General features: G+C 40.2%; 50 protein-coding genes, 2 tRNA genes, 1 rRNA gene and 1 pseudogene. 53 read left to right on the top strand and 1 reads right to left on the bottom strand.

Translation table 11 applies throughout. The features are described from left to right. The 9 genes from rrf to rsmI form a co-directional block, all read left to right on the top strand. Positions 1-96, top strand: a 5S ribosomal RNA gene (gene rrf, locus BO219_RS02060); the annotation flags it as partial. Between the two features lie 126 nt (positions 97-222). Continuing rightward, positions 223-405, top strand: coding sequence for a sigma factor G inhibitor Gin (locus BO219_RS02065; RefSeq protein ID WP_035021128.1), 183 nt, complete (start codon positions 223-225; stop codon positions 403-405). Positions 406-486: 81 nt separating this feature from the next. Then, the gene (locus BO219_RS02070; protein WP_077428159.1) at positions 487-1,911 is read left to right on the top strand and encodes an aminotransferase class I/II-fold pyridoxal phosphate-dependent enzyme; all 1,425 of its coding nucleotides are present in this window, start codon (positions 487-489) and stop codon (positions 1,909-1,911) included. Between the two features lies 1 nt (position 1,912). Continuing rightward, a complete protein-coding gene (gene tmk / locus BO219_RS02075) occupies positions 1,913-2,542 on the top strand; it encodes a dTMP kinase (RefSeq protein WP_004888504.1) in 630 nt (209 codons plus the stop codon). A 10-nt stretch (positions 2,543-2,552) separates the two neighbouring features. After that, entirely contained in the window at positions 2,553-3,551 is a 999-nt protein-coding gene (holB, locus tag BO219_RS02080) for a DNA polymerase III subunit delta' (RefSeq protein ID WP_064220572.1), read from the top strand. After that, the gene (locus BO219_RS02085; RefSeq protein WP_004888508.1) at positions 3,544-4,371 is read left to right on the top strand and encodes a PSP1 domain-containing protein; all 828 of its coding nucleotides are present in this window, start codon (positions 3,544-3,546) and stop codon (positions 4,369-4,371) included. Before holB ends, BO219_RS02085 begins: the two co-directional genes overlap by 8 nt. 15 nt (positions 4,372-4,386) lie before the next feature. Further along, positions 4,387-4,734, top strand: a complete 348-nt coding sequence (yabA, locus tag BO219_RS02090) for a DNA replication initiation control protein YabA (protein ID WP_064220570.1) — start codon at positions 4,387-4,389, stop codon at positions 4,732-4,734. Between the two features lie 54 nt (positions 4,735-4,788). Further along, a complete protein-coding gene (locus BO219_RS02095; protein ID WP_077428161.1) occupies positions 4,789-5,523 on the top strand; it encodes a tRNA1(Val) (adenine(37)-N6)-methyltransferase in 735 nt (244 codons plus the stop codon). 6 nt (positions 5,524-5,529) lie between these two features. Next, positions 5,530-6,399 (top strand): 16S rRNA (cytidine(1402)-2'-O)-methyltransferase, encoded by an 870-nt coding sequence (gene rsmI, locus BO219_RS02100; RefSeq protein WP_077428163.1) that lies wholly within the window; start codon positions 5,530-5,532, stop codon positions 6,397-6,399. 33 nt (positions 6,400-6,432) lie between these two features. Here rsmI and BO219_RS02105 read toward each other — a convergent pair whose 3' ends face one another. After that, positions 6,433-6,723 carry an AbrB/MazE/SpoVT family DNA-binding domain-containing protein gene (locus BO219_RS02105; protein WP_171700645.1) on the bottom strand — a complete coding sequence of 97 codons (291 nt, stop codon included), beginning with the start codon at positions 6,721-6,723 and terminating at the stop codon, positions 6,433-6,435. Between the two features lie 463 nt (positions 6,724-7,186). Between BO219_RS02105 and metG the strand changes: the two genes are divergently transcribed. The 44 genes and pseudogenes from metG (at position 7,187) to lysS (ending at position 49,261) form a co-directional block, all read left to right on the top strand. Then, on the top strand, positions 7,187-9,124 hold the full coding sequence (gene metG, locus BO219_RS02110; protein WP_077428165.1) for a methionine--tRNA ligase: 1,938 nt from the start codon (positions 7,187-7,189) through the stop codon (positions 9,122-9,124). Between the two features lie 116 nt (positions 9,125-9,240). Next, on the top strand, positions 9,241-10,008 hold the full coding sequence (locus tag BO219_RS02115; protein ID WP_077428167.1) for a TatD family hydrolase: 768 nt from the start codon (positions 9,241-9,243) through the stop codon (positions 10,006-10,008). A 204-nt stretch (positions 10,009-10,212) separates the two neighbouring features. Beyond that, positions 10,213-11,406, top strand: coding sequence for a G5 and 3D domain-containing protein (locus BO219_RS02120; protein ID WP_077428169.1), 1,194 nt, complete (start codon positions 10,213-10,215; stop codon positions 11,404-11,406). 60 nt (positions 11,407-11,466) lie between these two features. Continuing rightward, positions 11,467-12,039, top strand: coding sequence for a ribonuclease M5 (gene rnmV / locus BO219_RS02125; RefSeq protein ID WP_077428171.1), 573 nt, complete (start codon positions 11,467-11,469; stop codon positions 12,037-12,039). Then, the gene (rsmA, locus tag BO219_RS02130; RefSeq protein WP_077428173.1) at positions 12,032-12,919 is read left to right on the top strand and encodes a 16S rRNA (adenine(1518)-N(6)/adenine(1519)-N(6))-dimethyltransferase RsmA; all 888 of its coding nucleotides are present in this window, start codon (positions 12,032-12,034) and stop codon (positions 12,917-12,919) included. The genes rnmV and rsmA overlap by 8 nt, the downstream gene beginning before the upstream one ends. Positions 12,920-12,957: 38 nt before the next feature. After that, positions 12,958-13,872 carry a sporulation peptidase YabG gene (yabG, locus tag BO219_RS02135; RefSeq protein ID WP_077428210.1) on the top strand — a complete coding sequence of 305 codons (915 nt, stop codon included), beginning with the start codon at positions 12,958-12,960 and terminating at the stop codon, positions 13,870-13,872. Positions 13,873-14,078: 206 nt separating this feature from the next. Then, positions 14,079-14,348: a biofilm formation stimulator Veg gene (gene veg / locus BO219_RS02140; protein WP_004888526.1), complete on the top strand. Its 270-nt coding sequence runs from the start codon at positions 14,079-14,081 to the stop codon at positions 14,346-14,348. Positions 14,349-14,475: 127 nt separating this feature from the next. Further along, positions 14,476-15,342, top strand: a complete 867-nt coding sequence (ispE, locus tag BO219_RS02145) for a 4-(cytidine 5'-diphospho)-2-C-methyl-D-erythritol kinase (protein WP_077428175.1) — start codon at positions 14,476-14,478, stop codon at positions 15,340-15,342. A gap of 15 nt (positions 15,343-15,357) precedes the next feature. Beyond that, positions 15,358-16,182, top strand: coding sequence for a pur operon repressor (purR, locus tag BO219_RS02150; protein WP_004888529.1), 825 nt, complete (start codon positions 15,358-15,360; stop codon positions 16,180-16,182). A 33-nt stretch (positions 16,183-16,215) separates the two neighbouring features. After that, positions 16,216-16,596 carry a RidA family protein gene (locus BO219_RS02155; RefSeq protein WP_004888532.1) on the top strand — a complete coding sequence of 127 codons (381 nt, stop codon included), beginning with the start codon at positions 16,216-16,218 and terminating at the stop codon, positions 16,594-16,596. Positions 16,597-16,684: 88 nt separating this feature from the next. Continuing rightward, positions 16,685-16,975 (top strand): septation regulator SpoVG, encoded by a 291-nt coding sequence (spoVG, locus tag BO219_RS02160; RefSeq protein WP_003398210.1) that lies wholly within the window; start codon positions 16,685-16,687, stop codon positions 16,973-16,975. Between the two features lie 184 nt (positions 16,976-17,159). Continuing rightward, complete coding sequence (gene glmU / locus BO219_RS02165; RefSeq protein WP_077428177.1) at positions 17,160-18,536, top strand: bifunctional UDP-N-acetylglucosamine diphosphorylase/glucosamine-1-phosphate N-acetyltransferase GlmU; 1,377 nt, start codon at positions 17,160-17,162, stop codon at positions 18,534-18,536. Positions 18,537-18,553: 17 nt separating this feature from the next. Beyond that, positions 18,554-19,504: a ribose-phosphate diphosphokinase gene (locus BO219_RS02170; protein WP_077428179.1), complete on the top strand. Its 951-nt coding sequence runs from the start codon at positions 18,554-18,556 to the stop codon at positions 19,502-19,504. Between the two features lie 56 nt (positions 19,505-19,560). Then, a complete protein-coding gene (locus BO219_RS02175) occupies positions 19,561-20,187 on the top strand; it encodes a 50S ribosomal protein L25/general stress protein Ctc (RefSeq protein WP_077428181.1) in 627 nt (208 codons plus the stop codon). A 56-nt stretch (positions 20,188-20,243) separates the two neighbouring features. Next, positions 20,244-20,807, top strand: a complete 564-nt coding sequence (gene pth / locus BO219_RS02180) for an aminoacyl-tRNA hydrolase (RefSeq protein ID WP_006323728.1) — start codon at positions 20,244-20,246, stop codon at positions 20,805-20,807. A gap of 66 nt (positions 20,808-20,873) precedes the next feature. Then, positions 20,874-21,104: an anti-sigma-F factor Fin gene (locus BO219_RS02185; protein ID WP_004888543.1), complete on the top strand. Its 231-nt coding sequence runs from the start codon at positions 20,874-20,876 to the stop codon at positions 21,102-21,104. Between the two features lie 58 nt (positions 21,105-21,162). After that, on the top strand, positions 21,163-24,675 hold the full coding sequence (gene mfd / locus BO219_RS02190; protein WP_077428212.1) for a transcription-repair coupling factor: 3,513 nt from the start codon (positions 21,163-21,165) through the stop codon (positions 24,673-24,675). 194 nt (positions 24,676-24,869) lie between these two features. After that, on the top strand, positions 24,870-25,406 hold the full coding sequence (spoVT, locus tag BO219_RS02195) for a stage V sporulation protein T (RefSeq protein ID WP_006323657.1): 537 nt from the start codon (positions 24,870-24,872) through the stop codon (positions 25,404-25,406). 57 nt (positions 25,407-25,463) lie between these two features. Beyond that, complete coding sequence (locus BO219_RS02200; protein ID WP_077428183.1) at positions 25,464-27,020, top strand: putative polysaccharide biosynthesis protein; 1,557 nt, start codon at positions 25,464-25,466, stop codon at positions 27,018-27,020. A gap of 2 nt (positions 27,021-27,022) precedes the next feature. Further along, complete coding sequence (yabN, locus tag BO219_RS02205) at positions 27,023-28,474, top strand: bifunctional methyltransferase/pyrophosphohydrolase YabN (RefSeq protein ID WP_077428185.1); 1,452 nt, start codon at positions 27,023-27,025, stop codon at positions 28,472-28,474. Position 28,475: 1 nt separating this feature from the next. Then, a complete protein-coding gene (locus tag BO219_RS02210; protein WP_021095778.1) occupies positions 28,476-28,733 on the top strand; it encodes an RNA-binding S4 domain-containing protein in 258 nt (85 codons plus the stop codon). A gap of 66 nt (positions 28,734-28,799) precedes the next feature. Beyond that, positions 28,800-29,093, top strand: coding sequence for a sporulation protein YabP (gene yabP / locus BO219_RS02215; protein ID WP_004888559.1), 294 nt, complete (start codon positions 28,800-28,802; stop codon positions 29,091-29,093). Further along, the gene (yabQ, locus tag BO219_RS02220; protein WP_077428187.1) at positions 29,090-29,698 is read left to right on the top strand and encodes a spore cortex biosynthesis protein YabQ; all 609 of its coding nucleotides are present in this window, start codon (positions 29,090-29,092) and stop codon (positions 29,696-29,698) included. The genes yabP and yabQ overlap by 4 nt, the downstream gene beginning before the upstream one ends. A gap of 22 nt (positions 29,699-29,720) precedes the next feature. Continuing rightward, positions 29,721-30,092, top strand: a complete 372-nt coding sequence (locus BO219_RS02225) for an FtsB family cell division protein (RefSeq protein WP_077428189.1) — start codon at positions 29,721-29,723, stop codon at positions 30,090-30,092. Positions 30,093-30,186: 94 nt separating this feature from the next. Beyond that, positions 30,187-30,579: a S1 domain-containing RNA-binding protein gene (locus tag BO219_RS02230; protein WP_006323664.1), complete on the top strand. Its 393-nt coding sequence runs from the start codon at positions 30,187-30,189 to the stop codon at positions 30,577-30,579. 134 nt (positions 30,580-30,713) lie between these two features. Continuing rightward, positions 30,714-30,790 (top strand) — tRNA-Met (locus tag BO219_RS02235). A gap of 11 nt (positions 30,791-30,801) precedes the next feature. Further along, a tRNA-Glu gene (locus BO219_RS02240) sits at positions 30,802-30,873 on the top strand. 179 nt (positions 30,874-31,052) lie between these two features. Continuing rightward, positions 31,053-33,518 carry a stage II sporulation protein E gene (spoIIE, locus tag BO219_RS02245; protein ID WP_077428190.1) on the top strand — a complete coding sequence of 822 codons (2,466 nt, stop codon included), beginning with the start codon at positions 31,053-31,055 and terminating at the stop codon, positions 33,516-33,518. A 54-nt stretch (positions 33,519-33,572) separates the two neighbouring features. Further along, positions 33,573-34,328, top strand: a pseudogene (locus BO219_RS02250) (vWA domain-containing protein); the annotation flags it as partial. After that, positions 34,291-35,244, top strand: coding sequence for a serine/threonine protein kinase (locus BO219_RS02255; RefSeq protein ID WP_077428214.1), 954 nt, complete (start codon positions 34,291-34,293; stop codon positions 35,242-35,244). The pseudogene BO219_RS02250 and the gene BO219_RS02255, both read left to right, overlap by 38 nt. Before the next feature lie 81 nt (positions 35,245-35,325). Then, positions 35,326-36,708 (top strand): tRNA lysidine(34) synthetase TilS, encoded by a 1,383-nt coding sequence (tilS, locus tag BO219_RS02260; RefSeq protein WP_077428192.1) that lies wholly within the window; start codon positions 35,326-35,328, stop codon positions 36,706-36,708. A gap of 21 nt (positions 36,709-36,729) precedes the next feature. After that, positions 36,730-37,275, top strand: a complete 546-nt coding sequence (hpt, locus tag BO219_RS02265) for a hypoxanthine phosphoribosyltransferase (protein ID WP_006323671.1) — start codon at positions 36,730-36,732, stop codon at positions 37,273-37,275. Positions 37,276-37,361: 86 nt separating this feature from the next. Further along, the gene (ftsH, locus tag BO219_RS02270; protein ID WP_077428194.1) at positions 37,362-39,245 is read left to right on the top strand and encodes an ATP-dependent zinc metalloprotease FtsH; all 1,884 of its coding nucleotides are present in this window, start codon (positions 37,362-37,364) and stop codon (positions 39,243-39,245) included. 100 nt (positions 39,246-39,345) lie between these two features. Further along, complete coding sequence (locus tag BO219_RS02275) at positions 39,346-40,119, top strand: type III pantothenate kinase (protein ID WP_006323673.1); 774 nt, start codon at positions 39,346-39,348, stop codon at positions 40,117-40,119. Positions 40,120-40,124: 5 nt separating this feature from the next. Continuing rightward, positions 40,125-41,015, top strand: coding sequence for an Hsp33 family molecular chaperone HslO (gene hslO / locus BO219_RS02280; RefSeq protein ID WP_035021107.1), 891 nt, complete (start codon positions 40,125-40,127; stop codon positions 41,013-41,015). Between the two features lie 69 nt (positions 41,016-41,084). Next, positions 41,085-42,011, top strand: coding sequence for a cysteine synthase A (cysK, locus tag BO219_RS02285; RefSeq protein WP_077428196.1), 927 nt, complete (start codon positions 41,085-41,087; stop codon positions 42,009-42,011). A 120-nt stretch (positions 42,012-42,131) separates the two neighbouring features. Further along, positions 42,132-43,532, top strand: coding sequence for an anthranilate synthase component I (trpE, locus tag BO219_RS02290; protein ID WP_077428198.1), 1,401 nt, complete (start codon positions 42,132-42,134; stop codon positions 43,530-43,532). A 5-nt stretch (positions 43,533-43,537) separates the two neighbouring features. Then, a complete protein-coding gene (pabA, locus tag BO219_RS02295) occupies positions 43,538-44,113 on the top strand; it encodes an aminodeoxychorismate/anthranilate synthase component II (protein WP_077428200.1) in 576 nt (191 codons plus the stop codon). Positions 44,114-44,119: 6 nt separating this feature from the next. Next, positions 44,120-44,989: an aminodeoxychorismate lyase gene (gene pabC, locus BO219_RS02300; RefSeq protein ID WP_077428202.1), complete on the top strand. Its 870-nt coding sequence runs from the start codon at positions 44,120-44,122 to the stop codon at positions 44,987-44,989. Next, entirely contained in the window at positions 44,989-45,822 is an 834-nt protein-coding gene (gene folP / locus BO219_RS02305) for a dihydropteroate synthase (protein WP_077428204.1), read from the top strand. The genes pabC and folP overlap by 1 nt, the downstream gene beginning before the upstream one ends. Beyond that, positions 45,812-46,174 (top strand): dihydroneopterin aldolase, encoded by a 363-nt coding sequence (folB, locus tag BO219_RS02310; protein ID WP_006323680.1) that lies wholly within the window; start codon positions 45,812-45,814, stop codon positions 46,172-46,174. The genes folP and folB overlap by 11 nt, the downstream gene beginning before the upstream one ends. A 3-nt stretch (positions 46,175-46,177) precedes the next feature. Continuing rightward, the gene (folK, locus tag BO219_RS02315) at positions 46,178-46,708 is read left to right on the top strand and encodes a 2-amino-4-hydroxy-6-hydroxymethyldihydropteridine diphosphokinase (protein WP_077428206.1); all 531 of its coding nucleotides are present in this window, start codon (positions 46,178-46,180) and stop codon (positions 46,706-46,708) included. Beyond that, positions 46,708-47,709, top strand: coding sequence for a tRNA dihydrouridine synthase DusB (gene dusB, locus BO219_RS02320; protein ID WP_004888612.1), 1,002 nt, complete (start codon positions 46,708-46,710; stop codon positions 47,707-47,709). The genes folK and dusB overlap by 1 nt, the downstream gene beginning before the upstream one ends. A 67-nt stretch (positions 47,710-47,776) precedes the next feature. Further along, positions 47,777-49,261: a lysine--tRNA ligase gene (lysS, locus tag BO219_RS02325; RefSeq protein WP_077428208.1), complete on the top strand. Its 1,485-nt coding sequence runs from the start codon at positions 47,777-47,779 to the stop codon at positions 49,259-49,261. Positions 49,262-49,512 lie beyond the last annotated feature (251 nt).

Raw genomic sequence — 49,512 nt, forward strand, 5'->3', positions numbered from 1 at the left:
GTCACACCCGTTCCCATCCCGAACACGGAAGTTAAGCTCTCCAGCGCCGATGGTAGTTGGCGGGACACCGCCTGCGAGAGTAGGACGTTGCCGGGCAAGAAAACGACCAAGACAAATTAGTCTTGGTCTTTTTGTCTTTTTGCACCCCCGCACCAAATGATTATTTCTGAAGTATATTGTTATATGAAACTGGGAAAACTATTGGCGGGAGGTGGAGAACGAATGTGTTATAAAGAAACTTGTATTGTATGTGATGAGCAAAATAAAAAAGGGATTCATGTTTTTCATCATTTCATATGTATGGATTGTCACAACGACTTGATTCAAACCGAAACAAATGATGAAAAATACAAATTTTACGTTGATCGGTTGAAAAGAATAGGAGAGAATAAAATATATTCATAACTGAGGCCCCTACTATGATTAGGGCCTGTTTTATTTTAATATAAAATATATAAAACAACGTGAGCGAGGAAGCGAATAAAGATGGATCAAACGAAAACACCTCTATATACACTTTTACGTGAACATGCTTCGACACAACCGATTTCATTTCACGTACCAGGGCATAAATATGGAGCTGTTTTTTATGAAGAAGCTCTTTTTTCTTTTGCGCCATTATTGCATTTAGACGTAACTGAGCTTTCACATTTAGACGATTTACATCATCCAGCAGGGGCAATTGAACAAGCACAACAGTTAGCAGCAAATTTGTATGGAGTAAAGCGCACATATTTTTTAGTCAACGGTTCTACGGCTGGTAATTTAGCTATGATTGTAGCCGCGTGTGAAAAAAATAAGAAAGTCATCGTACAACGTAATTGTCATAAATCCATTTTACATGCGCTACATCTTGTTGGGGCAACACCGATTTTTATCTCTCCAGAATTTGATGAAGATGTTCAAGTCATGTCTTTCGTGTCTTTTGAAACAATTTCTCATATGTTGCGCAAGCATCCAGATGCGGCTGCACTTATTTTAACAAATCCAAACTATTACGGCATGGCTATTGATTTAACACCAATCATTCAGTTGGCACATTCTTATCGAATCCCTGTTTTAGTTGATGAGGCACATGGTGCTCATTTTGTGCTCGGAGAACCTTTTCCAAAATCGGCGGTTGAGTGTGGGGCGGACGTTGTTGTACAATCAGCCCATAAAACGCTCCCAGCTATGACTATGGGGTCTTTTCTACATTTTAATAGCGAACTGGTCGATGAACGTGCGTTAAAATACTTTTTGCAAGTTTTCCAAACAAGTAGCCCGTCTTATCCGATCATGGCTTCACTTGATTTGGCACGCGCTTATGTAGCACGACAAACGCGTGAAACGATTGATGAAATAATTGCCCAAATTCAATTATTTAAACAAGAATTGCGAACAATTGAGGCGATTCATGTTGTGGAATCACGACATCCGCTTATCCGAACAGACTTATTAAAAATTACGTTGCAAACACGTAGCGCACATTCAGGATATGAGTTACAACAGTTATTAGAAATGAATGGGATATTCACGGAGATGGCTGATCCGTATAACGTATTACTTGTCTATCCGCTTGCGAAAATGAAACAACTCCCAGACGTTACGGAGCGTATAAAACGCGCGTTGCAATCCATTCGTCGTGGGCCGCAAAATGAACGAGTACAAATTCAGTTACCGAAACATTGTCAAGCAGTAAGTTATGAATGGACGAAAGGTCGCCAAACAAAAAAAATTTTGCTTCACGATGCAATCGGATGTGTTTGTGCTCAAATGGTTGTCCCTTATCCACCTGGGATTCCTATTTTACTTATCGGAGAAATTGTGACAAGGCAACATATTGAGATCATTCAGTATTTGAAGAAAACGGATGCCTATTTTCAAACAGATATAGACGGAGATTACATCGAAGTGTTTCAGGAGGTATGAGATGAGTTATTTATTTTTTTCATTTGAAGGTCCAGAGGGGGCAGGGAAAACAACGATCGTCCGCATGTTAAAGGATTATTTGAGCGAACAACATGTTGATGTTGTAGCGACACGTGAGCCAGGTGGAATCGACATTGCCGAGCAAATTCGTGCAGTTATTTTGCATCCTAATAACGAACGAATGGATGCGCGGACAGAAGCTTTGCTTTATGCTGCGGCAAGGCGACAACATTTAGTTGAAAAAGTGATTCCTGCGTTGAAAGATGGGAAAGTCGTTCTTTGTGATCGCTTTATTGACAGTTCTTTAGCTTATCAAGGTGTAGCGCGCGGTTTAGGGATAGATGAGATATTAGCTATTAATGCATTCGCTATTGAGAATTGGATGCCTACATTAACAATTTATTTTGATATTGATCCATCGCTTGGATTAGCGCGCATTCGCGAAAATGGATTGCGGGAAGTGAATCGACTTGATTTAGAGGAATTATCGTTTCATGAACAAGTGCGCAAAGGGTATATGGTGCTATTAGACCGTTTTCCAAATCGGATAAAAAAAGTGGACGCTACTCAACCGATAACAAAAGTGTTTGAGGACGTATGGGCACTAATTGAGCCTTTAATAAGAAAGTGAGAGGATTTTTATGTCTTGGAAAACGCTTGAAATGAATCAACCGCATGTAGCGAAAACGATCGCCAATAGCATAAGAAAAGGAAGAGTGGCCCATGCCTATTTGTTTAAAGGACAAAAAGGGACGGGGAAGAAGGAAGCAGCTCTTTTATTTGCGAAGCGTCTGTTTTGTTTGACACATGTGCACGATGAGCCTTGTGAAATATGTGTCAACTGTCGACGAATTGAATCTGGTAATCATCCGGATGTTCATCTCGTTATCCCAGATGGAAACTCCATTAAAAAGCAACAAATTGAGCAATTGCAAGAGGAGTTTACAAAAACAGCTGTCGAATCGAGTCGTAAATTATATATTATTGAACATGCTGATCAAATGACTGTTCAAGCAGCCAACAGTTTGCTGAAATTTTTAGAGGAACCATCAGCAAAAACGGTGGCAATTTTGTTAACGGAGCAATTTCATCGCATACTTCCGACCATTGTTTCGCGTTGCCAAGTTGTTTCATTCCATCCGTTGTCAACGGAGCGAATATATGCTTATTTACAACAAAAAGGTGTAGCGCGGGAGTTAGCGATATTAGCTGCAAGAGTAACGAACAATGTGGAAGAAGCATATCAATTAAGTCAAGATGATTGGTTTGCACAAGCACGAAAAATAGTGATACAATTATATGAAGCATTAAACAAGCAATATGTCCAAGCATTGCTCGTTATTCAGCAACATTGGCTGACTCATTTTACGAATAAAGAGCAAATGAATATAGGATTGGACTTGTTATTATATTTATATAAAGACTTACTATATGTCATACTCGGTGAAAAACAACAAATTGCATACGATGATTGCATAAGCGAATTCCAGCGGTCGCGTTTTCTCTATTCTGAAAAGCAAATTGCTCAACATATGAAAGCAATTTTACAAGCAAAAGCGCGGTTGCATACGAATATGAATCCGCAGCTTTTAATGGAACAGTTAGTATTGCAGTTGCGGGAGGGATCTGCGTTTGTATGAAGTTGTAGGTGTTCGTTTTAAAAAAGCGGGAAAGATTTATTATTTCGACCCGGGGGATTTACCCATTTCAAATGGTGATTATGTTATTGTTGAAACTGTTCGCGGTGTTGAATTTGGGAAGGTTGTTGTAGCTAAAAAGCAAGTCGACGAAAAAGACATTGTTTTGCCGTTGAAAAAAGTAATTCGCCTAGCTGATCAAAAAGATAAGCTTGTTGTAGAAGAAAATAAAAAGGCAGCGGAAGAAGCATACGATATTTGCTTGAAAAAAGTAGAAGAGCATGGATTAGAAATGAAGCTCGTCGATGTGGAGTATACATTTGATCGTAATAAAATCGTTTTTTATTTTACTGCTGATGGACGAGTTGATTTCCGTGAACTTGTTAAAGATTTAGCTGCTATTTTCCGCACTAGAATTGAGTTAAGACAAATCGGCGTACGAGATGAAGCGAAAATGTTAGGTGGAATCGGTCCATGTGGACGTATGCTTTGTTGTTCGACGTTTTTAGGTGACTTTGATCCTGTTTCTATAAAAATGGCAAAAGATCAAAATTTATCATTAAATCCGACAAAAATATCAGGATTATGTGGTCGATTAATGTGTTGTTTAAAATATGAAAACGACGAATACGAAACAGCGAAAGAACAGTTGCCGGATTTAGGGGAAATGATCGAAACGCCTCTTGGACTAGGGAAAGTTGTTGGTTTGAACATTTTAGAACGAGTGTTACAAGTGGAGTTAGTGGAAAAAGATCGGGTAGTTGAGTATACGATTGATGAATTAATAAAAGAAAAAGTTCTTCCTACTCAAGCCACAGAGTGATGGGGTGGATGGCGCGTGAATAAAAAAGAGATTTTCCAATCTGTAACGAGTATCGAGGAGCAAATTGCTCATTTATACAAGCAGCTCGGTGAGTTAAAAAGTTATCTTGGAGAGTTAATCGAAGAAAATCATCGCCTCCAAGTTGAAAATGACCATTTGCGTAGACGGCTCGAGCAGCTGTCTGAGCGAAAAATTGAACAAGGCAAAAAACAGACGAAAGCGAAGTTAGTCGATATAGGCGAAGGGTATGATAATTTAGCTCGCTTGTATCAAGAGGGATTTCATATTTGCAACGTACATTACGGAAGTTTACGGACCGATGGAGATTGTTTGTTTTGCTTGTCATTTTTAAATAAAAAATAGCCTTTCTGACAAATGGTCTGGAAGGCTATTTTGTTGTAGAAAGAGGGAGTTTACATGTTGCGTGAAGATGAACGACTGGACTACTTACTAGCAGAAGATATGAGAATTATCCAAAGTCCATCCGTGTTTGCTTTTTCATTAGATGCTGTATTGTTAGCGAATTTTGTATACGTTCCGATTCAAAAAGGAAATTTAGTTGATTTATGTACAGGCAACGGAGTGATCCCGCTGTTGTTAAGTAAGCGGACGAGAGGAAAAATTATTGGTGTCGAAATTCAAGAAAAGATTTATGATATGGCGAAACGAAGTGTACAATATAACGGACTAGAAGGGCAAATTGAAATGATTCACGGCGATATTAAAGATATGCCTGCTTGTCTCGGACATAGTAAATTTGATGTCGTAACGTGCAATCCGCCTTATTTTCCAACACCAAACCAAGAAGAAATCAACAAAAATGAACATTTTGCCATTGCGCGTCATGAAATTTACTGTACGTTAGAAGATGTCATTCGCGTTAGCAGTCAATTGTTAAAGCAAGGTGGTAAAGCAGCTTTTGTTCACCGTCCAGAACGTTTGTTAGACATTGTTACATTGATGAGGCAATATCGTTTGGAGCCGAAACGTTTACGATTCATTTATCCAAAAGAGGGAAAAGAGGCGAACACCATTTTAATTGAAGGGATAAAAGATGGAAATAAAGGACTAAAAATATTGCCGCCTCTGATCGTGTATGAACAAAATGGGGAATATACGAGTGAACTAAAATATATTTTATATGGGGAATGAGATTATATGAACGAACAAAAAAGCTTTGTTGAAGAAGGGGAAAAGGGCGTTTTGTACATTGTCCCAACGCCAATCGGAAATTTGCAAGATATGACATTTCGTGCGGTCGACACGTTACGGACAGTTCACTTTATTGCTGCTGAAGATACACGTCAAACGAAAAAGTTGCTTAACCATTTCGATATTCACACACCGCTTGTGAGTTATCACGAACATAATAAAGAGGCGAGCGGTGAAAAAATTGTTGCCGCCTTGTTAGAAGGAAAACATGTTGCATTAGTAAGCGACGCAGGTACGCCAACGATTTCTGATCCGGGTTATGAACTTGTTAAGGGCGCACTAAACGTTAATTGTAAAGTCATTCCGCTCCCTGGTGCTAACGCAGCTGTGACGGCACTGACAGCATCCGGGCTTCCGACGAGCCATTTTTATTTTTATGGATTTTTACCACGTCATAAAAAAGAAAAGAAAAAAGAGCTCGAGCAACTAAAACATATAAAAGATACGCTCATTTTTTACGAGGCACCGCATCGTCTCCAAGAAACGTTAACGATCATGCATCATATATTCGGAAATCGAAAAATGGCTCTAGCACGTGAATTAACAAAAAAATTTGAACAGTTTATTCGTGGAACGATTGAAGAAGTGATGCATTGGGCAGAACATCATGAAGTGCGCGGGGAGTTTTGTCTTCTTATAGAAGGGAATCATGTCACATTAAATGATGAATCGGTATGGTGGGATCATTTAACGATTGTTGAGCACGTAAACTATTACATGGAAGTAAAGCAATATACTTCGAAGGAAGCCATTAAACAAGTGGCGAAAGATCGGCAATTGCCGAAGCGGGATGTGTATGAAGCATATCATAAGTAAAAAAGTTTCTCTAGGAAAAACTAGAGAAACTTTTTATTTTGATTGTTGAAGCAAGTTTTGGATTTCTTGCAATAACGTTTCTGCGCCTTCTTTACTTAAAATGATTTTTCCGTCTGCAAGCTTGAAGTTGTCGTCAGATACTTCCCCAGTTACTACGCAAGTCATATTTGGCTTGTATTTTTTCAAAATGATGCGCTCGTCATCTACGTAAATTTCCAACGCATCTTTTTCTGCAATGCCTAACGTGCGGCGCAGCTCAATCGGAATAACAACGCGACCTAACTCATCGACTTTACGAACAATACCTGTTGATTTCATGTTTATTCTCCTCTCCTTCTTTCATCTTTTTTCGTCAATATTCGACAAAATCTCTATGGATTTATCATAACAACTTTTCCATTAAGCGTCAATCCTTTTATATGCAATAATAAAAAAAAATGTATGATTTACATGTCGTTGCACATAAAATTCGCCAAAATTATGGTTGAAATGACAAAATCCAAACGATTTGACAAGAGATGCATAACAGTTTTTAACTGCTTTTCAAGACGATACGAACTTTATTATAAATATTGTTCGACAAAATTCAACATAAATTCGACAAATTTTCTTGTATATTTTCGACAAAAGTATATTGTTTATCGACAATCTCATGCTGGATAGTTGACAGCGCTCTCTATTTTTATGTATATTTTGGTGAGATAAGAGGAATAGATGCAAATATGCAATCGCTCTCGTCCTTTGGGCGAGAGCGTTTCTACTACACGTGCGACAAGGAGGGGTACAAGTGACGAAGAAAACGTTTTATATCACAACACCTATTTATTATCCGAGCGATAAATTACATATCGGTCATGCGTATACAACGGTGGCTGGCGATGCAATGGCGAGATATAAACGAATGCGCGGCTATGATGTGATGTACTTGACTGGAACGGATGAGCACGGCCAAAAAATTCAGCGGAAGGCAGAAGAAAAAGGAGTTACTCCACAAGCATATGTCGATGAAATTGTGGCCGGAATTAAAGAATTGTGGAAAAAGCTTGATATATCTTACGACGATTTTATTCGTACAACGGAACAGCGTCATAAACAAGTCGTTGAGAAAATTTTTGCCCGCCTTTTAGAACAAGGGGACATTTATTTAGACGAGTACGAAGGATGGTACTGTACTCCATGTGAGTCGTTTTATACGGAAAGACAATTAGTTGATGGAAATTGTCCAGATTGCGGGCGTCCTGTCGAAAAAGTAAAAGAGCAATCATATTTTTTCCGCATGAGCAAATATGTTGATCGGTTATTAGCGTTTTATGAAGAAAATCCGCAATTCATCCAGCCAGAATCGCGTAAAAATGAAATGATTAACAACTTTATCAAGCCAGGTTTAGAAGATTTAGCGGTATCACGAACGACATTTGATTGGGGCATTCGTGTTCCGGGAGACCCGAAGCACATCATTTATGTATGGATCGATGCGCTGTCGAACTATATTACGGCGTTAGGATATGGAACAGAAAATGACGAAAAATATAAAACGTATTGGCCAGCGGACGTCCACCTTGTTGGAAAAGAAATTGTTCGTTTCCATACGATTTATTGGCCAATTATGTTGATGGCGCTAGATCTTCCACTTCCGAAAAAAGTGTTTGCGCACGGCTGGTTGCTTATGAAAGATGGAAAAATGTCGAAATCAAAAGGAAACGTCGTTGATCCGGTGACGTTAATCGATCGTTACGGTCTCGATGCATTGCGTTATTATTTGCTTCGTGAAGTGCCGTTTGGCTCAGATGGTGTATTTACGCCGGAAGGTTTTGTTGAGCGTATAAACTACGACTTAGCAAACGATTTAGGTAACTTGCTTAATCGAACTGTAGCGATGATTGAGAAATATTTTGGTGGACGTATCCCAGTATACGGCGGTACGCACACACCGTTTGATGAACAGCTTGTGCAAACAACGTATGATACGGTAAAACAATACGAGGAAGCGATGGAACATATGCAATTTTCCCACGCTTTAACAACGATTTGGCAACTCATTAGTCGCACGAACAAATATATTGATGAAACGCAACCGTGGGTGTTGGCAAAAGATGAAACGTTGCGTGATCAGTTGGCTTCTGTTATGTCGCATTTGGCAGAGTCTCTTCGTTATGTAGCCGTTTTATTGCAGCCATTTTTAACAGAAACGCCTAAACGGATGTTTGCCCAGCTCGGCATTCAGGATGAACAGTTGATGAGCTGGGATAGTTTGCAAACGTTCGGTGCTTCGCAACAAGAACGAACAGTTGAGAAGGGAACGCCGCTTTTCCCACGGCTAGACGTACAAGAAGAAGTGCAATATATTCAAACGCAAATGAAGGGAACAACAGTCAATAAAGAGGAAAAACAAGAGCAAAGCGAAGAAATTACGATCGATGATTTTATGAAAGTAGACTTGCGCGTTGCACAAGTGATTCACGCTGAACCAATTCCAAAAGCCGATCGCTTACTTAAACTGCAACTTGATTTAGGATATGAAAAACGTCAAGTTGTATCAGGTATTGCGAAATATTACAAACCAGAGGACTTAATTGGGAAAAAAGTGATTTGTGTGACGAATTTAAAACCTGTCAAACTGCGTGGAGAATTATCACAGGGTATGATTTTAGCAGGAGAAAAAGATGGTGTATTATCGTTGGCGACAGTAGACGAGTCGCTTCCAAATGGTGCAAAAGTGAAGTAAAGAGGTGTTGTGAAAACACCTCTTTGTTTCTATTTTGTAACGTAATTGTTATATAGCTGTGATTTATGTAACGGGATTGTGTGGTAAACTGAACATCGGAAGAAAAGAGGGGTTATATGTTATTTGATACACATGCACATTTAAATGCTACACAATTTAACGAAGATGTTGAACAAGTTATCGAACGAGCACGTGCAGAAGGTGTGTCACATATTGTTGTTGTCGGATTTGATCGTCCAACTATCGAGCGAGCAATGGAGTTAGCTGATCAATATTCCTTTATTTACGCAGCTGTCGGATGGCATCCTGTTGATGCGATTCATATGACTGATGACGATCTTATGATGATTGAGCAGCTAGCAGCGCATCCGAAAGTGGTGGCGCTCGGTGAGATGGGGCTTGATTATTATTGGGATCAGTCGCCGAAAGAAGTACAAAAAGAAGTATTTCGAAAGCAAATTCGTTTAGCTAAAAAAGTGAAGTTGCCGATTATTATACATAATCGCGATGCGACAGCTGATATTGTTCATATTTTACAGGAAGAGCAAGCGGCAGAAGTCGGTGGCGTGATGCATTGTTTTACTGGTAGTGTAGAAGTGGCGCATCAATGCATCGATATGAATTTTTATATTTCGTTTGGTGGTCCTGTTACGTTTAAAAATGCAAAAAAACCGAAAGAAGTAGCAAAAGAAATTCCGCTTGATCGGCTACTTATTGAAACGGACTGTCCGTATTTAACGCCGCATCCGTTTCGCGGAAAACGAAACGAACCAAGCTATGTAAAGTATGTTGCCGAAGCGATCGCTGAATTAAAAGGGTTATCTTTTGAAGAAGTTGCTCAAAAAACGTCCGACAACGCCAAGCGATTATTCGGCATCATTTGATAGAGAAACGTGTCGATTGATTGGAAGACTTGTCTAAAGAAAAGATGAAACGTGATCGTTCTACATCTTTTTTCACAAACATACAATAAGCTTGTCGACAAGTCTTTCTTCCCTTATGAAAGAATATTTTGAATAATAGATAATAAGTTTCATAGAGAGGGAGGGTCGTCACGGTCATCTATCGGAAAAGGAGGCGTTTTTATTTTGATTACGTATGTAAAAAAATTATTGCAATCAACATCAAAGAAAAAAATTGCGCTAGCTACAGGAGGATTTCTGGTATTATCAGGAATGACAGGATATGCTAGCTATGAATGGACAAAAGAAACGGTTACGTTATATACGAACGGAAAAGAGCAAAAAGTACGTACCCATGCCAATACAGTCGCTGAGTTATTAAAAGAACAAAACATTAAGCTAAAAGAAGAAGATTTTATTTCTCCCTCACCGCAAACAAAAATTGTTAATCATTTAACTGTTAAGTGGGAAGCGAGTAAGCCGATTGTACTCATTGTTGATGGGGTAGAAAAGAAGTTAAGGACGACGGCTAAAACTGTCAAGGATGTATTGCATATTCAACAAATCGAGCTTCGTGAGCACGATCAAGTATCGCCAAACGTTGACGAAGTAGTGAAAGAAAATATGAAAATTGTGATAAGTAAGGCATTTCCAATCACATTAAATGACGGCGGCAAACAGCAACAAGTTTGGTCTACTTCGACTACGGTCGCTGACTTTTTAGCTAAACAACACATTACATTGCGGGAGCTGGATCGCGTTCAACCAAAATTGAATGAAATGATTCAACCAAACACAAAAATAAACATTGTTCGAGTTGAAAAAGTCACCGATGTAGTGGAAGAACCAGTAAATTATACAGTTGTGAAAAAGAAAGACGCACAATTGGAAAAAGGCAAGCAAAAGGTAATTAGCGAAGGCGAAAAAGGGCTTGTCGCCAAGCAGTACGAAGTCATCTTGGAAAACGGAAAAGAAGTATCGCGTAAATTAATTAAAACAGAGACAATTAAACCGAGCAAAAATCGTATTGTTGCGATTGGAACAAAGCCAGTTGCCAAAATATTAGCCTCGCGTGGAAGTGGGGAAGTGTCCGAAGAACTTTACGTGATCGCTACAGCGTATACAGCATATTGCACAGGATGTTCTGGAACGACAGCAACGGGAATTAATTTGCGTGCCAATCCAAACGCAAAAGTAATTGCTGTTGATCCGCGCGTTATTCCGCTCGGAACGAAAGTATACGTAGAGGGGTACGGATATGCAGTTGCGGCCGACACAGGGAAAAATGTAAAGGGATATAAAATCGATTTATTTTTCCCTGATAAATCAACTGCATATCGCTGGGGCACGAAACGTGTGAAAATAAAAATTATAAAATAACACAGAGGATTTCACGATCCTCTGTTTTTTTCGTTATAATGGGTGAAGAACACATGAGAGATGGAGGATTTTATGAAAATTAAGGAAATTATCGTGGTTGAAGGGCGCGATGATACCGTAGCGATTCGTCGGGCGGTAGATGCTGATACGATTGAAACGAACGGTGCAGCCATTAATGATGAAACAATCGAACGCATTCGTTTAGCTCAACAACAGCGCGGAGTCATTATTTTTACCGATCCGGATTATCCGGGTGAAAAAATTCGTAAAACAATTGCTGAACGTGTGCCGGGATGCAAACATGCCTTTTTAACGCGTGAAGAAGCGCGGGGAAAGCACGGAAAAGGTCTCGGTGTTGAGCACGCTTCGATTGAAGCGATTCGCACAGCGCTATTAAGTGTGTACGAAGAAATGATTGATCCGAAAGAAGAAATTTCATTTCAACAGCTTGTCGATGCCGGATTAATCGGTGGTCCATTCGCACGAGCTCGCCGTGAGCGGTTAGGTCAATTATTAAAAATTGGTTATACAAACGGAAAACAGCTGCATAAACGGTTACAAATGTTTCAAATTTCAAAAGAACAATTTATAGAAGCGATGAAGCAAGTTATACAGGAGGAAGAACATGTATAAAGATATTGCTACACCGACCCGTACAAAAGAAATTTTAGAGAAGTATGGTTTTTCGTTCAAAAAAAGTTTAGGTCAAAATTTTTTAATTGAGCCGAATGTTTTACACCGCATTGTTGATTTCGCCCAACTTTCTGAACGAACAGGTGTTATTGAAATTGGACCGGGAATCGGGGCGCTTACGGAGCAACTAGCGCGGCGAGCAAAAAAAGTGGTCGCATTTGAAATTGATCAACGGCTTCTTCCCATTTTAGCAGATACGCTTTCCCCATATACGAATGTATCAATCATTCACGAAGATATATTAAAAGCAGACGTACAACAAGTGATAGCGGAACAGTTCACAGATGTTGATGATATTATGGTTGTTGCCAACTTGCCGTATTACGTCACGACACCAATTATTATGAAGTTGTTGACTGATCGTTTACCTATTCGCGGTATGGTCGTTATGTTACAAAAAGAGGTAGCTGATCGTATGGCTGCGAAACCAGGGACAAAAGATTACGGCTCCTTGACGATTGCTGTGCAATATTATACGCATGCTGAAACGGTGATGCATGTGCCGAGAACGGTATTTGTGCCAAAGCCAAATGTCGATTCTGCCGTTATTCGCTTATTGAAACGAGAGCAACCTGCCGTTTCTGTCTCGAATGAAGATTTTTTCTTTGCTGTCGTTCGTGCGAGTTTTGGACAGCGGCGGAAAACGATTTTAAATAATTTACTGAACCAATTGCCAAACGGCAAGGAGAAAAAAGAACAGATTGAAAATGCGCTCGCGAATGCTGGCATTGATCCGAAACGTAGAGGAGAGACGCTCGCCATTGCTGAGTTCGCTACATTAAGCGAACAATTATATCCCATTTTTTATCAAGAGGCTTAATGCCTCTTTTTTTTACACGTTCTATCCTTTCGTCGCATATGTTACAAACAAAACAAACGAAAGGGCGGGTGTGTGTGATTCAAGTGGGAGATATTGTTGCACGAAAATCGTATGAATGTGATATTTTGTTTCGGGTTATTGATATAAAAGAAAAAGAAGGGGAAAAAGAAGCCATTTTATATGGGGAGGATGTTCGTCTTATAGCCGATGCTCCGTTTTCTGATTTAGTTGTTATTGACGAGCGGGAAAAAAAGAGAAGAAAAGAAGAAGAAAAGCGGCATATTGAGCAGTGCTATAAATTGTTGCGTCAAGATTATCGGGCGCTACGGGAAAAAAGTGAATATGATGCGACAGGCGGATATGAAGTGAAAATGGATTTTTTCCAATTACCGGGACGTGTGCTTCATATAGATGGCGACCCGCTTTATTTACGTAAATGTATGCAGCTGTACGAAAGAATTGGGGTACCGGTATATGGTGTGCATTGTAATGAAATAGATATGCCCGATCGCATTATTCCGCTGCTGGAGCAAGTGCGTCCAGATATTTTAGTTGTAACTGGGCACGATGCTTATTCAAAATCAAAAGGAGCGGTTGATGATTTGAAAGCGTATCGCCATTCCAAGCATTTTGTACAAACGGTGAGACAAGCGCGAAAAAAAATCCCGAACCTTGATCAACTTGTCATTTTTGCTGGGGCGTGTCAATCACACTTCGAATCACTTATTCGTGCAGGAGCCAACTTTGCGAGCTCACCTGCACGCGTCAATATTCATGCGCTTGATCCAGTATATATTGTATCGCGAATTAGCTTTACACCGTTTATGGATCGCGTCAACGTGTGGGATGTATTAAGAAATACATTAACAGGTGAAAAAGGGCTTGGCGGTGTTGAGACGCGCGGTGTTTTGCGGACAGGGATGCCTTTTCGGACGATGGATGAGCAAACATAAACAAAAAATCTCTTGTCTTTTTGCCGTTGTGGTAAAAAGACAAGAATATCATTTTGTTTTTTAACACTTTTTGTACATAATTTTTTCTATTATTGTCCATAATAAAAATAAAAGTATTGACATAAAATATTTTTTGTTGATATAATTCTTATTTTTTGACTTATTCATTTTCGTTTGTTATACTATGTAATAGTGAGGTGGGTACGATGGGAAAAACATTGTCGGAAATTAAAAAAGTGTTGGATTCGAATCTCGGTAAAAGATTGACGTTAAAAGCGAACGGTGGGCGTCGAAAGACAATCGAGCGTTGTGGTGTGTTAGCCCAAACATATCCGTCCGTATTTGTTGTTGAACTCGATCAAGAAGAAAACGCTTTTGAACGTGTATCATATAGTTATGCAGACGTGTTGACGGAAACAGTACAACTTACATTTTTAGATGACGAACAAGTAGCGATGAGCAGCTCACATTCATGACGGCTAAGGAGGCGACCAATATCGGTGGTCTCTTTTTTTGTGGCCATTGAAAAGGTACGTATTTGTTCACTATTTTTTGTGGTAAAATGTCGATAGGAGTTTGAAGTCGGAAAAGTAGGTGAACAGTTTGAGGTTGTTAGTGAAAGCACCAGCGAAAATTAATTTATCACTCGACGTATTACATAAGCGCCCAGACGGCTACCATGAAGTAAAAATGGTGATGACGACGATTGATTTAGCTGATCGTGTCGAGTTAATGGATTTGTATAGCGATACGATCCAAATTATTTCGCACAATCGCTTCGTGCCGGATGATGAACGCAATTTAGCATATCAAGCTGCTAAATTGTTGAAGGAGAAAGTGGGTGTTCGTCGAGGGGTAGCGATTTCTATTACGAAGTATATTCCCGTTGCGGCGGGTCTTGCAGGTGGAAGCAGCGATGCCGCTGCAACGTTGCGAGGATTAAATAAGCTGTGGGGGTTAGGGTTGAGTTTAGACGAACTTGCTGAAATTGGAGCGGAGATTGGCTCGGACGTTCCGTTTTGCGTATATGGAGGAACAGCGATCGCAACGGGACGGGGAGAGAAAATTGAGCATATTCCTGCTCCTCCACCAAGTTGGGTCATTTTAGCAAAACCAACAATTGGTGTATCGACGGCAGAGGTGTACCGAAATTTACAACTACAATCTGTGAATCATCCGGATGTAGACGGAATGGTTGCTGCGATTAGAGAAAAAGATTATGAAAAAATTTGTGCGCTCGCTGGAAACGTATTAGAAAGTGTCACGCTAAACATGTATCCTGAAGTCGCGCAAATTAAGGAACAAATGAGACGTTTTGGTGCAGATGTATCATTAATGAGCGGAAGTGGACCGACCGTGTTTGGTCTTGTTCAACATGATTCGCGGTTACAACGTGTATATAATGGTTTGCGAGGTTTTTGCGAACACGTATATGCTGTTCGATTAATTGGAGAAAGACATGAACAATAAAGGAGGAGTTATTGTATGAAATTAAGGCGAAGTAGTCGGCTTGTCGATATGACACACTATTTGCTTTATCATCCACACCAGCTTGTTCCGCTTACTTTTTTTGCGGAACGATACGGATCAGCGAAATCGTCGATTAGCGAAGATTTGGCTATTATTAAGCAAACGTTTGAACAGCAAGGAATCGGTTTGTTGCGTACGCTTCCTGGGGCGGCCGGTGGGGTGCAATACGTACCGAAAATGTCAGAAACGGAAGCGAAACAATTTATTCAGCAACTATGTACAAGCTTGGCGGATCCCGATCGGCTATTGCCAGGGGGCTATTTGTATATGACAGATTTGCTTGGCGATACACGTATCGTTAACCAAATTGGTCGCTTATATGCTTCTGCGTTTGCCCATGAACATATTGATTTTGTTGTGACAGTTGCAACAAAAGGAATTCCTTTAGCCTACGCTGTTGCAAGCTTTTTAAATGTACCTGTCGTCATTATTCGCCGCGACAGCAAAGTGACAGAAGGTTCGATGGTCAGCATCAATTACGTATCAGGCTCTTCAAAACGTATTCAAACGATGGTGCTATCGAAGCGAAGTTTAACAGAAGGAGCGAATGTCTTAATTATCGATGATTTTATGAAAGCGGGCGGAACAATCAACGGCATGATTAGTTTGCTTGCAGAATTCCGCGCAAACGTTGTTGGGATTGGTGTGCTTGTCGAGTCGGAAGAAGCAGAAGAACGACTCGTTGATGAATATGTTTCACTCGTTAAACTAACATCTGTCAATGTAAAAGAAAAACAAATTACAGTAGAAGAAGGAAATTACTTTCATTTTGTCAAATAAGTAAAATGATTTTTACATACAGGAGGAAGAGACATGAAAGTTGTACACACAAACCAAGCTCCACAAGCCATTGGACCATATTCACAAGGCATTATCGTCAACAACATGTTTTACAGTTCTGGACAAATTGCTTTAACTCCTGAAGGAGAAATGGTGCAAGGGGATATTCAAGCACAAACGCATCAAGTATTCAAAAATTTGCAAGCGGTGCTTGAAGCAGCAGGAGCGTCTTTAGAAACTGTTGTAAAAACAACGGTGTTTTTAAAAGACATGAACGATTTTGCGGCGATGAATGAAGTATATGGTCAATATTTCCGCGATCATAAACCAGCGCGTTCCGCTGTTGAAGTGGCCCGTTTGCCAAAAGATGCGTTAATTGAAATTGAAGTCGTTGCCCTTGTTAAACAATCGTAAAAAAATTTTCTAAAGTTAGCAGGAAAATAAAAAACGACGTGGAATAAATTCAATTAAGTTCTTATATAGGGAAAAGGTGGTGAACAGAATGGAAGTAACTGACGTGAGATTACGCCGCGTGAATACCGAAGGACGTATGAGAGCGATTGCCTCGATCACGTTGGATCATGAATTTGTTGTTCATGATATTCGTGTCATTGAAGGCAATAACGGCTTGTTTGTCGCTATGCCAAGCAAGCGTACTCCTGACGGGGAATTCCGTGATATTGCTCATCCAATTAACTCAACAACCCGCGGGAAAATCCAGGAGGCTGTTTTAGCTGAATATCACCGTGCTGGTGAGTTGGAAAAAGAGCTTGAAGAAGCAGGTGCTTCGTAATCATAAGAAAGAGGACCCTCTCGAGAAGAAGGGTCCTTTTCATATGAAAAATGCATTTATCTCATTGATAAAGAACATATAGTGAAAATGATGAATTTTTTTGGTAGATGACAATGTTTCCTTGAAATACATACATAATTGATATATATTCAATATGGATAAAGAGAGGTATGGAGGCCTTACGATGAGACGATATGCGATCATTTTAGCGGCTGGACAGGGGACGCGCATGCGTTCAAAGCTGTATAAAGTGTTGCACCCTGTCTGTGGAAAGCCGATGGTACAACATGTAGTGGATGCAATTTCTATGTTACATGTAGATCGACTAATTACAGTTGTTGGTTTTGGAGCAGAACGAGTAAAAGAACAACTCGGCAGTCAAAGTGAGTACGTCATTCAAGAACAACAGCTTGGGACGGCACATGCTGTTTTGCAAGCAGCACCTCATTTAGCTGATAAAGATGGTGTGACTCTCGTTGTTTGTGGAGATACGCCATTGATCACCTCAGAAACGATGGAAGCGCTTTTACAACATCATTTACAAACAAAAGCGAAAGCAACGATTTTAACCGCCCTTGCAGAAGATCCAACAGGATACGGTCGCATTGTCCGAAATAAAGATGGACATGTCGAAAAAATTGTAGAACATAAAGACGCAACCGAAGAAGAACGGAACATTCGAGAAATTAATACAGGGACGTATTGTTTCGATAATCGTGCATTATTTGAAGCGCTTACGAAAGTGTCAAACGACAATGCACAAGGTGAATATTATTTACCAGATGTCATCGAAATTTTGAAAAAACAAGGCGAAATCATTTCAGCATATGAAACACCGGTGTTTGAAGAAACGTTAGGTGTAAATGACCGCATTGCGCTTGCACAAGCAGAAAAAATTATGCGTGCACGCATTCATCGTAAACATATGGCAAATGGTGTGACAATCATCGATCCTGAGCATACGTATATAGGACCAGATGTGCACATTGGACAGGATACCGTCATCTATCCCGGGACATGGATTGAGGGACATACGGTGATCGGTGAAAACTGTATCATCGGACCGAATAGTGAAGTGAAAAATAGCCGTATTGGCAACGACACATCGATTCGTCATTCGGTTGTACATGATAGTGAAATAGGATCAGACGTAACCATTGGTCCATTTGCGCATGTTCGTCCGCTATGTAAAATTGGTGATGATGTGAGAATCGGAAACTTCGTCGAAATCAAAAAAGCGACGTTTGGAGACGGCAGTAAAGCATCGCACTTAAGTTATATTGGGGACGCTGAAGTAGGCGCACATGTCAATATTGGTTGCGGAACCATTACAGTAAATTATGACGGTGCCAATAAATACGTGACAAAAATTGAAGATGGTGCGTTTATTGGTTGTAATTCGAACTTAATTGCTCCTGTTACGGTGGGAAGCGGGGCGTATGTAGCGGCTGGTTCCACGATTACCGATGATGTGCCTAGTGAAGCTTTAGCTATCGCACGTGCTCGGCAAACAAATAAAGAAAATTATGTTGAACGTCTACAAGCGAAGAAAAAATCCTAATGGAGGTTCATTGACCCATGTCTCAGTATTTAAATTCTAATTTAAAGTTATTTTCGTTAAACTCTAATCCAATCTTAGCCCAAGAAATCGCAAAAGTGATTGGTGTTGAATTAGGAAAGTGTTCCGTTTCTCGTTTTAGCGATGGAGAAATTCAAATTAACATTGAGGAAAGTATTCGTGGATGCGACGTTTATGTTATTCAATCAACGAGCGCGCCCGTGAATGAACATTTAATGGAGTTACTTATTATGATTGACGCATTAAAGCGAGCGTCTGCAAAAACAATTAACATTGTTATGCCGTACTACGGATATGCTCGTCAAGATCGCAAAGCACGTTCTCGTGAGCCGATTACAGCGAAATTAGTTGCGAATTTATTGGAAACTGCCGGTGCTTCCCGCGTTATTACACTTGATTTGCATGCGCCGCAAATTCAAGGATTTTTTGATATTCCAATCGATCATCTCATGGGGGTTCCGATTTTAGCGGATTACTTTAAAGAAAAGCAACTTGATGATATTGTCATCGTTTCTCCGGACCACGGTGGCGTGACGCGTGCGCGGAAAATGGCAGATCGTTTAAAAGCACCAATTGCGATCATTGACAAGCGTCGTCCGAAACCAAATGTAGCAGAAGTGATGAACATTATTGGTAATGTACAAGGAAAAACGACGATTTTAGTGGACGATATTATTGATACAGCTGGAACAATTACTTTAGCGGCAAATGCGTTAGCTGAGCATGGGGCAAAAGAAGTGTATGCATGTTGTACGCACCCAGTTTTATCAGGTCCAGCGATTGAACGAATTCAAAATTCGAAAATTAAAGAGCTTGTTGTTACGAATACAATTGCGATTCCTGATGAAAAGAAAATGAATAAAATTGTCGAACTATCTGTTGCTCCTCTGATTGGTGAAGCAATTATTCGCGTACACGAAGAGCAGTCGATTAGCGCGTTGTTTGACTAATGACGTTTAGACCTTCCTGTTTTAGGGGAAGCTATGAGCGATGCTAAAATAGGAAGGTGATTTCATTGTTACAACTTCAATTGCGTACAGATCATCGACGTTCTTACGTCAAACAAATGCGGAAACAAGGTCACATCCCGGCTGTGTTGTACGGGAAAACGATGAATAGCCAATCAGTTTTTGTTGATGCGGCTGAGTTTTTAAAGCAGTTGCGGGCTACAGGGGGTACAGGTCTTTTAGACGCAAAGATGAACGACCATCATATTCGTATCATCGTTCGCGATATGCAAAAACACCCGATTCGCCATGATATTATTCATATTGACTTTTTAGCTGTTGATGCAAAGAAGGAAATAGATGTTCACGTTCCGATTCATCTCGTTGGTGAAGCAGCTGGCGTGAAAGATGGGGGCGTATTGCAACAAGCAATGCATCAGTTGTCCATTCGGGCGTTGCCGTCAAACATCCCTCCATCCATTGATGTCGACATAACGAATTTGCAAGTAGGCGATGTTATTACAGTTTCACATATTCAAACAAACGGTGCTTATGAAATCAATCACGATCCAACAGAAGTGATCGCTTCGATTTTGCCACCAAAACAAGAAGAAGAAATTCATAGCGGTGAAGAACAAGAACCGGGGAGACCAGAATCGGAAGAAGGACGCGAAACAACACCGTGACGGACGTAGCCATCATTGGTTACGTCTTTTGCGGTATGGAGAGAAGGAGCAGGGAAATGGTAAAGCTGTTTGTTGGTTTAGGGAATCCTGGAAAAGAATATGAACAAACGAGGCATAATGTAGGGTTTATGGTGATCGATGAGCTTGCTCGTCGCTGGGGATTTACGTTCAATCAAACGAAGTTCCAAGGTATATTTGCAAGTGGCATCATTTCAGGTGAAAAAGTCATATTATGCAAACCGCTTACATATATGAACTTATCGGGTGAATGCGTTCGACCATTGATGGACTATTATAATATTGATGTCGACGATCTCATTGTCATTTACGACGACCTAGATTTGTCAACCGGAACGGTCCGCTTGCGTCCAAAGGGAAGCGCTGGCGGTCATAACGGAATGAAATCGCTTATTCATCATTTGAAAACAGAGCAATTTAAACGCATTCGCATCGGCATTGATCGGCCGAAAAACGGAATGAGAGTGAGTGACTACGTATTAGGTCGGTGGACAGCGGAAGAGAAAATACAAATCGAGCAAGCCATTCAAAAGGCGGCGGATGCATGTGAACGATCGTTGAAAATTTCATTTGCGCAAGTGATGAACGAATTTAATAAGTAATGAATAATTCCCGACTAAATGGTTCAAAATGTATTCGATTAAAACAACCATTTGGGAGGGACACATATGGCATTGCATTACTATTGTCGCCATTGTGGCGTAAAAATCGGGACGATTGATGCACTTGAGTTAGAGAGTGAGCAATTGGGGTTTCATCGATTAACAGAAGAAGAAAGGTTAGATATGATTCAATATCTTCCGACAGGGGAAATTTGTGTCAAGGCGATTTGCGAAGATTGCCAGGAGGCGTTGGATCGAAATCCTGATCTTCACCAATATGAAAAATTTATTCAATGATTGGCTTTGGGTTACCCAAAGCGTTTTTGTATTTATGTTTGGAGAGGAGGGGTTTTTTTTGCGCGGATTACGACAATATTTTATTCATCACGCGGACATGCAATCGGTTGCAGAAGGGGTTCGCAATGGCTTAAAGGAACAGCTTGTGACCGGTTTGTCTGGCTCTGCCCGTTCTGTTTTCATTTCTTCTTTATATGAGGATACTGAGCGACCTTTATGCATTGTGACGCACAATTTATTTCAAGCGCAAAAAATATATGATGATCTCATTCAATTAATTGATGAGGAAGAAGTGTTTCTTTATCCCGTTAATGAACTGATTGCCGCTGAACTAGCTGTAGCTAGTCCGGAATTGCGAGCACAACGATTAGAAGTGTTAAACTATTGGTGTGAGCGGAAAAAAGGAATTGTTATCGCTCCCATTGCTGCACTTCGACGACCATTGCCACCGAAAGATGTATGGCAACGTTATCAACTTCATTTTCGCGTCGGTGAGCAAATGGATGTGGAACATTGTTTGAAGCAATTTATTGCGATGGGATATGAACGTGTGTCTGTTGTTTCAACTCCGGGGGAATTTAGCGTCCGAGGAGGTATTATTGATATTTATCCGCTTACAGCTGAGCTTCCTTATCGTATTGAGCTATTCGACGTGGAGATCGAGTCAATTCGGACGTTTTCAGTCGATGATCAACGTTCGGTGGCTGAGATAGATGAGGTGTTAATTGGACCGGCAACGGAATTGATCGTTGAACAACAACATATAAACGAAGCGATTCAACGGCTAGAAGCACAACTTCATGATACGTTGCAACATATTCATGATGAAAAAACGAAAAATCGTTTATATGAACATGTATCATTTGAATTGGAGCAGTTGAAAAACGGAAAATCAATCGAAGAAATGTACAAATATTTCTCGCTTTTCTATCCTTCTGCTGCAAGTTTGCTAGATTACATTCCAGAGCACGGTGTCGTCATCATCGATGAAATGAGTCGTATTCAAGAAGTAGCAGAAAAACTGGAACAGGAAGAAGCAGAATGGTACACAAACTTGTTAGAAGAAGGAAAGATTGTGCAAAGTGTCCCTATTTCCCATTCGTTTCCAGAAGTATTGCAAAAACGGACGAGATCAACGATTTACTTGTCTTTATTTTTACGTCATATTCCATACACGCATCCTCAAAACATTGTTAATGTATCTTGTAAGCAAATGCAAGTGTTTTATAGTCAAATGCAGTTGTTAAAGGGAGAAGTTGAGCGGTGGCAAAAGGGGAATTATGCTGTCGTTTTGTTAGCAGGAAATGAAGAGCGAGCGAAAAAACTGAAACAAACGTTAGAAGATTATGAGATTGATGCTGTCCAAATCGGGAAAGATGATGCATTATTGCATGGGAAATGTCAAATTGTCCCGTCTGGGTTAGTTGCAGGTTTTGAATTGCCGATGCAAAAACTCGCCGTCATTACAGAAGAAGAGCTATTTAAAAAGCGAATGAAACGTCCTGTGCGACGCCAAAAATTGTCGAACGCGGAACGGATTAAAAGTTATACAGATTTAAAAGTCGGGGACTATGTCGTCCACGTCAACCATGGAATCGGAAAATATTTAGGGATCGAAACGTTAGAAATTAACGGTGTTCATAAAGATTACATTCATATTCAATATCAAGGGAATGATACGTTATACGTTCCTGTTGATCAAATGGATCTCGTCCAAAAATATGTCGGTTCAGAAGGAAAAGAGCCGAAAATTTATAAATTAGGTGGAACAGAGTGGAAGAAAGTAAAGAAGAAAGTAGAGTCTTCTGTTCAGGATATTGCCGAGGACTTGATGAAATTATATGCAGAGCGCGAAGCGAGCAAAGGGTACGCTTTTTCACCGGATAACGAGATGCAAAGGGAATTTGAAGCGGCGTTCCCATATCAAGAGACGGAAGATCAGCTTCGTTCCATTCGTGAAATTAAACGCGATATGGAAAGCGAACGGCCGATGGATCGATTGCTATGTGGGGATGTTGGTTACGGAAAGACAGAAGTAGCGTTGCGAGCGGCTTTTAAAGCGATCATGGACGGAAAACAAGTTGCCTTTCTCGTACCGACGACGATTTTAGCGCAACAACATTACGAAACAGTTCGTGAACGTTTCCAAGGGTATCCGATTAACGTCGGTTTATTGAGTCGTTTTCGCACGAAAAAGCAACAAACCGAAACAATCCAAGGCTTAAAAGACGGTACGATTGATATGGTTATTGGAACACATCGGCTTTTATCAAAAGACGTATCGTTTAAAGATCTAGGTTTATTAATTATTGACGAGGAGCAACGGTTCGGTGTTGCTCATAAAGAAAAAATTAAACAACTAAAAACAAATATCGATGTATTAACGTTAACCGCTACACCGATCCCGCGCACGTTACATATGTCGCTTATCGGTGTCCGCGATTTGTCCGTCATCGAAACACCTCCGGAAAATCGTTTCCCTGTACAAACGTATGTGATGGAATACAGCCCAATCATTGTGCGAGAGGCGATTGAACGCGAAATGGCGCGCGGAGGACAAGTGTTTTTTCTTTATAATCGCGTTGAAGATATTGATCGAAAGGCAGAAGAAATTTCGGCGCTCGTACCTGATGCTCGCGTGACATATGCACACGGAAGAATGTCCGAACATGAACTTGAAGCGGTCATGCTTGCGTTTTTAGAAGGTCAATATGATGTACTAGTGAGTACGACGATCATCGAAACAGGTGTTGACATTCCAAATGTGAATACGTTAATCGTTTATGATGCGGATAAGATGGGTCTTTCACAACTATATCAATTGCGCGGGCGCGTAGGACGTTCCAATCGCATTGCATATGCGTATTTTACGTACCGAAAAGATAAGGTGCTAAATGAAATAGCAGAAAAACGATTGCAAGCCATTAAAGAGTTTACCGAGCTTGGATCTGGCTTCAAAATTGCGATGCGTGATTTATCTATCCGAGGAGCTGGCAACTTATTAGGGGCACAACAACACGGTTTTATTGATTCTGTCGGCTTTGAGCTTTATTCTCAAATGTTAAAAGAAGCGATTGAAGAAAAACGAGGAACGAAACAAGAAAAACCGTTTGAAGTAGAAATTGATTTAGAAGTCGATGCGTACATCCCTGAATATTATATTGCCAATGAACAACAAAAAATTGAGATGTATAAGCGATTCCGCGGACTTGATTCGTTAGAAGAACTCGAGCAATTACGAGAAGAAATGTTGGATCGCTTCGGTGATTATCCAGACGAAGTGGCTTATTTATTCCAAATTGCCGAAATGAAAATATATGCGAAACAGCATCTCATTGAATCCATTAAGCAAACGAAGCAAGAAGTCACCATTTTATTCTCACAAGAAACGACAAAGCAAATTGATGTTAGCAAATTGTTTAAGCTCGGTGAACCGTATGGCAGGGATGTTGGTTTCGGCATGGATGGAGATCGCTTTAAAATTGTCGTTCATGTAAAAGGAATGAAGCCTCGACAATGGTTAATGATCATTTATGAGTTGCTAAAAGGGTTAAAATATGCTAAAAAATAATTGATTGTTCATGTTTATTGTTTATAAGTAAATGGCAATGATGAAGATGGGGGATTTTCACTTTTTAAAAAAAATCCCCCTCCTTTGTGTATATAACTTTGTTTGTGACGGATACTAATCACAACAATGGTGAATTATTCAACTGTTTCACCAGTGCCATTTTTAATCACTAGATGAAAGCGAGGCATCGATAGATGAAAGCAACAGGTATTGTTCGACGAATCGATGATTTAGGACGAGTAGTAATTCCAAAAGAAATTCGCAGAACACTTCGTATTCGCGAAGGAGACCCACTTGAAATATTTGTTGACCGCGATGGTGAGGTCATTTTAAAAAAGTATTCACCAATTAGTGAATTAGGTGACTTTGCAAAAGAGTACGCTGAAGCTCTTTTCGACAGTTTAGGACAACCTGTGCTCATTTGTGATCGCGATGTATTTATTGCAGTAGCAGGCGGATCGAAAAAGGAGTATTTAAACAAGAGCGTAAGCGAACTTGTTGAAAAGGTGATGGAAGATCGTCAATCGATTTTGCATACGGAAGAAAAAAATGTATCATTCACGCAAGGTCATGAAGAACATATGCAATCATACGTGATTGCACCGATTATTGCTGGAGGAGATCCAATCGGGGCAGTCATTATTTTCTCGAAAGATAAAACGCTTGGCGAAGTGGAACATAAAGCAGCGGAAACTGCGGCGAGCTTCCTTGCTCGACAAATGGAACAATAAAGGTAGCATCTCGCTACCTTTTTTTGATGTATGTAATAGTAAAAAAAGGTGAAGTGTATGGAAAAAAAAGACTGGTTGCGCGGTGCGTTTGTGTTGACGGTCGCCGCCTTATTTACAAAAATATTAAGCGCTTTTTACCGAATTCCGTATCAAAATATTGTAGGCGATGTCGGATTTTATATTTATCAACAAGTTTATCCTTTTTACGGTATTTTCCTCGCTTTGTCAACGTATGGTTATCCGGTTGCGATCTCAAAACTTATTGCCGAAAATAAACAATCAACATATAAGTTTGCTGTTGTTCGGCTTTCTTTTTATTTTTTATCATGCCTTAGTATCGTCATGTTTTCCGTTCTTTATTTTGGCGCTTCGTCACTCGCGGCGCTCATGGGAGATCATCAACTAGCTTTGTTGATTCGCGCCGTTTCGTTTGCTTTTTTGCTTCTTCCGTTTACTTCCGTTTCTCGCGGATATTTTCAAGGGGGAGGAGAGATGAATCCGACCGCTGTTTCGCAAGTAGTTGAACAACTTGTACGTGTCGGAGCGATTTTATTTCTTTCTTCTTTTTTGCTTCATCGCGGATTTACCGTTTATGAGGCAGGAGCTGGTGCGATGATTGGTTCACTTATGGGAAGTTTTGCAGCCGTTGCAGTACTCGTCGCATATATGTTGCGAAAGCGGACGAATGTTCATACCGAGCCATGGATTCCAACAAAAGAAAAAAGAAAAGTGCTTTTATTTTTAGCCGTTCATGGCGTAACGATTTGTTTAGCTAACATGCTTCTTGTTTTAATACAACTTGTTGATTCATTTACCCTTCTCCCTTTATTACAACAAGCAGGATTGCATGAACTAGCTAAAACAGCAAAGGGAATTTATGACCGTGGTCAACCGTTCATTCAGCTTGGGACAGTAGTAGCTACTTCTTTTTCATTAGCACTTATGCCGATGTTATCGCATGAACAAACAGAACGCAACGAAATATATACAGCTGTTCGCGTAGCGTTTATCATTGGAATGGGGGCAGTCGTTGGTTTAGTTTGCATATTAAAACAAGCGAATATCATGTTGTTTAAGGATCATGTTGGTGCGATGGAGTTGACGATTTTAGCTGTTTCTATTCTTTTTACTTCTTTAACATTAACATCTATTGCTATTTTGCAGGGGCTTGGGGATGTATTTCGCCCAATTTTCCTCGTTTGTGTCGGCATGATAGCGAAATGGGGGTTGAATGTGTTGCTCGTTCCTTTATGGCATACAGTAGGGGCAGCTGTAGCGACACTCATTGCCTATGTCGTCATGTGCGCTATCGCCTTTTTTTATGTGCAAAAACGAATGTCTCGTCCTTTGCTTTCGCTCTCTATAATCATTCAAACGATAAAAGCCGCAGCGATGATGGCGATCATTTTAGTTGGATATATCATATTGATAAACGAGTTACCAATTCATCATGGACGTCTGTTTTCATCGCTTCAAGCGATCATTGGTGTTTTTATTGGGGCGTTTGTTTATATTATAATGATCGTTAAAAAAGAGGTTTTGGCGGAAAAAGACTTGTTAGCTTTTCCGTTTGGACGTTATTTAATAAAAATAAAGCAAAGAAAGGCTGGATAGTCATGGGTACAATTACAATTGTCGGTCTTGGGGCAGGAGACATCGATCAGTTGTCTTTCGGTGTGTACCGTACGTTAAAACAGGCGAATCGCCTCTTTTTACGAACGAAAGATCATCCTGTTGTCGCACAGTTGGAAGCAGAAGGGATACACATTCAATCGTTTGACGACATATACGAAAAATATGATCAGTTTGAACAAGTATACGAACATATTGTTGAACATTTATGTGCAGAAGTGAAAAAAGGGGACGTTGTATACGCTGTTCCAGGCCATCCACTTGTTGCTGAGCGTACAGTAAAGCTATTGCTCGAAAAAAAAGATCACATTTCTGTTCGTGTAGAAGGGGGACAAAGTTTTCTTGATGCGTTATTTACTGCCGTTGAGCTCGATCCAATCGAAGGTTTTCAATTGATTGATGCTACCTTATTTCAACCGGACGAAATTCAGTTGCGGAATCATATTATTTTTTGTCAAGTATATGACTCGTTCATTGCATCCGATGTGAAACTAGCTTTATTGGAAAAATTACCACATGATTATCCTATTTTTATCGTTTATGCGGCAGGAAGTAAACAACAACGCATCGAAAAAGTTCCGCTATATGAGCTAGATCGGGTCATAACGGTGAGCAATTTAACGAGCGTTTACGTACCAAAAGTAGAAAATGACGAGCTATTATATCACGATTTTACTACTTTACGCCGTGTGATTGCGACGTTGCGTGGGCCTAACGGTTGCCCTTGGGATCGGAAACAGACGCACCAGTCGTTGAAAAAGTATTTGCTTGAAGAAACGTATGAGCTTCTTGATGCGATTGATCGGCAAGATGATGAAAATATAATTGAAGAGCTTGGCGATGTATTATTGCAAGTTATGCTTCATGCTCAAATTGGTGAAGATGAAGGAATGTTTTCGATTGATGATGTCATTCGGGCCATTACAGAAAAAATGATTCGGCGCCATCCGCATGTATTCGGAGACGTTCATGTTGAGCATGCGGAACAGGTTGTGCGCAACTGGGAAGCAATCAAACAGGCGGAAAAAGAAAACGTACTTCATTCATTACTTGACGATGTTGCCAAAGCGTTACCGAGTACGCTTCGTGCATATGAATATCAAAAAAGAGCAGCAAAAGTTGGATTTGACTGGTCGGACGTAGAGCCGATGTGGCGTAAAGTTGAAGAAGAAATGAATGAGGTACAGCAAGAAGCCGGTCGTATGGATGAACAAAAACTAAAAGAAGAGTTTGGAGATTTACTATTTGCGCTTATTAACGTATGTCGATATTATAAAGTCAATCCTGAAGAGGCGTTAGCCATGGCGAACGAAAAATTTTACCATCGTTTTCAATACATTGAACAAAAAGTAAAACAACAAGGGAAAGCTTGGCGTGCGTATTCTTTAGAGCAATTAGATGAAATATGGGAAGAAGCGAAAAGGGAGGGGCTATAATATGCGACTCGATAAGTTTTTAAAAGTTTCACGGCTCATTAAAAGAAGAACGTTAGCAAAAGAAGTGGCTGATCAAGGACGTGTATCGATTAATGGCCAACAAGCGAAAGCGAGTTCAACCGTAAAAATAGGCGATGAAATTATGATTCAATTTGGTCAAAAACATGTGACAGTGAAAGTAGTCGAATTACAAGAACATGCGAAAAAAGAAGATGCGAGTGCGTTATATGAAATTGTGAAAGAAGAGCGAGTGGAATAGCTTGTTCTAAACTATTTTCCCCCCTCATACACTTGTACAAACGATCGTTGTGAGGGGGAGACGTTGATGACACAAAACATTGGAAATAAAGGTCCGATTCAAGAACATGACATTGTTATGCGCAGTCGGCGCACGTTAGAAATTACCGGTGTAAAACAAGTAGAAAGTTTTGATAATGAAGAATTTTTACTGGAAACGGTTATGGGGTTTTTGTCTGTGAAAGGACAAAATTTACAAATGAAAAACTTAGATGTAGATAAAGGAATTGTCTCGATTAAAGGTAAAATTTTCGAAATCATTTATTTAGACGAGCATCACACGGAGAAGGCTAAAGGGTTCTTTAGCAAGTTGTTTAAATGAGTTTGCACGTGCAATTTACGACTTTGCTTGCGATGATCGGAATCGGAATGATCATTGGGGCATCTTTTGACACATATGCACACATATTCAATCGTTCCAAGCGTCATCGACTTATCGTATGGGTTGCAGACATTCTTTTTTGGGTCACGCAAGCGCTATATGTCTTTTACACATTATTGGTTATTAACAACGGGCAAGTTCGTTTGTATATTTTTTTGGCCATATTATGCGGATATGCTGCCTATCAAGCTTTATTTCAACGTATGTACGTTCGTTTATTGCAAAAAATTATTCGCGCTTTTGTAATGTTATATCGTCTAATCATCCGAATGTTTCATTATGCTGTCATACTTCCGCTCCGACTTCTTTACCGTTTTTTTGTTTTTTTATTCATCACTACTTGTCATTTCGTTTTCTTAGTTGGTAAAATTTTATATAAAGTAATGTATGGATGTATACGATTTTTATTGCAACCAGTTGCATGGATCGGACGCTTTGTTTGGCGAAAAACTCCACTTCGTTTTCAAGCAACGGTTGGTCGCATTTTTCATATCGGGAAAGGGTTTCTTGCAAAAATAGCGAATATGTTTAGAAAAAAAGGGTAGTGAAGAAGGAGCGGTGAAAAACATGGGCGCCCCACAAAGAAGTAAAGTGAAAAAAATACAAACATCGTATGTCATTCAACAAGAAAAACAAGAACATAAGAAGGCGCGACGTCGTAAAAAGAAGGTGGTTCGTTTTAGCATTGTGGCAACGATGGCGTTAGCTGCTTCTTCGCTATTTTTATATACGATGGCGGCACAATCTTCTGCGATTGATGAGCAATTAAAAACGAAAGAACAGTTAGAAGAAAAGTTACGCACGTTGCAACAAGACGAACAAAGATTGAAAGAGGAAATCAAAAAATTAAACGATGATCAATATATTGCTGAATTGGCTCGAAAGCAATATTTTTTGTCGAAAGAGGGAGAAATTATTTTTATCACTCCGGATGAGTAAGTAAGATAGGCAGAAGGCTTATTGACACTTGTTTTTTTCATTATGTATAATGAAAGAAACGATTTTTCAGATTTTAAGGAGGAGCACTTTTTTTATGTCAATTGAAGTAGGCAGCAAGTTACAGGGAAAAGTAACGGGCATTACAAAATTCGGAGCGTTTGTTGAGTTACCAGAAGGCGCGACAGGCTTAGTGCACATTAGTGAAGTAGCTGACAGCTACGTAAAAGACATTAATGAACATCTCAAAGTAGGCGATGTTGTCGAAGTTCGTGTTATTAATGTTGAGAAGGATGGGAAAATTGGCTTATCGATCAAAAAGGCAAAGGAACAAGCTTCACGTCCGCGCAACAAAGGAAACGATCGCGCTTCAAAAGAAAGCTTTGAGCAGAAAATTAGCCGTTTCTTAAAAGAAAGTGAAGATCGTTTAGCATCCCTTAAACGCCATACCGAATCGAAACGAGGAGGTCGTGGTGCTCGACGTGGTTAACTTGCTGCCGAATGGGACATGAGGCAGTTTATATAAGCATCCATTTCGTAAGTGGATGCTTTTTCGTTTGGATTTTATGAAAAAACTATTGACTTTATCGGAGGAACATAGTAAAATTACAAATGTCGTTGCATGGCGGCGTAGCTCAGCTGGCTAGAGCGTACGGTTCATACCCGTGAGGTCGGGGGTTCGATTCCCTCCGCCGCTACCAAATTGCATAATGGCCCGTTGGTCAAGTGGTTAAGACACCGCCCTTTCACGGCGGTAACACGGGTTCGAATCCCGTACGGGTCATCAAAAAGACACCAATTTCGTCACGAAATTGGTGTCTTTTTGTTTATATAAGCCGTTTTTTGTGATATTCCGTCGAAAAATTTATGTGATTCATCTTCTTTTTTTGACAAAATTTTGATAATTCAGTCTGTATAATATGAAGTAATAGACTGATATATGGAGAAGGGGAGAGGATGAATATGGAGCGAGTGGAACGGAAGTTAATCAATCAAATGGCGGAAGTACCTTTAAGTGGGACGAAAACGACGGCGTCACAATGGCTTCAGCGGTTTACAGTTCGATTCAGTCATTTATTATTTCAACAAGGGTTTTTATTTCTAGTTATCGGTTTTTTGCTTGGACGAGCTCTCATTTTAACAAAGATGACACCGTTTGCTTTGCCTTTTTTTGCAGCAATTTATTTACTTCGACGCGATAAGTTAGGTTTTGTATTTATTGCTTTATTCGCAGGATCGTTGACCGTCTCTTTTTACACTTCTTTATTTATCGTTGCTTCGATCTTGATGTTTCTCATCTTTTATCGTCTATTTTTCTGGATTGATGCTCTGCCGAAAAGATTGCCCGTTGTCGTGTTTTTTGCCTCCATTTTTGCGAAAACAGGCATGATTTATACGTGGGGGCATGAATGGACGATATACGAGGGAATGACGATGCTTATTGAAGCGGGACTTGGCTCAATTTTAACGCTCATTTTTTTACAAAGCGTGCCATTGTTTGATCATCAAAAATATAAGCAAACGTTAAAACCAGAAGAAGTCATTTCTTTCGTCATTCTTATTTCTTCTATGCTGACGGGAATGGTTGGTTGGTCAATTTATGATCTTTCGTTAGAACATGTTGCATCGCGCTATTTATTGTTGTTGTTTGCTTTTGTAGCCGGCGCTACCGTTGGTTCAACAGTCGGCGTTGTTACAGGACTTATTTTAAGCTTAGCGAGCGTCTCAAATTTATATCAAATGAGCTTGCTTGCTTTTGCTGGGTTGCTTGGAGGGCTTTTGAAGGAAGGGAAAAAGCTAGGTGTTTCTCTTGGTCTTGTTGTCGCAACATTGTTAATTGCCCTTTATAGTCAAGGGATCGCAGACATTGTCCCGAATATCGTGGAGTCGCTATTAGCCGTTTTACTTTTTTTGATGACTCCACAATCGTTGACGAGTAAAATGGCGAAATATGTGCCAGGGACGATTGAACATACGAATGAGCAACAACAATATGTGCGAAAAATCCGCGATGTTACCGCTCAGCGAGTGGAACAATTTTCTCATGTGTTTCAAGCGTTATCAAAAAGCTTCTCTTCCTATGGTGTACTTACGCACGAAGAGGAGGAAGAACGTGAAATTGATTACTTTTTAAGTGATGTAGCTGCTAAAACGTGCCAAACGTGTTTTAAGAAAGACCAATGTTGGATTAACCACTTCGATAAAACATATGACTACATGAAAAAAATTATGCAAGAGGCAAGCGAAAATGATCAAATAACGAATGCAAAATTGTTGCGAGAATGGAATAAACATTGTGTGAAAGCAAATAAAGTTGTTCAAATCATCGAGAAAGATGTGTCGTTTTATAAAGCGAATAAAAAACTAAAACAGCAAATGAAAGAGAGTAGAAGGCTTGTGGCCGAACAGTTATTAGGTGTATCGCAAGTGATGGAGGATTTTGCGAAAGAAATTCAAAAAGAGCGTGAAAATTATTATGTGCAAGAAGAACAAATTTTGCACGCCCTTCAACAGTTCGGTGTCGATGTGAACGATGTTGAAATTTATAGTTTAGACAAAGGAAGTGTTGATATTGAGATGGTTGTTCCATATTGCGATGGAAGGGGCGAATGCGAAAAGCTTATTGCACCAATGCTATCTGATATTTTAGGTGAGACGATTATTGTGAAAAAAGAAGATTGTTCTGTCTATCCGAACGGGGACTGTCGGGTTGCTTTCAGTTCTTCAAAAGCGTTTGTTATTGATACAGGCGTTGCGTACGTTGCAAAGGGGGGCGGATTCATTTCAGGTGACAGCTATGCGATGATGGAAATTGGTGGTGGAAAATATGCGTTAGCTATTAGTGATGGAATGGGAAATGGGGAACGAGCGCATTATGAAAGTAAAGAAACGCTCAAACTATTACAAAAAATTTTACAATCGGGAATTGAGGAACGAATTGCGATTAAATCGATCAACTCTATTTTGGCGTTGCGAACGACAGAAGAAATTTTTTCAACGCTCGATTTAGCCATTGTTGATTTGCAAAATGCAACAACAAAATTTTTAAAAGTTGGCTCATCTCCAAGCTTTATTAAACGTGGAAATAACGTGATGAAAATCGAATCGAGCAACTTGCCGATAGGAATTATTACTGGGGTAGAGTTTGAAATGATTGAAGAGCAATTAAAGGCAGGAGATTTACTCATTATGATGAGTGACGGCATTTTTGATGGGGTTTCGCATATCGAAAATCATGATGTATGGATAAAACGAAAAATTAAAGAATTAAAAACGAATGATCCGCAAGAAGTATCTGAATTGCTTTTAGAAGAAGTCATTCGTGTCAACGGTGGAGAAATCGAAGATGATATGACGATTGTTGTGGCGAGAATTAAACATAATACACCGAAATGGGCAGTCATTCCGGCATATCAATATATGAAATAAAGGTATAAAATCCCCTCTGAACGTCGATGATGGGAGTATACTACTTTTTTCGGAGGGGATGAACGTATGCGAAAAGGAACGTTGCGTCAAATTTTATTAATCACAGACGGTTGTTCTAATCATGGTGAAGATCCAATTGCTATGGCGGCATTAGCGAAAGAACAAGGGATTACGGTTAATGTAATCGGTGTTCTTGATCAAGACATCATTGATGAGCAAGGATTACGGGAAATTGAAGGAATCGCACAATCAGGTGGAGGAATTAGTCAAGTCGTATACGCTAAACAGTTATCACAAACGGTACAAATGGTCACAAGAAAAGCAATGACACAGACGTTGCAAGGCGTCATTAATCGGGAGTTAAAACAAATTTTAGGATCCCAGGCTTCCATTGAACAGCTTCCGCCAGAAAAAAGGGGAGAAGTGATGGAAGTTGTTGAGGAGTTAGGGGAAACTGTTAACTTGCAAGTTTTAATATTAGTAGACACAAGTGGAAGTATGAAGACAAAGTTGCAAACGGTAAAAGAAGCGTTATTAGACTTATCGATCAGTTTGAATGCTCGTTTGGGAAATAATGAGTTTTCTGTTTTTGTATTTCCCGGGAAAAAAGGAGAGGTAGATCGTATTCTAGATTGGACGCCGAAAATGGAGTCCATTTCAAGTGTGTTTCCAAAACTAACATCCGGGGGAATTACACCGACCGGTCCAGCTATTCGCGAGGCGCTACAACAATTCCAAAAAAGACGCTCATTAAAAAGTTTGTTTACGCATGATGGTGATGACGATGTATACATCGAACAATCTATGTAACATTCCAACGGGAACAGTTATACAAGGGAAGTGGCATAAACGTCGTTATGAAATGATAAAGCAACTCGGTAAAGGAGCAAATGGGGTTGTTTATTTGGCTAGAGAAGGACGGACGTTTGTGGCGCTAAAAATAAGCAATCAAGCAACAGCGATGATGTCAGAAGTAAATGTGTTGAAACGATTTTCAGAGGTCCAGGGAGTTGCCCTCGGACCTTGTTTATTAGACGTAGATGATTGGTTTCATCCGCAAGAAAAAAGAATTTATTCATTTTATGTGATGGAATATATTGAAGGGGATGATTTGTTAACTTTTATTCAAAAACGGGGGAAAGATTGGATCATCGTCATTATATTGCAGTTGTTAGGCGATTTGCATAAGTTGCACGAAAAAGGGTGGGTATTCGGTGATTTAAAGCCAGAAAATTTAATTGTTTCCGGGACGGTCCCGAAAGTGCGATTAATTGATGTGGGTGGCACAACCATTCGCGGACGAGCCATTAAAGAGTTTACAGAGTTTTTTGATCGTGGCTATTGGGGTATGGGAACAAGAAAAGCCGAGCCATCGTATGATTTATTTGCGGTGGCGATGATTATGATTAATATGTGCTATCCAAAACGATTTGAAAGAAAGGAAAATGGCCGAGAGCAGCTACGTCTTATGATCTCCTCTCATCCCTATTTGAAAAAATACGAGAAAATATTATGGTGTGCACTGGATGGAAAGTACACTAGCGCTCATGAAATGAGGAAAGATTTGCTACAATGTATGCAACAACCGTCTGTAAAGAAAGAAAAGCGCGAAGAAAGAACGGTGCGTGTAAAAAGGAAGAAAAAATTTCATGTATTAGAGACGATGCTTTTGTTTGTGTGCCTTTTATTTATGTATGTTGTTTATTTGTATGTTCAAATTCTTTAATTTTTCCGCATTCGTTTTGAGTACGGGCAATAAAATATGATACGATTGTAAAAAACGACACTACTAACCAAGAGGGAGAATATGCTAGAAGTTGTGCATGAGTTTATCGAAAAGCATCAATTGCTTGAGCGTGGTACAACTGTTGTTGTTGGCGTGTCAGGCGGTCCGGACTCGTTAGCGTTGCTTCATTTCTTATGGAGTGAAAGAGAGCGTTACGATATTCAACTTGTTGCTGCACATGTCGATCATATGTTGCGGGGAAAACAATCAGAAGAAGATATGCATTTTGTGAAACATTTTTGCGAACAACATAGTATTATATGTGAGGCGACACAATTAGACGTTCCTGCATATATGGAACGAACAGGAAAGGGCGTGCAAGAAGCAGCCCGTGATTGTCGATACACCTTTTTTGAGCAAGTTATGTACAAACATCACGCACATTGTGTCGCTTTAGCTCACCACGGCGATGACCAAATTGAAACGGTGCTTATGCGATTAGTACGCGGAAGTACGACAGGAGGATACGCAGGGATACCCGTAAAGCGCCCGTTTGGCAGTGGCTATATCGTTCGACCATTTTTATGCATCGATCGAAGACAAATTGAACAGTATTGTCAACAAAATGGATTGCATGCTCGGCACGATCCGAGCAACGAAAAGGACGATTACACGCGCAACCGTTTCCGTCATTTCGTTTTGCCTTTTTTTAAGCGGGAAAATATTCGCGTTCATGAGCATATTCAACAGTTTAGTGAGATGATGAGCGAAGATGAAGCATTTTTAGAGCAACTGACAAAGGAGGAGTTGAAGCGCGTTGTTCATCAACAAGAAGAAGAGATTCGTGTCGATATTCCTCCGTTCATACGCATGCCAAAACCTTTACAAAGACGAGGGATTCAACTAATATTAAACTATCTTTATGGGAACGTCCCATCGTCATTGTCTTCTATACATATCAACCAAGCGTTACAATTTTTAAAACGGCAACATCCTTCAGGTATGCTTCATTTTCCGAATGGATTAAAAGTTATTCGTCAATATGAGGTATGTATATTTACGTTTCAGCAGAGACAGACGAGCGAATATGAGTTTCTTTTCCATGTTCCCGATACGCTCGTATTACCAAACGGATGTCAACTTATCAGTCAGTTTGTTGATCGCTATCCTTTCATTGAAGACGATGATCATATAGTCATTGAGGCTGATCAATTAATGTTGCCTCTTCGTGTGCGAACAAGAAAGTGTGGAGATCGCATGAAAGTCAAAGGAATGGAACATGCGAAAAAAATATCTCGTATTTTTATTGATGAAAAAATTCCAGCGAACGAACGGGCGCAATGGCCAGTTATCGAAGATGCGAGCGGGAACATCATATGGATTCCTGGTGTAAAAAAATCTGTTTACACAGCAACAAATATTACAAAAAATCGCTATATTGTATTACACTATAAAAAGCAATGAATGATAGTAGGAGGAAAGAATATGGGCATGCATCAAGATATGGAAAAAATTTTAATTACAGAAGAACAAATTCAACAAAAAGTAAAAGAGTTAGGTGCATTATTGACGAAAGAATATGAAGGACGCTTTCCGCTTTTGGTTGGTGTACTAAAAGGCGCGATGCCGTTTATGGCAGATTTAATTAAGCATATTGATACATATTTGGAAATCGATTTTATGGATGTATCGAGCTATGGAAATGCGACCGTATCATCTGGAGAAGTGAAAATTTTGAAAGACTTGAACACATCGGTTGAAGGCCGCGATGTGCTTATCATCGAAGATATTATTGATAGCGGTTTAACGTTAAGCTATTTAGCAGATTTATTCCGTTATCGCAAAGCAAAATCGATTAAAATCGTGACTTTGCTTGATAAACCGTCTGGTCGAAAAGCAAATATTGAAGCTGATTATGTCGGTTTCATCGTTCCAGATGAATTCGTTGTCGGCTATGGGTTAGACTATTGTGAGAAATACCGAAATCTTCCGTACATCGGTGTGTTAAAACCAGAAGTATACAGTAAATAATTTTTTCATGCACATCGTTTGTTTTGGAACGTTTTTCTATGATACTATTGACTATAGCGTGTTTTAAGTGTGGGAGGAGGTAGGAGATGAACCGCATTTTCCGTAATACAATCTTTTACTTACTTATTTTTCTCGTCGTCATTGGTGTTGTAAGCTTTTTAAATGGCGGCAATCAACGGGCGGAGCGAATGACGTACGATGCGTTCGTTACCCATTTAGAAAATGGTGATGTAAAGTATGTCTCGTTGAAGCCAGAGCGAGGCGTTTATGAAATTCGTGGACAATTAAAAACGTATGCTGAAGGACAATTTTTTACGACGTACGTAGCGAACAGTCCGCAAATTCTTCAGCGCATTGACGAAGCCGCACAACAGGCGAAAGTAGAAGTGTTGCCTGCGGATGAAACGAGCGGATGGGTGACGTTTTTTACGTCCATTATTCCGTTTATCATCATTTTTATTTTGTTCTTCTTTTTACTAAATCAAGCGCAAGGCGGCGGCAGTCGGGTTATGAATTTTGGCAAAAGCCGTGCGAAACTGTATAACGAAGATAAGAAGCGCGTTCGCTTTAAAGACGTTGCCGGTGCGGATGAAGAAAAGCAAGAACTTGTTGAAATTGTCGAGTTTTTAAAAGACCCTCGTAAGTTTGTGGAACTCGGAGCTCGCATTCCAAAAGGTGTTCTTCTCGTTGGACCGCCTGGAACAGGAAAAACGTTATTAGCGAGAGCGGTTGCTGGAGAAGCTGGTGTACCGTTTTTCTCCATCAGTGGTTCAGATTTCGTTGAAATGTTTGTTGGTGTTGGTGCTTCGCGTGTACGTGATTTATTTGAAACAGCGAAGAAAAACGCCCCTTGTATTATTTTTATTGATGAAATTGATGCAGTGGGACGTCAACGTGGTGCTGGTTTAGGTGGAGGTCACGATGAACGGGAGCAAACATTAAACCAATTGCTCGTTGAAATGGATGGATTCAGCGGAAATGAAGGAATTATTATTATCGCTGCGACAAACCGTCCGGACATTTTAGACCCTGCTCTTTTACGTCCTGGTCGTTTTGACCGTCAAATTACGGTTGACCGTCCAGATGTGAAAGGACGTGAAGCTATTCTTCGTGTGCATGCACGCAACAAGCCGCTCGATGAGTCAGTTGATTTAAAAGCGATTGCGATGCGTACGCCTGGTTTTTCTGGTGCTGATTTAGAAAACTTATTAAATGAGGCTGCCCTTGTTGCTGCTCGACAGAACAAGAAAAAAATTGATATGAGCGATATTGATGAAGCAACGGATCGTGTCATTGCTGGTCCGGCTAAGAAAAGTCGCGTCATTTCTGAAAAAGAGCGAAAAATTGTCGCTTATCACGAAGCAGGTCATACTGTCATTGGTATGGTGCTTGCCGATGCGGAAATGGTCCACAAAGTAACGATTGTGCCACGTGGTCAGGCTGGTGGATATGCGGTCATGTTACCGAAAGAAGATCGTTATTTTATGACGAAACCAGAGTTGCTTGATAAAATTACAGGGCTTCTTGGCGGACGTGTGGCTGAGGAAATCGTATTTGGGGAAGTAAGTACAGGAGCACATAATGACTTCCAACGCGCAACAAGCATCGCTCGTCGTATGGTTACGGAGTTTGGAATGAGCGATAAGCTTGGACCAATGCAGTTTGGTCAGTCTCATGGTCAAGTGTTCTTAGGTCGTGATTTGCATAATGAGCAAAATTATAGCGACCAAATCGCATATGAAATTGATCTTGAAATGCAACGCATTATTAAAGAATGTTACGAAAAAGCGAAACGCTTACTAACGGAAAACCGCGACAAGTTGGATCTGATTGCCAATACGTTGCTTGAAGTGGAAACACTTGATGCAGAGCAAATTAAACATTTGTTCGAACATGGTACGTTACCAAACCGCAATGACAATAAACAAGAAGAAGTAAAAGTAAATATTCAAACGAAAAAAGAAGAATAAAGGTGTCTCTTTTTATAAGAGGCATCTTTTTTTACCGTCGGGTTAAACGATTATGATATGATGAAGAAGGAACAAATTGTGAAAAAAGCGGGGATGAGTGATGATTTTTGTATTAGACGTCGGAAACACAAATACGGTATTAGGTGTGTATGATGGGGATGAGCTCAAGTTTCATTGGCGCATTGAAACGAGCCGAAGCAAAACAGAAGATGAATACGGAATGATCGTAAAAATGTTATTACAAGATGTCGGATTGCGTTTTTCTGACATTGACGGCATTATTATTTCTTCCGTTGTTCCACCAATTATGTTTGCATTAGAGCGCATGTGTACAAAATATTTTCATATTAAACCGCTCATTGTAGGTCCGGGCATTAAAACGGGATTGAATATTAAGTATGACAACCCAAAAGAAGTCGGAGCGGACCGGATTGTCAACGCTGTGGCAGGCATCCACTTGTACGGTGCACCGCTTATTATTGTCGATTTCGGTACAGCGACGACATACTGCTATATTAATGAGCATAAGCAATATATGGGAGGGGCTATTGCCCCAGGGATTACAATTTCCACGGAAGCGCTTTACTCTCGAGCAGCTAAACTTCCGCGTATTGAAATTGCTCGTCCGGATGACATTATTGGAAAAAATACAGTAAGTGCGATGCAAGCAGGAATTTTATACGGATATGTGGGACAAGTGGAGGGCATTGTGTCACGAATGAAAGAAAAAAGTGCCGTTCCTCCAAAAGTCATTGCAACAGGTGGGTTAGCATCTTTAATTGCCCATGAATCGAATATCATTGATATTGTTGATCCGTTTTTAACATTAAAAGGATTACAATTGTTATATGAACGAAACAAGAAAGGCGAGTGACAACGATGGCAGATTATTTAGTAAAAGCGCTAGCATACGATGGTCAAGTGCGAGCTTATGCGGTGCGCACAACAGAAACAGTACGGGAGGCGCAGCGAAGACATCAAACGTGGCCAACAGCATCCGCAGCACTAGGTCGTGCGATGACAGCGGGCGTGATGATGGGAGCGATGTTAAAAGGAGATAGTCAAATTACAATTAAAATTGAAGGCGGTGGCCCTATTGGTCATATTCTCGTTGATAGTAACGCCAAAGGACATGTACGTGGTTATGTATCCAATCCGCATGTTCACTTTGAACTGAATGCAAACGGAAAGCTCGATGTTGCTAGAGCTGTTGGAACGAATGGAACATTAACTGTTGTGAAAGACTTAGGATTACGCGATTATTTTACAGGACAAGTTCCGCTCGTGTCTGGGGAGCTTGGTGAGGATTTTACATACTATTTCGTTTCCTCTGAACAGACGCCATCATCCGTTGGAGTTGGTGTGCTAGTCAATCCGGATTATACGATATTGGCGGCTGGTGGTTTTATTTTGCAACTGATGCCGGGTACAGAAGAACAAACCATTGCAGACATTGAAAAAAATTTAACTACCATTCCACCGATTTCAAAAATGATTGAAAGTGGTTTAACACCAGAACAAATTTTACATGCGCTACTCGGCGGAGAACAAAATGTAAAAATTCTTGAAACGATGCCTGTATCATTCGTTTGTCGTTGTTCACGTGAGCGGGTAGCAGATGCGATTATTAGCTTAGGGGTGGAAGAAATTCAGCAAATGATTGATGAAGAAGGAAAAGCGGAAGCATCTTGTCATTTTTGTAATGAAACGTATATATTTTCAGCCGAAGATCTTGAGGAATTAAAAAAATTAGCAAAACAAAATGATTGACAATTTCGAAAATAACTGATAAATTGGTTACAAATTCTATAAAAATACTCGGGATTAGAGGTGGATGAAATGGCACGTGTAGTACAATCTATTACAGAGTTAATTGGTCAAACACCGGTAGTTAAATTAAACCGCATTGTTGATCACGATAGCGCAGATGTATACTTGAAGCTAGAGTTTATGAACCCAGGAAGCAGCGTGAAAGATCGTATTGCGCTAGCGATGATTGAAGCAGCCGAGAAAGCAGGAAAAATTCATCCTGGTGACACGATCATTGAGCCGACAAGCGGAAATACGGGAATTGGTTTAGCGATGGTTGCTGCTGCAAAAGGATATAAAGCCATTTTCGTTATGCCTGAAACGATGAGTTTAGAGCGCCGCAACTTACTTCGTGCTTACGGCGCAGAGCTTGTTTTAACGCCAGGAAGTGAAGGAATGCGAGGCGCGATTCAAAAGGCAGAGCAGCTCGCACAAGAGCACGGCTATTTTATGCCACAGCAATTTAAAAACGAAGCGAACCCAGAAGTACATCGTTTAACAACAGGAAAAGAAATTGTTGAGCAAATGGGCGATCAACTCGATGCATTTGTGGCCGGAATTGGAACAGGTGGGACGATTACAGGAGCAGGAGAAGTGTTGCGCCAAGCGTATCCAAACATTAAAATTTATGCTGTTGAACCAGCAGACTCTCCAGTGCTTTCCGGCGGAAAACCAGGTCCACATAAAATTCAAGGAATTGGAGCCGGCTTCGTTCCTGATATTTTAAATACATCCATTTATGATGAAGTCGTTACTGTAAAGACAGAAGAAGCGTTTGCAGCTGCTCGTCTAGCTGCTCGTCAAGAAGGGATTTTAGGAGGAATTTCGTCAGGTGCAGCCATTCATGTCGCGTTGCAAGTAGCGAAAAAATTAGGAAAAGGAAAAAAAGTATTAGCTATTATCCCGAGTAACGGTGAACGTTATTTAAGCACGCCATTATATCAGTTTGAGGAATAATTCGGCAAGAACATTCTTGCCGAATTTTTTTTCGTGATTGTTTCTACATGTTCGTTGTACAATAAGCGTATGGATTGATGAAGAGGGGGGACATCTTTGAACAAACAAAGGCGACGAACAATGATCAAAAAGATCACATACGCACAATGTGATTGGTTTTCGCAATATAAAGCATTATCGCGAAAACAGTTGCACCATGTTTTGCTTGAAAGTGGGCGAGACGGCCGATATAGCATAATCGGTTTACAACCATTTGCAGTCGTTATCGGTAAAGATGATAAATTGACGGTTTGGCAGAAGCATCGTACAGAAACGTTTGAAGGGAATATATTGCAATCGCTAAAGAAATGGTTCCGTCAGTGGGAAATAGAAAAATTAGAAGAAGGGCCAGATTTTCAAGGTGGAGCAATTGGCTATATCAGTTACGATTGCGTTCGCTATATTGAAAAGCTTCCTTCGATTGCATGTGATGACTTAAATATGCCTGATTTATATTTTTTAGTATTTGATGATGTGTTCGTATATGATCATCATGCATCTTTTCTTTATTTCATCACTCATTATGTAGAAGGAGAAGAGCAACAAGCGAACGAACGTCTCGAGCGATACGAACAACTATGGACAACTGATTTTTCCGACGTTTCCCGCCCGTTTATTCCGAACTACGAAAAAGAAGAAGCGGTGTCAATGAGCGAAGAACAGTTTATGGAAGCTGTCGAAAAGGTGCGTACGTATATTGCACAAGGCGATGTTTTTCAAGTGAACTTGTCTGTACGACAATCGAAACGGCTACTTACACACCCGTTTACGATTTATGAAAAATTGCGCACATTAAATCCATCACCGTATATGGCGTATATGCATTTCCCTGAATTTCAAATCGTAAGCGGTTCTCCGGAGCTACTTGTGAAAAAGAAAGGAAAGTATGTAAGTACGCGTCCGATTGCAGGAACACGCTCACGTGGCAAAACGATTCAAGAAGATGATCAAATTGCTCAATCATTATTAGCAAATGAAAAAGAACGAGCCGAACATTTAATGCTCGTCGATCTAGAGCGGAATGACCTTGGACGTGTATGTGCATATGGAACGGTAAAAGTGGATGAGTTTATGGTCATTGAAAAATATTCTCATGTCATGCATCTTGTCTCCCATGTTTCTGGTCAGCTCGCGGCGGGAAAAGATGCGTTCGATGTTATATCAGCCGTTTTTCCAGGTGGAACAATCACAGGGGCACCAAAAGTACGAACGATGGAAATAATTGAAGAGCTAGAGCCTGTTCGACGTGGCATTTACACAGGTTCAATCGGCTGGATCGGATTTGATGGCGATATGGAGTTGAACATTGCAATTCGGACAATGATTGCAAAAGATGGTCTTGCGTATGTGCAAGCAGGGGCAGGGATTGTCATTGATTCACAACCGGAACATGAGTATAAAGAATGTTTAAAGAAAGCATTTGCGTTATGGAAAGCAAAAGAGCTGAGTGAAGAAGAGTATGTACAATTAAGCATGAGGTGAGCCAAATGATTTTAATGATTGATAACTATGATTCGTTTACGTATAACCTCGTTCAATATTTAGGGCAATTAGGGGAAGAATTAATTGTTAAACGAAACGATGAGGTAACGATTGCTCAAATTGAACAACTTCACCCCCACTTTTTAATGATTTCACCTGGTCCTTGCAGTCCGAATGAAGCGGGTATTAGCATGGCAGCCATTGAATATTTCGCAGGGAAAATCCCGATTTTTGGTGTATGTCTTGGTCATCAGTCGATTGCCCAAGTGTTTGGTGGAGAAGTTGTTCAGGCAGAACGTTTAATGCATGGCAAAACATCGTCGATTTTTCATGATGGCAAGACGATTTTTACTCAAATTCCCAACCCCTTTACAGCCACGCGTTATCATTCATTAATTGTAAAAAGGGAAACATTGCCCGATTGTTTTGATATCTCTGCGTGGACAGATAAAGGAGAAATTATGGCCATTCGCCATAAAACGCTGCCGATTGAGGGAGTTCAATTTCATCCTGAGTCGATCATGACGGAATATGGTTTAGACATGCTTAAAAATTTTATTACATTATACAAACGAAAGTGATGTTGCATGTTTATTTATATCAATGGGCAAATCGTAAAAAAGGAAGAGGCACGCATTTCCGCGTTTGACCACGGGTTTATGTATGGACTCGGTTTATTTGAAACGTTTCGCGTATATGATGGACATCCGTTTTTGCTTGATGATCATTTAGCTCGTCTTCATAACGGACTCGATATGCTCAACATTTCATGTTCTATCACTCGAGATGATGTTTTGCATATTCTTTCTCGATTGTTAAAGGCAAACGGTTATCGAGATGCGTATGTACGCTTAAATATATCTGCTGGAATCGGAGATGTTGGACTGCAAGTAGAACCGTATACAAATCCGACCATTATTATGTATATGAAGCCGATTCCGACGTTTTCAGAAGAAAAAGTATGTCAAACATTACAAGTGAGGCGAAATACACCGGAAGGATCGGTTCGTTTAAAATCTCATCACTATTTAAACAATATTTTAGGTAAACAAGAAGTTGGTCACCATTCAAATGTAGAAGGCATTTTTCTTACGAAAGAAGGATTTGTCGCAGAAGGAATTGTTTCTAACGTTTTTTGGGTAAAAGACGGCATCGTGTATACTCCTTCAGTAGAAACCGGTATTTTAAACGGTATAACGCGATTGTTTGTGATCGATTTGTTGCGCTCGTGGGGTGTTCGTGTGAAAGAAGGATTTTACTCGCTACAACAACTGAAAGAAGCAGATGAAATATTTTTAACAAACTCCATTCAAGAAATTGTGCCGGTTTGTCGACTAGATAACGATGTATATCCCGGGAAATGTGGGGAAATGACGAGCCGTCTCCAACGTGCGTACGCCTTTTTTACGACACATTTATGGACAAGGTATGAAGGAAAGGACGGGTACGTTCATTGATGGATGTTATATATTGTGGAACATATAAGTTAGACTTGCGAAAGAATACGGTTATTATGGGCATTTTAAATGCCACTCCTGACTCCTTTTCTGATGGAGGAAAATATAATCATGTAGAGCAGGCTGTTGAGCGTGCGAAGCAACTTGTCGCTGAAGGAGCACATATCATTGATATTGGGGGAGAATCCACCCGCCCTGGAGCTGAAAAGGTATCACTTGAAGAAGAATTGCGTCGCGTCATCCCGATTGTAGAAGCGGTTGCTAAAGCGGTGAATGTACCCATTTCGATTGATACGTATAAAGCAGAAGTAGCTAAACAAGCCATTGAAGCGGGCGCGACAATGATTAACGACGTTTGGGGGGCAAAGGCAGATTCCAATATGGCTCAAGTAGCCGCTTACTATGGTGTACCTATTGTATTAATGCATAATCGTTACGATCGCCATTATAAAGATCTCGTTTCGGATATGATGAACGATTTAAAAGAAAGTATTGATATAGTCAAACAAGCTGGTGTGAAAGACGAACAAATTATTATCGATCCGGGGATCGGGTTTGCTAAAACAGTAGAGCATAATTTGGAAGTGATGCGTCGGTTGGATGAATTTTCGGTTCTCGGGTATCCGATCTTGTTAGGAACATCGCGAAAATCATTTATCGGACATGTGCTTGATTTACCCGTTCATGAACGAGTAGAAGGAACAGGAGCAACGGTTTGCCTCGGCATTGCAAAAGGAGCACATATCGTTCGGGTACACGATGTTTTACCGATGGCTAGAATGGCTAAAATGATGGATGCGATGCTTGGGAAGGGAGGAGAGTATGCGCGATAAAATTTATGTGCAACAAATGGAGTTTTATGGGTATCACGGGGTATTTCCCGAAGAAAATAAGCTCGGTCAACGTTTTTATGTCGATGTCATCATTGAAACAAATTTAAGAAAAGCTGGTGTAACCGACGATTTAAGTGAAACGGTTAACTATGCACATATATATGACATATGTCAAAGCATCGTCGAAGGAAAGCCGTTTAAGCTGATTGAGGCAGTAGCGGAACGCATCGCTGAACAAATTTTATGTGCGTATACAACGGTGTCATCGTGTACTGTCAAAGTGACGAAACCAAATCCGCCGATTAAAGGTCACTATGCGTATGTGGCGGTTGAAATTACGAGAGGGCGTTAATAAATGGAAAATACTTCTTATATTGCATTAGGTTCGAATATTGGTGACCGTTTCGAATATTTGTGTAAAGCGGTGATTGCATTACGTGATCATACACATATTTCTGTTTTAGCGACATCTTCGATTTACGAAACAGATCCAGTTGGATATGTCGAACAAGCTTGTTTTTTAAATATGGTTGTAAAGATCGCTACATCGCTATCTCCATTTGCTTTGTTAGCAGCTACGATGGACATTGAAAAAAAGTTCGGTCGCAAGCGGGAAGTTCATTGGGGACCGCGGACGTTAGACCTTGACATTTTGCTATATAATCATGAAAATATTGAGACAGAACAACTTATTATTCCGCATCCGCGTATGTTTGAACGGGCGTTTGTATTAATCCCGTTGTTTGAAATAGATGAATCTTTAATTATTCCATCTGTTCAACGTCCTTTACGTTCGTATGTGGAGCAGTTATCGGACAAAGGTGTTCGTATATGGAAAAGCCGCGAAGAAGTGGAAGAACAATTATTAGGAAAGGGGGGGATTTGATGTTTAAAATCGGAAATGTACAAATTAATAACCCTGTCGTACTTGCACCGATGGCAGGGGTATGTAATTCAGCATTTCGTCTAACTGTAAAGGAGTTTGGTGCAGGACTTGTTTGTGCAGAGATGGTTAGCGATAAAGCGATTTTATTTAATAACCCAAAAACAATGGGCATGCTCTATATTGACGAGCGTGAAAAACCATTGAGCTTGCAAATTTTTGGTGGGGAAAAAGAGACGCTTGTACAAGCCGCTAAATATGTAGATCAACATACGAACGCCGATATTATCGATATTAACATGGGATGCCCTGTTCCAAAAATTACGAAGTGTGACGCGGGAGCAAAGTGGTTGTTAGATCCAAATAAAATTTACGACATGGTAGCCGCCGTCGTCGATGCGGTGGAGAAGCCTGTCACGGTAAAAATGCGAATCGGTTGGGATGAAAACCATATTTATGCTGTCGAAAACGCTCAGGCGGTAGAACGGGCAGGTGGACAAGCGGTTGCTGTTCATGGCCGAACTCGCGTACAAATGTATGAAGGAAAAGCGGATTGGAACGTCATTAAGCAAGTGAAAGAAGCGGTTCGTATCCCCGTTATCGGTAACGGTGATGTCCAGACCCCTCAAGATGCTAAACGAATGTTAGAACAAACAGGCGTCGATGGCGTCATGATTGGGCGTGCTGCTCTCGGTAATCCATGGATGATTTATCGTACCGTTCGTTATTTGGAAACGGGTGAACTTATTCCGGAACCGTCTGTACGTGAAAAAATCGAAGTGTGTATTTTGCATTTGGATCGTTTAATTGCTTTAAAAAATGAATATATCGCTGTAAAAGAGATGCGTAAACATGCCGCTTGGTATTTAAAAGGTATTCGTGGAAATGCCAAAGTTCGCAATGCGATAAATGAATGTCAGACGCGTGATGAACTCGTGACGTTGCTTATGAGTTTTGTGGAGGAAGTTGAAGCAAAAGAACAACATGTTGTCATAGAATCGTAAAACATACTGTCAGCTCATGCTGGCAGTATTTCTTAAAAAAATAAACGGTTATTGGAGTGAATTCGTTATGTCGCATGAGGAATTAAATGATCAGCTATTAGTTCGTCGTGAAAAGTTACATAAGTTGCGTGAAAAAGGGATAGATCCATTTGGAAAACGATTCGAGCGTACACATCAAGCAGAAGAATTGTTTACATTATACGGTCATTTATCAAAAGAAGAGTTGGAAGAAAGGCAAATTCATGTTTCTATCGCTGGTCGCATTATGACGAAGCGCGGGAAAGGGAAAGCAGGATTTGCTCATATTCAAGATTTGACGGGACAAATTCAAATTTATGTGCGCAAAGACGATGTTGGTGAAGAGCAGTATGAAATTTTCGATACGTCAGATTTAGGAGATATTGTCGGTGTACAAGGAACAGTATTCAAAACAAAAGTGGGAGAATTGTCTATCAAGGTACACTCGTATGAAATGTTGACGAAATCGTTGCGCCCGCTCCCTGAGAAATATCATGGGCTCAAAGATATCGAGCAACGCTACCGCCAACGTTATCTCGATTTAATTATGAATCCAGAAAGTAAAAAAACGTTTATTACACGCAGTTTAATTATTCAATCAATGCGTCGCTATCTAGATCAAAAAGGGTATTTAGAAGTAGAAACGCCGATGATGCACTCAATTGCCGGAGGAGCTGCTGCTCGTCCATTTATTACGCACCATAACGCTTTAGATATGACATTGTATATGCGTATTGCGATCGAATTACATTTAAAACGTTTAATTGTAGGTGGATTAGAGAAAGTATATGAAATCGGTCGTGTATTCCGAAACGAAGGCATTTCAACACGTCATAATCCAGAGTTTACGATGCTTGAGCTTTACGAGGCTTATGCTGATTACACTGATATTATGAAATTAACAGAGGATATGATTGCGCATATTGCTCAAGAAGTGCTTGGAACGACAAAAATCCAATATGGAGAACATGAAGTAGATTTGACGCCATCATGGAAACGACTTCATATGGTTGATGCGATTAAAGAGTATGTGGGCGTTGACTTCTGGAAGCACATGAGCGACGAAGAAGCGCGTCAATTGGCGAAAGAGCATGGAGTAGAAGTAGCTCCACATATGACATTTGGTCATATCGTAAATGAATTTTTCGAACAAAAAGTAGAACAACATCTTATTCAGCCAACATTTATTTATGGGCACCCAGTTGAGATTTCGCCTTTAGCGAAAAAAAATCCAGAAGATCCTCGTTTCACAGATCGATTTGAACTATTTATCGTTGCACGTGAGCATGCAAATGCATTCACAGAATTAAATGACCCAATCGATCAACGTGAACGATTTGAAGCGCAGTTAAGAGAAAAAGAACAAGGAAACGACGAAGCGCATGAAATGGACGAAGATTTTATCGAAGCATTAGAATACGGGATGCCACCAACGGGTGGGTTAGGAATTGGCATTGATCGTCTTGTTATGTTGTTAACGAACTCTCCATCGATCCGCGATGTATTGTTATTCCCTCAAATGCGTCATAAATAATTGCAGGGAAGCTTAACTGGGTGAGGTACTTTTCCTCACTCAGTTTTTCTTAAAAAAACATCTTGCTTAAGGATGATCGAATATGATATATTACTAAACGTCCGTGTTGAAAGTAACACGTAAAAAAGAAAGATAAAAAGTTGTTGACAAAGAAAACAGTAAATGATATATTAAAAAAGTCGCTTAAATAGCGACAAAGAGATGTTCCTTGAAAACTGAACGAAGCGAAAAGCGTAAAGAAGCTAGAGATA

The organism is Anoxybacillus kestanbolensis (assembly GCF_001996285.1).
Classification (GTDB): Bacteria; Bacillota; Bacilli; order Bacillales; family Anoxybacillaceae; genus Anoxybacillus; species Anoxybacillus kestanbolensis_A.

Bases quoted from the DNA above. Each gene is read 5' to 3' on its own strand.
- BO219_RS02065 (WP_035021128.1), top strand. From the start codon at position 223: ATGTGTTATAAAGAAACTTGTATTGTATGTGATGAGCAAAATAAAAAA.
- BO219_RS02070 (WP_077428159.1), top strand. From the start codon at position 487: ATGGATCAAACGAAAACACCTCTATATACACTTTTACGTGAACATGCT.
- tmk (WP_004888504.1), top strand. From the start codon at position 1,913: ATGAGTTATTTATTTTTTTCATTTGAAGGTCCAGAGGGGGCAGGGAAA.
- holB (WP_064220572.1), top strand. From the start codon at position 2,553: ATGTCTTGGAAAACGCTTGAAATGAATCAACCGCATGTAGCGAAAACG.
- BO219_RS02095 (WP_077428161.1), top strand. From the start codon at position 4,789: ATGTTGCGTGAAGATGAACGACTGGACTACTTACTAGCAGAAGATATG.
- rsmI (WP_077428163.1), top strand. From the start codon at position 5,530: ATGAACGAACAAAAAAGCTTTGTTGAAGAAGGGGAAAAGGGCGTTTTG.
- BO219_RS02115 (WP_077428167.1), top strand. From the start codon at position 9,241: ATGTTATTTGATACACATGCACATTTAAATGCTACACAATTTAACGAA.
- rnmV (WP_077428171.1), top strand. From the start codon at position 11,467: ATGGAGGATTTTATGAAAATTAAGGAAATTATCGTGGTTGAAGGGCGC.
- rsmA (WP_077428173.1), top strand. From the start codon at position 12,032: ATGTATAAAGATATTGCTACACCGACCCGTACAAAAGAAATTTTAGAG.
- yabG (WP_077428210.1), top strand. From the start codon at position 12,958: ATGTTACAAACAAAACAAACGAAAGGGCGGGTGTGTGTGATTCAAGTG.
- veg (WP_004888526.1), top strand. From the start codon at position 14,079: ATGGGAAAAACATTGTCGGAAATTAAAAAAGTGTTGGATTCGAATCTC.
- purR (WP_004888529.1), top strand. From the start codon at position 15,358: ATGAAATTAAGGCGAAGTAGTCGGCTTGTCGATATGACACACTATTTG.
- BO219_RS02155 (WP_004888532.1), top strand. From the start codon at position 16,216: ATGAAAGTTGTACACACAAACCAAGCTCCACAAGCCATTGGACCATAT.
- spoVG (WP_003398210.1), top strand. From the start codon at position 16,685: ATGGAAGTAACTGACGTGAGATTACGCCGCGTGAATACCGAAGGACGT.
- glmU (WP_077428177.1), top strand. From the start codon at position 17,160: ATGAGACGATATGCGATCATTTTAGCGGCTGGACAGGGGACGCGCATG.
- BO219_RS02170 (WP_077428179.1), top strand. From the start codon at position 18,554: ATGTCTCAGTATTTAAATTCTAATTTAAAGTTATTTTCGTTAAACTCT.
- pth (WP_006323728.1), top strand. From the start codon at position 20,244: ATGGTAAAGCTGTTTGTTGGTTTAGGGAATCCTGGAAAAGAATATGAA.
- BO219_RS02185 (WP_004888543.1), top strand. From the start codon at position 20,874: ATGGCATTGCATTACTATTGTCGCCATTGTGGCGTAAAAATCGGGACG.
- spoVT (WP_006323657.1), top strand. From the start codon at position 24,870: ATGAAAGCAACAGGTATTGTTCGACGAATCGATGATTTAGGACGAGTA.
- BO219_RS02200 (WP_077428183.1), top strand. From the start codon at position 25,464: ATGGAAAAAAAAGACTGGTTGCGCGGTGCGTTTGTGTTGACGGTCGCC.
- yabN (WP_077428185.1), top strand. From the start codon at position 27,023: ATGGGTACAATTACAATTGTCGGTCTTGGGGCAGGAGACATCGATCAG.
- BO219_RS02210 (WP_021095778.1), top strand. From the start codon at position 28,476: ATGCGACTCGATAAGTTTTTAAAAGTTTCACGGCTCATTAAAAGAAGA.
- yabP (WP_004888559.1), top strand. From the start codon at position 28,800: ATGACACAAAACATTGGAAATAAAGGTCCGATTCAAGAACATGACATT.
- yabQ (WP_077428187.1), top strand. From the start codon at position 29,090: ATGAGTTTGCACGTGCAATTTACGACTTTGCTTGCGATGATCGGAATC.
- BO219_RS02225 (WP_077428189.1), top strand. From the start codon at position 29,721: ATGGGCGCCCCACAAAGAAGTAAAGTGAAAAAAATACAAACATCGTAT.
- BO219_RS02230 (WP_006323664.1), top strand. From the start codon at position 30,187: ATGTCAATTGAAGTAGGCAGCAAGTTACAGGGAAAAGTAACGGGCATT.
- spoIIE (WP_077428190.1), top strand. From the start codon at position 31,053: ATGGAGCGAGTGGAACGGAAGTTAATCAATCAAATGGCGGAAGTACCT.
- BO219_RS02255 (WP_077428214.1), top strand. From the start codon at position 34,291: ATGGTGATGACGATGTATACATCGAACAATCTATGTAACATTCCAACG.
- tilS (WP_077428192.1), top strand. From the start codon at position 35,326: ATGCTAGAAGTTGTGCATGAGTTTATCGAAAAGCATCAATTGCTTGAG.
- hpt (WP_006323671.1), top strand. From the start codon at position 36,730: ATGGGCATGCATCAAGATATGGAAAAAATTTTAATTACAGAAGAACAA.
- ftsH (WP_077428194.1), top strand. From the start codon at position 37,362: ATGAACCGCATTTTCCGTAATACAATCTTTTACTTACTTATTTTTCTC.
- BO219_RS02275 (WP_006323673.1), top strand. From the start codon at position 39,346: ATGATTTTTGTATTAGACGTCGGAAACACAAATACGGTATTAGGTGTG.
- hslO (WP_035021107.1), top strand. From the start codon at position 40,125: ATGGCAGATTATTTAGTAAAAGCGCTAGCATACGATGGTCAAGTGCGA.
- cysK (WP_077428196.1), top strand. From the start codon at position 41,085: ATGGCACGTGTAGTACAATCTATTACAGAGTTAATTGGTCAAACACCG.
- trpE (WP_077428198.1), top strand. From the start codon at position 42,132: ATGATCAAAAAGATCACATACGCACAATGTGATTGGTTTTCGCAATAT.
- pabA (WP_077428200.1), top strand. From the start codon at position 43,538: ATGATTTTAATGATTGATAACTATGATTCGTTTACGTATAACCTCGTT.
- pabC (WP_077428202.1), top strand. From the start codon at position 44,120: ATGTTTATTTATATCAATGGGCAAATCGTAAAAAAGGAAGAGGCACGC.
- folP (WP_077428204.1), top strand. From the start codon at position 44,989: ATGGATGTTATATATTGTGGAACATATAAGTTAGACTTGCGAAAGAAT.
- folB (WP_006323680.1), top strand. From the start codon at position 45,812: ATGCGCGATAAAATTTATGTGCAACAAATGGAGTTTTATGGGTATCAC.
- folK (WP_077428206.1), top strand. From the start codon at position 46,178: ATGGAAAATACTTCTTATATTGCATTAGGTTCGAATATTGGTGACCGT.
- dusB (WP_004888612.1), top strand. From the start codon at position 46,708: ATGTTTAAAATCGGAAATGTACAAATTAATAACCCTGTCGTACTTGCA.
- lysS (WP_077428208.1), top strand. From the start codon at position 47,777: ATGTCGCATGAGGAATTAAATGATCAGCTATTAGTTCGTCGTGAAAAG.